The organism is Pseudomonas sp. SDO5532_S415, assembly GCF_054071155.1.
Map to the genome: position 1 here is coordinate 1 of NZ_JBSVWS010000006.1, position 53,953 is coordinate 53,953.

General features: G+C 59.7%; 56 protein-coding genes and 2 pseudogenes (1 of these 58 cut by a window edge). 23 read left to right on the plus strand and 35 right to left on the minus strand.

Going from position 1 to position 53,953, the window contains the following annotated elements; genetic code table 11:
- Positions 1-84 precede the first annotated feature (84 nt).
- A complete protein-coding gene (gene ctaD / locus ACW9HW_RS03665; protein ID WP_095194459.1) occupies positions 85-1,677 on the minus strand; it encodes a cytochrome c oxidase subunit I in 1,593 nt (530 codons plus the stop codon).
- A gap of 82 nt (positions 1,678-1,759) precedes the next feature.
- Entirely contained in the window at positions 1,760-2,887 is a 1,128-nt protein-coding gene (coxB, locus tag ACW9HW_RS03670) for a cytochrome c oxidase subunit II (protein WP_095194458.1), read from the minus strand.
- Between the two features lie 370 nt (positions 2,888-3,257).
- Between coxB and ACW9HW_RS03675 the strand changes: the two genes are divergently transcribed.
- Positions 3,258-3,908, plus strand: a complete 651-nt coding sequence (locus ACW9HW_RS03675; RefSeq protein WP_457398443.1) for a hypothetical protein — start codon at positions 3,258-3,260, stop codon at positions 3,906-3,908.
- Between the two features lie 111 nt (positions 3,909-4,019).
- Here ACW9HW_RS03675 and ACW9HW_RS03680 read toward each other — a convergent pair whose 3' ends face one another.
- From ACW9HW_RS03680 to ACW9HW_RS03690, 3 genes are all read right to left on the minus strand, one after another.
- Positions 4,020-5,546 (minus strand): SulP family inorganic anion transporter, encoded by a 1,527-nt coding sequence (locus tag ACW9HW_RS03680; protein ID WP_095194456.1) that lies wholly within the window; start codon positions 5,544-5,546, stop codon positions 4,020-4,022.
- A gap of 90 nt (positions 5,547-5,636) precedes the next feature.
- Positions 5,637-6,368: a carbonic anhydrase gene (locus ACW9HW_RS03685; RefSeq protein ID WP_095194455.1), complete on the minus strand. Its 732-nt coding sequence runs from the start codon at positions 6,366-6,368 to the stop codon at positions 5,637-5,639.
- Between the two features lie 242 nt (positions 6,369-6,610).
- Positions 6,611-7,669: a PA0069 family radical SAM protein gene (locus tag ACW9HW_RS03690; RefSeq protein ID WP_457398446.1), complete on the minus strand. Its 1,059-nt coding sequence runs from the start codon at positions 7,667-7,669 to the stop codon at positions 6,611-6,613.
- 207 nt (positions 7,670-7,876) lie between these two features.
- On the opposite strand from ACW9HW_RS03690, the gene ACW9HW_RS03695 reads away from it, so the two are divergent.
- Both ACW9HW_RS03695 and ACW9HW_RS03700 read left to right on the plus strand, forming a co-directional pair.
- A complete protein-coding gene (locus ACW9HW_RS03695) occupies positions 7,877-8,179 on the plus strand; it encodes a hypothetical protein (RefSeq protein WP_095194453.1) in 303 nt (100 codons plus the stop codon).
- Between the two features lie 224 nt (positions 8,180-8,403).
- Positions 8,404-9,045: a phosphatase domain-containing protein gene (locus ACW9HW_RS03700; protein ID WP_095194452.1), complete on the plus strand. Its 642-nt coding sequence runs from the start codon at positions 8,404-8,406 to the stop codon at positions 9,043-9,045.
- A 45-nt stretch (positions 9,046-9,090) separates the two neighbouring features.
- Here ACW9HW_RS03700 and ACW9HW_RS03705 read toward each other — a convergent pair whose 3' ends face one another.
- The gene (locus ACW9HW_RS03705; protein WP_095194451.1) at positions 9,091-9,378 is read right to left on the minus strand and encodes a YheV family putative zinc ribbon protein; all 288 of its coding nucleotides are present in this window, start codon (positions 9,376-9,378) and stop codon (positions 9,091-9,093) included.
- Complete coding sequence (prlC, locus tag ACW9HW_RS03710; protein ID WP_457398451.1) at positions 9,375-11,426, minus strand: oligopeptidase A; 2,052 nt, start codon at positions 11,424-11,426, stop codon at positions 9,375-9,377. The genes ACW9HW_RS03705 and prlC overlap by 4 nt, the downstream gene beginning before the upstream one ends.
- An 89-nt stretch (positions 11,427-11,515) precedes the next feature.
- Between prlC and ACW9HW_RS03715 the strand changes: the two genes are divergently transcribed.
- Positions 11,516-12,061 (plus strand): gamma carbonic anhydrase family protein, encoded by a 546-nt coding sequence (locus ACW9HW_RS03715; protein ID WP_095194450.1) that lies wholly within the window; start codon positions 11,516-11,518, stop codon positions 12,059-12,061.
- Between the two features lie 28 nt (positions 12,062-12,089).
- A pseudogene (locus ACW9HW_RS03720) lies at positions 12,090-12,736 on the plus strand (HAD family hydrolase).
- Between the two features lie 163 nt (positions 12,737-12,899).
- On the opposite strand, the gene ACW9HW_RS03725 reads toward ACW9HW_RS03720, so the two are convergent.
- On the minus strand, positions 12,900-13,973 hold the full coding sequence (locus tag ACW9HW_RS03725) for an aminopeptidase (protein ID WP_457398454.1): 1,074 nt from the start codon (positions 13,971-13,973) through the stop codon (positions 12,900-12,902).
- 59 nt (positions 13,974-14,032) lie between these two features.
- Between ACW9HW_RS03725 and ACW9HW_RS03730 the strand changes: the two genes are divergently transcribed.
- Positions 14,033-14,455, plus strand: a complete 423-nt coding sequence (locus ACW9HW_RS03730) for a PA0061/PA0062 family lipoprotein (RefSeq protein ID WP_095194447.1) — start codon at positions 14,033-14,035, stop codon at positions 14,453-14,455.
- 40 nt (positions 14,456-14,495) lie between these two features.
- The gene (locus ACW9HW_RS03735) at positions 14,496-14,915 is read left to right on the plus strand and encodes a PA0061/PA0062 family lipoprotein (protein WP_095194446.1); all 420 of its coding nucleotides are present in this window, start codon (positions 14,496-14,498) and stop codon (positions 14,913-14,915) included.
- 6 nt (positions 14,916-14,921) lie between these two features.
- On the opposite strand, the gene ACW9HW_RS03740 is transcribed toward ACW9HW_RS03735, so the two are convergent.
- Together ACW9HW_RS03740 and ACW9HW_RS03745 are read right to left on the minus strand one after the other, a co-directional pair.
- Positions 14,922-15,155 (minus strand): DUF1161 domain-containing protein, encoded by a 234-nt coding sequence (locus ACW9HW_RS03740; RefSeq protein ID WP_095194445.1) that lies wholly within the window; start codon positions 15,153-15,155, stop codon positions 14,922-14,924.
- A gap of 184 nt (positions 15,156-15,339) precedes the next feature.
- Positions 15,340-15,771: an OsmC family protein gene (locus tag ACW9HW_RS03745; RefSeq protein WP_095194444.1), complete on the minus strand. Its 432-nt coding sequence runs from the start codon at positions 15,769-15,771 to the stop codon at positions 15,340-15,342.
- A 238-nt stretch (positions 15,772-16,009) separates the two neighbouring features.
- On the opposite strand from ACW9HW_RS03745, the gene ACW9HW_RS03750 reads away from it, so the two are divergent.
- Positions 16,010-17,011, plus strand: a complete 1,002-nt coding sequence (locus tag ACW9HW_RS03750; protein ID WP_457398458.1) for an LLM class flavin-dependent oxidoreductase — start codon at positions 16,010-16,012, stop codon at positions 17,009-17,011.
- A gap of 130 nt (positions 17,012-17,141) precedes the next feature.
- Here the strand turns inward: ACW9HW_RS03750 and ACW9HW_RS03755 are convergent, their stop codons facing one another.
- Positions 17,142-17,363, minus strand: coding sequence for a DUF1161 domain-containing protein (locus ACW9HW_RS03755; RefSeq protein ID WP_095194442.1), 222 nt, complete (start codon positions 17,361-17,363; stop codon positions 17,142-17,144).
- 123 nt (positions 17,364-17,486) lie between these two features.
- Entirely contained in the window at positions 17,487-17,702 is a 216-nt protein-coding gene (locus ACW9HW_RS03760; RefSeq protein WP_008027736.1) for a dodecin, read from the minus strand.
- A 157-nt stretch (positions 17,703-17,859) separates the two neighbouring features.
- On the opposite strand from ACW9HW_RS03760, the gene ACW9HW_RS03765 reads away from it, so the two are divergent.
- On the plus strand, positions 17,860-18,186 hold the full coding sequence (locus tag ACW9HW_RS03765; protein ID WP_095194441.1) for a DUF883 family protein: 327 nt from the start codon (positions 17,860-17,862) through the stop codon (positions 18,184-18,186).
- Here ACW9HW_RS03765 and ACW9HW_RS03770 read toward each other — a convergent pair.
- Entirely contained in the window at positions 18,183-19,076 is an 894-nt protein-coding gene (locus ACW9HW_RS03770; protein WP_095194440.1) for a LysR family transcriptional regulator, read from the minus strand. The two genes, ACW9HW_RS03765 and ACW9HW_RS03770, sit on opposite strands and share 4 nt — an antisense overlap.
- 112 nt (positions 19,077-19,188) lie before the next feature.
- Here ACW9HW_RS03770 and trpB point away from each other — a divergent pair, with 112 nt between their 5' ends.
- The 4 genes from trpB to ACW9HW_RS03790 all read left to right on the plus strand — a co-directional run bounded on the left by trpB (position 19,189) and on the right by ACW9HW_RS03790 (position 22,366).
- Positions 19,189-20,409 carry a tryptophan synthase subunit beta gene (trpB, locus tag ACW9HW_RS03775; RefSeq protein WP_046818704.1) on the plus strand — a complete coding sequence of 407 codons (1,221 nt, stop codon included), beginning with the start codon at positions 19,189-19,191 and terminating at the stop codon, positions 20,407-20,409.
- The gene (gene trpA, locus ACW9HW_RS03780; protein WP_057397406.1) at positions 20,409-21,221 is read left to right on the plus strand and encodes a tryptophan synthase subunit alpha; all 813 of its coding nucleotides are present in this window, start codon (positions 20,409-20,411) and stop codon (positions 21,219-21,221) included. The genes trpB and trpA overlap by 1 nt, the downstream gene beginning before the upstream one ends.
- Before the next feature lie 121 nt (positions 21,222-21,342).
- Positions 21,343-21,789, plus strand: a complete 447-nt coding sequence (locus ACW9HW_RS03785; protein ID WP_095194438.1) for an anti-virulence regulator CigR family protein — start codon at positions 21,343-21,345, stop codon at positions 21,787-21,789.
- A 193-nt stretch (positions 21,790-21,982) separates the two neighbouring features.
- A complete protein-coding gene (locus ACW9HW_RS03790) occupies positions 21,983-22,366 on the plus strand; it encodes a helicase (protein WP_457398462.1) in 384 nt (127 codons plus the stop codon).
- Positions 22,367-22,463: 97 nt separating this feature from the next.
- Here the strand turns inward: ACW9HW_RS03790 and ACW9HW_RS03795 are convergent, their stop codons facing one another.
- The 6 genes from ACW9HW_RS03795 to exbB form a co-directional block, all read right to left on the minus strand.
- The gene (locus ACW9HW_RS03795; protein ID WP_137805787.1) at positions 22,464-23,864 is read right to left on the minus strand and encodes an aminoacyl-tRNA deacylase and HDOD domain-containing protein; all 1,401 of its coding nucleotides are present in this window, start codon (positions 23,862-23,864) and stop codon (positions 22,464-22,466) included.
- Positions 23,865-23,942: 78 nt separating this feature from the next.
- The gene (gene recG / locus ACW9HW_RS03800) at positions 23,943-26,018 is read right to left on the minus strand and encodes an ATP-dependent DNA helicase RecG (protein ID WP_095194435.1); all 2,076 of its coding nucleotides are present in this window, start codon (positions 26,016-26,018) and stop codon (positions 23,943-23,945) included.
- A 9-nt stretch (positions 26,019-26,027) separates the two neighbouring features.
- Positions 26,028-26,957 (minus strand): hydrogen peroxide-inducible genes activator, encoded by a 930-nt coding sequence (locus tag ACW9HW_RS03805; protein ID WP_095194434.1) that lies wholly within the window; start codon positions 26,955-26,957, stop codon positions 26,028-26,030.
- A 265-nt stretch (positions 26,958-27,222) separates the two neighbouring features.
- Positions 27,223-27,972 (minus strand): energy transducer TonB family protein, encoded by a 750-nt coding sequence (locus tag ACW9HW_RS03810; RefSeq protein WP_095194433.1) that lies wholly within the window; start codon positions 27,970-27,972, stop codon positions 27,223-27,225.
- Positions 27,969-28,397 (minus strand): TonB system transport protein ExbD, encoded by a 429-nt coding sequence (gene exbD / locus ACW9HW_RS03815; RefSeq protein ID WP_095194432.1) that lies wholly within the window; start codon positions 28,395-28,397, stop codon positions 27,969-27,971. Before exbD ends, ACW9HW_RS03810 begins: the two co-directional genes overlap by 4 nt.
- Positions 28,398-28,403: 6 nt before the next feature.
- Positions 28,404-29,378, minus strand: coding sequence for a tonB-system energizer ExbB (exbB, locus tag ACW9HW_RS03820; protein WP_095194431.1), 975 nt, complete (start codon positions 29,376-29,378; stop codon positions 28,404-28,406).
- 188 nt (positions 29,379-29,566) lie between these two features.
- Between exbB and ACW9HW_RS03825 the strand changes: the two genes are divergently transcribed.
- The gene (locus ACW9HW_RS03825) at positions 29,567-30,424 is read left to right on the plus strand and encodes an SDR family oxidoreductase (RefSeq protein WP_095194430.1); all 858 of its coding nucleotides are present in this window, start codon (positions 29,567-29,569) and stop codon (positions 30,422-30,424) included.
- A gap of 78 nt (positions 30,425-30,502) precedes the next feature.
- Here ACW9HW_RS03825 and ACW9HW_RS03830 read toward each other — a convergent pair whose 3' ends face one another.
- The 6 genes from ACW9HW_RS03830 to ACW9HW_RS03855 form a co-directional block, all read right to left on the minus strand.
- Entirely contained in the window at positions 30,503-31,243 is a 741-nt protein-coding gene (locus ACW9HW_RS03830) for a hypothetical protein (RefSeq protein ID WP_457398468.1), read from the minus strand.
- Between the two features lie 67 nt (positions 31,244-31,310).
- Positions 31,311-31,691 carry a RidA family protein gene (locus tag ACW9HW_RS03835; RefSeq protein WP_003229509.1) on the minus strand — a complete coding sequence of 127 codons (381 nt, stop codon included), beginning with the start codon at positions 31,689-31,691 and terminating at the stop codon, positions 31,311-31,313.
- A 27-nt stretch (positions 31,692-31,718) separates the two neighbouring features.
- Positions 31,719-33,824, minus strand: a complete 2,106-nt coding sequence (spoT, locus tag ACW9HW_RS03840) for a bifunctional GTP diphosphokinase/guanosine-3',5'-bis pyrophosphate 3'-pyrophosphohydrolase (protein ID WP_095194428.1) — start codon at positions 33,822-33,824, stop codon at positions 31,719-31,721.
- Between the two features lie 57 nt (positions 33,825-33,881).
- Positions 33,882-34,145, minus strand: a complete 264-nt coding sequence (rpoZ, locus tag ACW9HW_RS03845) for a DNA-directed RNA polymerase subunit omega (protein WP_007921129.1) — start codon at positions 34,143-34,145, stop codon at positions 33,882-33,884.
- Positions 34,146-34,312: 167 nt separating this feature from the next.
- Entirely contained in the window at positions 34,313-34,933 is a 621-nt protein-coding gene (gene gmk, locus ACW9HW_RS03850) for a guanylate kinase (RefSeq protein ID WP_095194427.1), read from the minus strand.
- A 12-nt stretch (positions 34,934-34,945) separates the two neighbouring features.
- Complete coding sequence (locus ACW9HW_RS03855; RefSeq protein WP_095194426.1) at positions 34,946-35,809, minus strand: YicC/YloC family endoribonuclease; 864 nt, start codon at positions 35,807-35,809, stop codon at positions 34,946-34,948.
- Between the two features lie 266 nt (positions 35,810-36,075).
- Here ACW9HW_RS03855 and rph point away from each other — a divergent pair, with 266 nt between their 5' ends.
- On the plus strand, positions 36,076-36,798 hold the full coding sequence (gene rph, locus ACW9HW_RS03860) for a ribonuclease PH (protein WP_047535109.1): 723 nt from the start codon (positions 36,076-36,078) through the stop codon (positions 36,796-36,798).
- A gap of 28 nt (positions 36,799-36,826) precedes the next feature.
- Positions 36,827-37,195 carry a DUF4870 domain-containing protein gene (locus tag ACW9HW_RS03865; protein ID WP_457398472.1) on the plus strand — a complete coding sequence of 123 codons (369 nt, stop codon included), beginning with the start codon at positions 36,827-36,829 and terminating at the stop codon, positions 37,193-37,195.
- A 169-nt stretch (positions 37,196-37,364) separates the two neighbouring features.
- Here ACW9HW_RS03865 and ACW9HW_RS03870 read toward each other — a convergent pair whose 3' ends face one another.
- Complete coding sequence (locus ACW9HW_RS03870; RefSeq protein WP_053163881.1) at positions 37,365-38,144, minus strand: exodeoxyribonuclease III; 780 nt, start codon at positions 38,142-38,144, stop codon at positions 37,365-37,367.
- Positions 38,145-38,226: 82 nt separating this feature from the next.
- On the opposite strand from ACW9HW_RS03870, the gene pyrE reads away from it, so the two are divergent.
- A complete protein-coding gene (gene pyrE, locus ACW9HW_RS03875; RefSeq protein ID WP_034147724.1) occupies positions 38,227-38,871 on the plus strand; it encodes an orotate phosphoribosyltransferase in 645 nt (214 codons plus the stop codon).
- A gap of 167 nt (positions 38,872-39,038) precedes the next feature.
- On the opposite strand, the gene argB is transcribed toward pyrE, so the two are convergent.
- The 4 genes and pseudogenes from argB to coaBC form a co-directional block, all read right to left on the minus strand.
- Complete coding sequence (gene argB, locus ACW9HW_RS03880) at positions 39,039-39,944, minus strand: acetylglutamate kinase (protein WP_095194424.1); 906 nt, start codon at positions 39,942-39,944, stop codon at positions 39,039-39,041.
- Positions 39,945-39,961: 17 nt separating this feature from the next.
- Positions 39,962-41,365, minus strand: a pseudogene (locus tag ACW9HW_RS03885) (phosphomannomutase/phosphoglucomutase); the annotation flags it as partial.
- Positions 41,366-41,556: 191 nt separating this feature from the next.
- The gene (gene dut, locus ACW9HW_RS03890; protein WP_095194422.1) at positions 41,557-42,012 is read right to left on the minus strand and encodes a dUTP diphosphatase; all 456 of its coding nucleotides are present in this window, start codon (positions 42,010-42,012) and stop codon (positions 41,557-41,559) included.
- A 5-nt stretch (positions 42,013-42,017) separates the two neighbouring features.
- A complete protein-coding gene (coaBC, locus tag ACW9HW_RS03895; RefSeq protein ID WP_095194421.1) occupies positions 42,018-43,226 on the minus strand; it encodes a bifunctional phosphopantothenoylcysteine decarboxylase/phosphopantothenate--cysteine ligase CoaBC in 1,209 nt (402 codons plus the stop codon).
- Positions 43,227-43,361: 135 nt separating this feature from the next.
- Between coaBC and radC the strand changes: the two genes are divergently transcribed.
- Positions 43,362-44,036: a RadC family protein gene (gene radC, locus ACW9HW_RS03900; protein ID WP_095194420.1), complete on the plus strand. Its 675-nt coding sequence runs from the start codon at positions 43,362-43,364 to the stop codon at positions 44,034-44,036.
- A 134-nt stretch (positions 44,037-44,170) separates the two neighbouring features.
- Here the strand turns inward: radC and ACW9HW_RS03905 are convergent, their stop codons facing one another.
- Complete coding sequence (locus ACW9HW_RS03905) at positions 44,171-45,757, minus strand: ABC transporter substrate-binding protein (protein WP_095194419.1); 1,587 nt, start codon at positions 45,755-45,757, stop codon at positions 44,171-44,173.
- Between the two features lie 445 nt (positions 45,758-46,202).
- Between ACW9HW_RS03905 and rpmB the strand changes: the two genes are divergently transcribed.
- Positions 46,203-46,436 (plus strand): 50S ribosomal protein L28, encoded by a 234-nt coding sequence (gene rpmB / locus ACW9HW_RS03910; RefSeq protein ID WP_003177273.1) that lies wholly within the window; start codon positions 46,203-46,205, stop codon positions 46,434-46,436.
- Between the two features lie 11 nt (positions 46,437-46,447).
- Positions 46,448-46,603 (plus strand): 50S ribosomal protein L33, encoded by a 156-nt coding sequence (rpmG, locus tag ACW9HW_RS03915; RefSeq protein WP_007894709.1) that lies wholly within the window; start codon positions 46,448-46,450, stop codon positions 46,601-46,603.
- Positions 46,604-46,792: 189 nt separating this feature from the next.
- On the opposite strand, the gene ACW9HW_RS03920 is transcribed toward rpmG, so the two are convergent.
- On the minus strand, positions 46,793-47,155 hold the full coding sequence (locus ACW9HW_RS03920; protein ID WP_095194418.1) for a cupin domain-containing protein: 363 nt from the start codon (positions 47,153-47,155) through the stop codon (positions 46,793-46,795).
- A gap of 236 nt (positions 47,156-47,391) precedes the next feature.
- Between ACW9HW_RS03920 and ACW9HW_RS03925 the strand changes: the two genes are divergently transcribed.
- Together ACW9HW_RS03925 and ACW9HW_RS03930 are read left to right on the plus strand one after the other, a co-directional pair.
- The gene (locus ACW9HW_RS03925; protein WP_457398478.1) at positions 47,392-48,885 is read left to right on the plus strand and encodes an aldehyde dehydrogenase; all 1,494 of its coding nucleotides are present in this window, start codon (positions 47,392-47,394) and stop codon (positions 48,883-48,885) included.
- A 187-nt stretch (positions 48,886-49,072) separates the two neighbouring features.
- Entirely contained in the window at positions 49,073-50,218 is a 1,146-nt protein-coding gene (locus tag ACW9HW_RS03930) for an MFS transporter (protein WP_457398481.1), read from the plus strand.
- Here ACW9HW_RS03930 and ACW9HW_RS03935 read toward each other — a convergent pair.
- Together ACW9HW_RS03935 and ACW9HW_RS03940 are read right to left on the minus strand one after the other, a co-directional pair.
- Entirely contained in the window at positions 50,215-51,783 is a 1,569-nt protein-coding gene (locus ACW9HW_RS03935; RefSeq protein ID WP_457398484.1) for a phospholipase D family protein, read from the minus strand. The genes ACW9HW_RS03930 and ACW9HW_RS03935 overlap by 4 nt on opposite strands.
- A 57-nt stretch (positions 51,784-51,840) precedes the next feature.
- Positions 51,841-53,274, minus strand: a complete 1,434-nt coding sequence (locus tag ACW9HW_RS03940) for an aminotransferase-like domain-containing protein (RefSeq protein WP_457398487.1) — start codon at positions 53,272-53,274, stop codon at positions 51,841-51,843.
- Positions 53,275-53,453: 179 nt separating this feature from the next.
- Between ACW9HW_RS03940 and ACW9HW_RS03945 the strand changes: the two genes are divergently transcribed.
- Positions 53,454-53,699: a DUF1127 domain-containing protein gene (locus ACW9HW_RS03945; protein WP_095194413.1), complete on the plus strand. Its 246-nt coding sequence runs from the start codon at positions 53,454-53,456 to the stop codon at positions 53,697-53,699.
- Positions 53,700-53,842: 143 nt separating this feature from the next.
- Here the strand turns inward: ACW9HW_RS03945 and ACW9HW_RS03950 are convergent, their stop codons facing one another.
- A protein-coding gene (locus ACW9HW_RS03950) for an NAD(P)/FAD-dependent oxidoreductase (RefSeq protein ID WP_457398490.1) crosses the window boundary here: on the minus strand, positions 53,843-53,953 show its 3' portion. It continues 1,182 nt past the right edge of the window; the window shows 111 of its 1,293 coding nt (coding positions 1,183-1,293); its start codon lies off the right edge, out of view — the gene reads right to left on this strand; its stop codon occupies positions 53,843-53,845.

A 53,953-nucleotide genomic window follows, 5' to 3' on the forward strand; every position in this document is an offset into this window, starting at 1 on the left:
CCCAAAACCTTTGCGTCTGCTTCGCAGCCGAGCGGGAGCAAGCTCCCTCGCCACACAGGCTCTCTCCCACAAAGGTCATGGTGTTCATTTCACTTCCGGCGGCGTGGTGAATGTGTGATACGGCGCCGGTGACGGAATGCTCCACTCCAGGCCTTCAGCCCCATCCCACGGTTTGGCCGGTGCAGGCGGGCCGCCGCGAATGGTCTTGATCACAATGAACAGGAAGAAGATCTGCGTGGCGCCGAACATGAACGCACCGATCGACGACACCATGTTGAAGTCGGCGAATTGCAGGTTGTAGTCCGGAATCCGCCGCGGCATGCCCGCCAGCCCCACGAAGTGCATCGGGAAGAAGGCCATGTTCATGCCGATGAACGACAGCCAGAAGTGCAGCTTGCCCAGGGTTTCGTCGTACATGTGGCCGGTCCATTTCGGCAACCAGTAGTAGGCCGAAGCGAAGATCCCGAAGATCGCCCCCGGCACCAGTACGTAGTGGAAGTGCGCGACCACGAAGTAGGTGTCCTGATACTGGAAGTCCGCCGGGGCAATGGCCAGCATCAACCCGGAGAAACCGCCGATGGAGAACAGGATCACGAACGCCACCGCGAACAGCATCGGCGTCTCGAAGGTCAATGAGCCCTGCCACATGGTACTGGCCCAGTTGAACACCTTGACCCCGGTCGGCACCGCGATCAGCAGCGTGGCGTACATGAAGAACAGCTCGCCCACCAGCGGAATGCCCACCACGAACATGTGGTGCGCCCAGACAATGAACGACAGGAACGCGATACTCGCCGTGGCGTAGACCATCGAGGTGTAGCCGAACAGCGGCTTGCGCGAGAACGCCGGAATAATCGAGCTGACGGCACCGAAGGCCGGCAGGATCATGATGTACACCTCGGGGTGGCCGAAGAACCAGAACACATGCTGGAACAGCACCGGGTCACCGCCGCCGGCGGCACTGAAGAAGCTGGTGCCGAAGTGGATGTCCATGAGCATCATCGTCACGCATCCGGCCAGCACCGGCATTACCGCAATCAGCAGGAACGCAGTGATCAGCCAGGTCCAGACGAACAACGGCATTTTCATCAACGTCATGCCGGGGGCGCGCAGGTTGAGGATGGTGGCGATCACGTTGATCGCGCCCATGATCGAACTGATCCCCATCAAGTGGATGGCGAAGATGAAGAAGGTCACGCTTTCCGGCGCATAGGTCGTTGATAGCGGCGCGTAGAACGTCCAGCCGAAATTCGGCCCGCCACCGGGGGTGAACAGGGTCGAGACCAGCAAAATGAACGCCGCCGGCAGCAGCCAGAAGCTGAAGTTGTTCATTCGCGGCAGGGCCATGTCCGGCGCGCCGATCATCAGCGGGACCATCCAGTTGGCGAGACCGACGAAGGCCGGCATCACCGCACCGAACACCATCACCAGACCGTGCATGGTGGTCATCTGGTTGAAGAATTCCGGCTGGACGATCTGCAACCCCGGCTGGAACAGTTCGGCGCGAATCACCATCGCGAAGGTGCCGCCCAGGAGGAACATGGCGAAGGCAAACCACAGGTACAGCGTGCCGATATCCTTGTGGTTGGTAGTCAGCACCCAGCGCATCAGGCCTTTGGCAGGGCCGTGGGCGTGGTCGGTGTGGGTATGAACAGGGTCATCAATTACAGCAGTCATGTCCTGTCTCCTGCAAACAGATGGGCTGGGCGGGCCGGGGCGCGTTGCCCCGACCGGTTCCTGATGTACGCAATAGACCGGGTCATTTGCTTTCCGCCTGTTTCAGCTCCAGCACTTCTTTAGGCGTGACCATGTCGCCCTTGTTGTTGCCCCAGGCGTTACGTTCGTAGGTCACGACCGCTGCGATATCGACTTCCGAGAGTTGCTTGCCGAACGCCGCCATCGAAGTGCCTGGCTTGCCATGGAAGACAATGCCCAGGTGAGCGTCTTTCGGTCCGGTGGCGATTTTCGAGCCCTTGAGCGCCGGGAACATCGGCGGCAAGCCCTGGCCTTCGGCCTGGTGACAGGCTACGCAAGTGGTGTGATAGACCTTGTCGCCGCGCTCCTTGAGTTCGTCGAGGGTCCATTCCTTGCTGGTCAGCTCCTTGAGTTGCGCGGCTTCAGCCTTGCGCTCGCCCAGCCATTTCTCGTAATCGGCCTTTTCCTTGACCTCGACCACGATCGGCATGAATCCGTGGTCCTTGCCGCACAGCTCGGCGCATTGACCACGGTAGAGGCCGGGTTTTTCAACGCGGGTCCAGGCTTCGTTGACGAACCCCGGGATCGCATCGCGCTTGACCGCGAAGGCCGGCACCCACCAGGAGTGGATCACGTCGGCGGAGGTCACGAGGAAACGCACCTTGGCGCCGATCGGCAGCACCAGAGGCTTGTCGACCTCGAGCAAGTAGTGCTCGCCCTTGGTTTCCTTGTTGTTGATCTGGTCGGCGGGTGTGGCCAGGTTGCTGAAGAACTCGACGTCCTGGCCCAGGTATTTGTAGTGCCACTTCCACTGATAGCCGGTGACCTGGATATCGATATCCGGCTCACTGGCGTCGTACATCTTGATCAGGGTCGCGGTCGCCGGAACCGCCATGGCCACCAGAATGATGAAGGGCACGATGGTCCAGAGGATTTCGACGGTGGTGCTTTCATGAAACTTTGCGGCGACCTGCCCGGTCGAGCGGCGATGCAGAATCATCGACCAGAACATGGCGCCAAAGACGATGATGCCGATCACTACACAGATCCAGAAAATGGTCATGTGCAGGTCAAATACAGCGTGACTGATTTCAGTCGCTCCAGGCGCCATATTCACAGTCCAGGCCGCTTGCGCCTGACTGAAAATCGACCACAACAGGAGGCCCATCCAGACATGTGGATGTCGCATCATTGCGGGTTCCCCTTATCGTTCTTGTTATCCCGCCGGCTTTCACCTGCGGCAAGGGAGCGGCTGCATCAGACTACGAACTTGAATCGCCGGGCCTTGCTGCAGTGCAGTCGGGCGTCATCAGCTAACTCCATTCATGAGCGAGTATAGACAGCGACTCTCAGCTGGCAATGTGAAGGCGTAAATCATCTGAAACAGCATTAACTTGCTTTGCAGGTCACGAATGGAGAAGGATGCAGACGAGTGGTGGCAAACCGATATAACGGAGGCGTCTCAAGGATGAAACAATTATGACAAATGCGTCTTAGCATTTTTCGTAAGCCGGCTAAGTTATGTCTTCCCTATTTCATTGCCTTTGTTTCCTGGAGTTTTCATGAACACCGCCGCATTGCGCGAGCAGATCCAAAAAGCCCAACAACACGAAGCCGAAACCGGCCTGCTGACCCGTCAGCTGGAAAGCAAGCTGCCTCATCTACACCCGGCGATCCAATTGCCGGAAGCGGACGCTAACGGCGTGCTGACACGTTTTGTCGCCGCCTATATCGACGAAGTTCCTGATCTGCTGGAAGCAGCCAATGAAGTCGCCAGGGAAGCGGGCATCGAGTCACAGATCAAACCGGTGCTGAAAATCGCCGAACAGTACTTCCTCCAGCCGCCGGCGATCATGGCCGGGCACGTCGGGCTCGACAGCCTGCTGGACGAAGCTTACCTGGCGCATCGGTTTGTCGAAGAGGTCAACGACCTGTACATCAAGCATTTCGGCCAGCCACTGATCCCCTTGGACATGACGGTCGCCAATCTGATTGCTCACCAGCTGATCGGTGAGGAATTTGCCAACCAACTGGACGAGGCCGTGCATCACACGGTGGACGAGATGCTCGACGACGAAAGCTTTGCGCTGGAGTCGGTGGAAACCTACCGCGAGAAGCTCAGCAGCCCGGACACTGGCGCCGCGTGGAAACGCTGGCCGTGCATGTCCCGCCGCCTGGGTGTGGGTCTGGAGCTGGATCAAACCGTGGCGTAGTTCACCTCCGAACAGGTGGGAGCGAGCCTGCTCGCGAATGCTTTTGATCATTCAACACTTACGTCGACTGACAGAACGCTTTCGCGAGCAGGCTCACTCCCACAGGTTTTTTTAGCCAGCCGCGCCGATACCGGTATTGGTCCGCACCCGTCCTTCAAGCCTGCGCTTCAACCCTCGGGATTCGATCAACAACTTCGAGCCCTTGGCCGCATTCGCCCGACCCCACTCCTCCAGCAATTCCAGACACGAATGATCGATGTAGCTCAGGTTGTTGAGCGGCACATGCACCGTTGCGCCGGGTGGAATGCTGCCCAGCACTCGAGTCAGCGCCGGCACTTTGAGAAAGGTCGCCGCGCCCACCAGGCGCAGCTCCATTTCGCCGTCCCGAGGCAGGTCGATCAGGCTGATTTTCAGCCGTGAAGCCTTCAGCGCCAGTTTCACCAGGGTAAGGCCGAAACCGATCAGTACGCCGGTCAGCAAGTCGGTGAAGATGATCGCCAATGCCGTCGCGGCGTAGGTGAACATGGGCATTCGGCCATAACGACCCAAGCCGCGGAAAACCTTGAGGTCCACCAGTTTGAAGCCGGTATAGACCAACACACCGGCCAGGCTCGCCACCGGAATGCTTTGCAGCACGCTCGACAGCAGCAACACGAACGCCAGCAACCACAGCCCGTGGAAAATCGTCGAGTAGCGGGTAGTGGCACCGGCCTGGACGTTGGCCGAGCTGCGCACGATCACCCCGGTCATCGGCAGCGCACCGAGCAATCCACAAAGCATGTTGCCCACACCTTGAGCCGACAGTTCACGGTCGAAGTCCGAACGCTGGCCACTGTGCATGCGATCCACGGCGGCGGCGGACAGCAGGGTTTCGGCACTGGCGATGAAGGCCACGGCGAACGCGGCGATCAATAATGTGGGATCAGCCAGATTGAGCAGGTCCGCAGGTTTGAGCCAGTCGATGGCTTCGGCCAGGTTGGCGGGTACTTCGACCCGTTTGACGGGCAATGCCAGCATCAGGCTGGCGATCGTTGCCAGACCGACCCCGAGCAACGCCCCGGGAATGAAGCGCAGTGAGTGCGGGCGCAGTTTTTCCCACAGCCACATCACGGCGATGGTCGAAAGTCCGAGCAGACCGGCCTGCCAGCCGAACGACGGCAGTGCCTGGGCCACCGCACCGGGGAATGCCGTGAGGTTATCCAGGCCGGAGGGTTTCGGTGCGGCGTCGAGCATCACATGCACCTGCGAAAGCACGATCAGCACGCCAATCCCGGCGAGCATGCCGTACACCACCGCAGGCGCGGTGACCCGAAACCAGCAACCCAGCTTCAAGCGCCCGGCCACCAGTTGCAGAAACCCCGCCAATAGCAGGATCGGCCCGAGCATGGCCACACCGTGCTGGCGCACCAGTTCGAACACCAGCACAGCCAGACCTGCCGCGGGACCGCTGACTTGCAGCGGAGAACCCGCCAGCCAGCCCACGACCAGACCGCCGACAATCCCGGTGATCAGGCCTTTGGCCGGAGGCAGTCCCGAAGCGATGGCAATGCCCATGCACAAGGGCAGGGCGACAAGAAAAACAACCACCGAAGCCAGCAGCTCCCGTGGCAGAACAGCTTTGAGTTGAGCAGCACGCATGGTGATTCTCCCGAAGATTTCTTCAGGCATGGCAAGGCCGGGCCGCTGAAACAGCGGCCGGCGTCAAACCACACAGATGGTTAGGAGGATTTAGAAGCGCGCTTTGGGCGTCGCCACCGGAATCGGATGGCTGCCGTCGAGCGGCAGGAAACAACCCTGATCCGCGTCGTAAGCTTTGATTTCGCTGGTTTCGATATCGTAGACCCAGCCATGGATGAACAGTTGACCGTTCGCCATGCGCGAGGCTACCGAGGGATGGGTCCGCAAGTGCTGCAATTGGGCGATGACATTTTCATCGGTAAGGACATGCATGCGCTCGTTTTCGTCGGCGCAGTTGCAGTTGTCGTGCACCATGGTTTTCGCGACTTCCGCATGCCGCAGCCAGGCTTTGACCGTGGGCATTTTTTCCAGGCTGTCGGGATTGAGTACCGCACGCATCGCGCCACAATCGGAGTGGCCGCAGATGATGATGTGTTGTACGCCCAGCGCCAGCACCGCGTACTCGATGGCCGTGGAAACACCACCGTTCATCTGGCCGTAAGGCGGTACGACGTTGCCGACGTTGCGGGTAACGAAAAGATCGCCAGGCGAGCTGTGGGTGATGAGCTCGGGCACGATGCGCGAGTCGGCGCAGGTAATGAACATCGCCCGTGGCTGCTGGGCCGTGGCGAGTTTTTTGAAGAGTTCTTCCTGCTGCGGAAAGACCTCATGATGAAAATGCAAAAAGCCGTCAACGATGTGCTTCAACGCTGCATCGGCGCTTTCCACCGCGGGTTGGGCAGAAACCGACGCAGCCAACGGCTGTTTATCCTTGTCACTCATGATTCATCCTCTTTGGCGGACTCAGGAAGTCATTCCGTGTTGTCCGGTGTGAAGCCAGTGGCTGGTTAAAAACATCCAGGTCAAAAAGCCCGACCCGTCAGTCACTCGATGAACAAGGTAGCTGCCGAATCTTAATTGAAACTGAATAAAACGCTCTAGCACGCCTGTTCCAGGTCACGCAAAACGTGACCAGCCTAAAGATTGCACGGGTTTCCCAGTACTCAACCATAGGCCAATTGTCCTCAAATCAGTGACATTTGGCGACCCGGCGGACAAAAGGCTGTGCAATCCAGATTGAAGCCACCCCGATTATTGAGCCCCAGGCGCTTGATGGTTTTGGCAAAGCGCTGCGCCAGCAAGTCAGCAAAGGGGCCTTCGCCACGCATCCGTGCCCCGAAGCGACTGTCGTACAACTCACCGCCACGGCTCTGGCGAATCAGGCTCAGCACATGTGCAGCCCGTTGCGGGTAGTGGGCGGCCAGCCACTCTTCGAACAGCGGGGCCACTTCCAACGGCAGACGTAACATCATGTAGGCAGCACTTTGTGCCCCGGCTGCATGGGCCTCGGCGAGCAGGTTTTCGAGCTCGCTGTCGTTGATCATCGGAATCATCGGTGAACACAGCACCCCCACCGGTATTCCCGCGTCACGCATGACCCTGATCGCTCTTAACCGGGCTTTAGGCGCCGCAGCGCGGGGTTCGAGGATGCGCTTGAGTTCGTCGTCCAGGCTGGTCAGGCTGATCATCACCGCTACCAGCCTTTGCCGGGCCAGTTCGGTCAGCAGGTCCAGATCACGAAGAATCAGCGAGCCCTTGGTGACGATGGTTACCGGATGGCGGTAACGCAGCAGCACTTCGAGGGTTTGTCGGGTGAGCTGGTATTCGCGCTCGATCGGTTGATAGGGATCGGTATTGGAGCCGAGGTTGATCGGCGCGCATTGATAACCGCGTTTGGACAGTTGTTCCTCCAACACGTCCACGGCGTTGGTCTTGGCGATCAGTTTGGTTTCGAAATCCAGCCCCGGCGACAGGTCCCAGTAGGCGTGGCTGGGGCGCGCATAACAATAGATGCAGCCGTGTTCGCAGCCACGGTAGGGGTTGATCGAGCGATCGAAGGGCAGATCCGGCGAGTTATTGCGGGTGATGATGGTTTTTGCCGTCTCGATGCGCACCTCGGTACCTTGGGTCATCGGCACTTCCTGATACCAGCCATCGTCCTCGGCCATCGAACGGTTGGGGGCGAAGCGGTTGTGCGGGTTGGTCGCGGTGCCGCGTCCGCGTGGAGGCAGGGGGGTAGCCATCAGTGCGATCCTTTAGCTGTATGTGCATACAGTATCCGAGGTTCGACTGGCAGACCAGTGCCGTTCGGCGTTCAAAGGTTTTTTGAGCGTTTCCAGTTCGCCGATGTTCATGACGGGAAACATATCGCCGGTAGTGTTCTGCTATTTCATCAGTACCCTCTACTTCACACGAAACGATCGTGTATTCATTAATAAAAGGATTTATTCATGTCGTATTACAATCAACGTGGTGTATTTCTGCAGTTATTACGGCCTTCTATCGTGAACCCAAAGGAAATGCGGGTTTCCATGCAGTTTGCGCTCAAGGAAGAAGGCTACGACCCGGTCATCGGTGATGTCACCTGTTCCTTGCTCGACTCGACCATTCGCGAGGCCGTATCGAATGACGGCGGTGCCACCTTTACGATGAAAAGCCCCACTGACGTTGACGGTGATGGCGACATCGACGCGCAGGACAAGGTGGTATTGGTGGGACTGGCAAAAGCTTATTCGAAGATTATCAACCCCTGACCCGCAGATGTATCTGGCTCTCCAAGTAAGTAACGCTGTATAGCCAGCGATATAAAACGGCACTTTGGTTTTGTGCCGTTTTTTTATTTTTTTGAACTGTATATTTCAAGGCAAAAACAAAATAGAGCTTCCAATTCACAATTCTTTGACAGGCACCTCACAGGCCTTTAACCAGCAAGTAGCGACACTGAGCGCATTCACACTTTTCCCATGGTCGTCCAGGTATGTCCTTCGCGCGTCTTTCAATTGCGACGATACTGTTATCACTGTCCGCATTGTTCACTTTCGTCCATGCCGACGACTCCGCGGTGTCTCGCCCCTCGGAATGGGCGCAACCGGTCGAGGCGCAGTACAACCTGTTTCAGATGTCGCCGACGCTTTACCGCAGCGCGCTGCCCGACAGTGGGACGGTGCCGTTGCTGGAAACACTCAAGGTTGCGACGGTGATCAATTTTCTGCCCGAGCCGGATTCACGCTGGTTGATCACACCTGCTATTACCCAAGTGCAACTGCCCTATCGCACGAATCATGTCGATGACGCCGAGGTACTCAAAGTGCTGCGTGCCATCCAAGCCGCCGAAGCCAATGGCCCGGTGCTGATGCACTGCAAGCATGGTTCTGACCGGACCGGCCTGATGGCGGCCATGTACCGCGTGGTGGTGCAGGGTTGGAGCAAGGAGGATGCGTTGAGTGAAATGACTGAAGGCGGCTTTGGTGACAGTACCCACTTCAAGGATGGCGTTCGTTACATGATGCGAGCTGATGTCGAGAAGCTTCGCACGGCGTTGGCCAATGGCGATTGCAGCACGAGCCCGTTCGCGGCGTGTTCGATGAAGAACTGGTTCCAGTCAGCCCATCTGCAGTAGGAACACCCTCCACCGCCTTGCGCGGTGGAAGGGCGTCTTTGCGACTCAATGCTGCTCGTCAGGCTTTTTCTTCAGTTTTGGGTTCGGAAAAAACTGCACGGCTTGCACTTTGGTATCCGGTGTTTTCACCGCGGGCGTATTGACCCGCGTGCCCAATTCCTTGGGCACGGACAGACCTTGTTCATTCAGCGTGTCGGAATAACCGCAGGCCACGCACTCGCGATGTGGCACGCTGTCTTCGTTCCACATCATCAACTTGTCCGGCTCGCTGCAGGCCGGGCAGACCGCGCCGGCGATAAAGCGTCGTTTGGTAATCACGGGACCCTCGCTCATGCTGCCGCGCCCTCGGTCAGGCCGCTGTGGCGCAACAGTGCGTCAATCGACGGCTCGCGGCCACGGAAGTCGACGAACAGCACCATCGGTTCCTGAGAGCCGCCGCGCGCAAGGATGGCTTCGCGGAATGCACGACCGGTCTCGGCGTTGAGCACGCCTTCCTCTTCGAACTTCGAGAAGGCATCTGCCGACAGCACTTCTGCCCATTTGTAGCTGTAGTAACCCGCTGCGTAACCGCCGGCGAAGATATGGGCGAAGCTGTTCGGGAAGCGGTTATAGGCCGGAGGACGCATCACCGAAACCTCGTCACGTACGCCTTCGAGCACTTGCAGCACACTGCGACCGTCACCGTGGGTGGCGTGCAGTTCGAAGTCGAACAGCGAGAATTCCAGTTGGCGCACCATCATCAGGCCGGATTGGAAGTTCTTCGCCGCGAGCATTTTTTGCAGCAGGTCCTGAGGCAGAGGCTCGCCGGTTTCGTAATGGCCGGAAATCAGTGCCAGGCCTTCCGGCTCCCAGCACCAGTTCTCCATGAACTGGCTCGGCAACTCGACCGCATCCCAGGCCACGCCGTTGATGCCGGAGACGCCGGCGTGCTCGACACGGGTCAGCAGGTGATGCAGGCCATGACCGAATTCGTGGAACAGGGTGGTCACTTCATCGTGGGTCAGCAGCGCAGGTTTGCCGCTGTCGGCCGGGGTGAAGTTGCACACCAGGTTGGCCACCGGGCTTTGCAGCACACCCTCGGCGGTACGACGACGATCGCGTGCGCCGTCCATCCAGGCACCGCCACGTTTGTTGGCGCGGGCGTACAGGTCGAAGAAGAAGCGGCCGACGTGCTGACCGTTTTCCTTGATCTCGAACAGGCGGACATCCGGGTGCCAGGTGTCGAAACCTTTTTGCTCGGCGATCTGGATGCCGTACAAACGTTGCACGATGGCGAACAGGCCGCTCAGTACTTTATCGATCGGGAAGTAGGCACGCAGGGCTTCCTGGGCAACGCTGTAACGCTGCTCGCGAAGTTTTTCACCGTAGAAACCGCTGTCCCAGCTTTGCAGGTCCGGGCAACCTTGTTCAGCGGCGTAAGCCTTGAGCTGTTGCAGATCCTGAGCGGCGAACGGCTTGCTGCGCTTGGCCAGGTCACGCAGGAAACTCAATACCTGATCGCTGGATTCGGCCATTTTGGTCGCCAGGCTCAACTCCGAGAAACTGGCGAAGCCCAAGAGTTTCGCCAGCTCCTGACGCAGGTCGAGAATTTCTTCCATGACCGGGCCGTTATCATTCTGACCGGCATTCGGACCCTGGTCCGACGCCCGGGTGCAGTAGGCCGCGTAGACTTCTTCGCGCAGCGCGCGATCCTGGGCGTAGGTCATCACCGCGTAGTAGCTCGGGAATTCCAGGGTGATCAGCCAGCCTTCAAGGTCTTTGGCCTGGGCGGCGGCGGCCATTTGCGCCTTGGCCGAATCGGTCAGGCCGGCGAGGGCGGCTTCATCGGTGATGTGCTTGGTCCAGGCCTGGGTCGCATCCAGCAACTGGTTGGAGAAGCGGCTGCCCAGTTCGGACAACTTGCTCTGCACTTCGGCGTAACGCTTTTGCTCGGCTTCAGGCAAATCGATACCCGACAGGCGGAAATCGCGCAGGGCGTGTTCCAGAATGGTTTTTTGCGCCACGTCGAAACCGGCGGATTCCGGGCTGTTGGCCAAGGCTTCATAGGCCTGGAACAGTTCACGGTTCTGGCCCAGTTCGGTGGAGTAGGCGCTCAGGGCCGGCAGGCAGGATTCATAGGCTTCGCGCAACTCGGCACTGTTGCACACGGCATTCAAGTGGCTGACCGGGCTCCAGGCCGCACCCAGTCGATCGTTGAGTTCGTCCATCGCCAATACCAGGCCGGCCCAGGTCGGTTGTTTGCCCTGGGTCTTGAGGATCTCGATAATGGCGGCGCGGTTGTCAGCCAGGATCTGTTCAATGGCCGGTTGCACGTGTTCGGCACGGATCGTGGAGAACGGCGGCAGGTCGTAGGACTGCAAAAGAGGGTTGTTCACGCTCACGGTTGGCACCTTGGCTGGAAGAAACATGCAGCCATCTTAATTACAATCGACACTCACCGCAGCTATCAGCGACAGAGAGAGAACCTATCGTGTCCCTTCGCAAGTATCAGAACCACACGCCGTTGCTCGCCAAAGGCGCTTTTGTCGACCGCTCGGCGGTGGTGATCGGCGACGTCGAGATCGGCGAAGACAGCTCGGTATGGCCATTGACGGTGATCCGCGGCGACATGCACCGCATCCGCATCGGTGCGCGCACCAGCGTTCAGGATGGCTGCGTGCTGCACATCACCCACGCCGGACCGTTCAACCCCGACGGTTTCCCGTTGCTGATCGGCGATGATGTGACCATCGCTCATAAAGTCATGCTGCATGGATGCACCGTCGGCAGTCGGGTGTTGATCGGCATGGGCAGCATCGTGATGGACGGCGCGGTGGTCGCGGACAATGTGATCATCGGCGCCGGCAGTCTGGTGCCACCGGGCAAACGCCTGGAAAGCGGTTTCCTGTATGTGGGCAGTCCGGTTAAACAGATCCGGCCCCTGACTGACAAGGAACAAGCCTTCTTCACTTACAGTGCGGCGAACTACGTGAAGCTCAAGGATCTGCATCTGGCCGAAGGCTACGACCAGATCTGAAATGTCTCGCTATTGCCCAGGAACTTTCATGCATTACCAAACCGTTTTGTTCGACCTTGATGGCACCCTGACCGACCCGCGCGAAGGCATCACCCGTTCGATTCAGTTCGCCTTGAGCAAGCTCGGTATCGATGAGCCCGACCTGACCAAACTTGAACATTTCATTGGCCCGCCGTTGTTGCAGGCGTTCATGCAGTTTTATGACTTCGATGAGGCCAAGGCGTGGGAGGCGGTGAATTTCTACCGCGAGCGCTTCAAGGTCACCGGTCTGTATGAAAACCGCGTGTTCGATGGCGTCATGCCGCTGCTGGAAACCCTTGGCGGACAAGGAAGACAGCTGTATATCGCGACCTCCAAGCCCTGGGTCTTCGCCCGGGAAATCGCCCGCCATTTCGACTTCGCCAAACACTTCAAAGTGATCTACGGCAGCGAACTGGACGGTACCCGAACCAACAAGGTCGAGCTGATCGCCCACTTGATGGCCGAAGAAGGCCTCGACCGACCAACACCCTGATGATCGGCGACCGCAAACACGACCTGATCGGCGCACGCAGCAACGGGCTGGACGCGGTGGCAGTGGGTTACGGGTTTGGCAGTCGCGAAGAGTTGAGCGTCGAGACCCCGGCCTATCATTTTGAAACGCTGGATGAGATGCACCGGGCGTTTTTGCGCTGATACCGAGTTGTGGCGAGGGAGCTTGCTCCCGTTCGACTGCGCAGCAGGCGTAAAACTGATGAATGCAGTGTGCCTGGATAAATGCAGTTGTCGCATTTTGGGGCTGCTTCGCAGCCCAACGGGACGGTTCGGCGATCCGACAAGCTCCCTCGCCACAGAGCTACTAGTCAGTCAGGTTCCGCAGCGTCGCTTTACGCTGTTCAACCGGCGTCGCCCCCAACTTCTCGACCTGCGTATAAAACTTCACCCAATCCCCACCCACCTGCTTGAACAACGCCGTAAACGCCGGCACCCATTGATCGTACAGGCCGAACGGCAGCAACCGTGCATTGTTCATCGGTGCATAAATCCACGCGTCGTAACGCTTATCTCCCGCCCATTGGCTGTCACGTAGTTGTCGATACTCGCCACGCATACGCTCGAATTCCTCCGCTTTGCGCTGGCGCATTTGTTCGGGTGGCAGTGGCAGGGTGTAGAGATTTTCAAGCCGGGTGCGGGCGTTCAGCACCAGTTGAATGAACTGATCCCGTCGTTGTGCTTGCGTCCCGGTGTCTGGCGGCAGGCTTCGGTAGGCACGCCATTGGCGGGTACCTTCCTGCTCTACGAAGGTGGCGAATGATTCGTTGAACTCAGTGTCATCCTTCACATAAATACGCTGATGCGCCAGTTCGTGAAAAATCAGTGTGGCCAGGCGCTCGTCGCCCCAACCCATCATCGAGCTCATGATCGGATCGTTGAACCAGCCCAGGGTCGAATAGGCTTCGACGCCACCGATCGACACGTCCATGCCCTGCACTCGTTGCAGCGCCGCCTCGCCACGGGCCGCGCTCTGGCTGTAGTAACCGCGATAGGCCACGCAACCGGCGACAGGGAAGCAATGGTTCTGCGGCTTCAGGGAGAATTCCGGTGTGACAAACACATTCCAGACGACGAAGGGGCGGCCAATGTCCGCGTACAAGCGGTAGCTTTGGTTGTCAGGCAGGTGCAGCTGTTGGCTGGCGAAAGTCCGGGCCTTTTGAGATTCAGCCAGGTGAGCACGCAGTTTCTGATCTCGATGAGGATCGGCAATCACGCTGGAAACCGGTTCCCGTGCCCGCAGCAGTTGCCATTGGCCACTGGCCAGCTGGCTGTAGTAGCTGACGCTGGAGCAACCGTTGAGCAACAAAAGCAACACACCCGGAAACAAAATGCGTAAAACGCGATCAAGTAACCCAAGGCTTGGACGCGGCCTGATCAAAATAAAAAATTCCTGGAGAGTCTGCTCGCAAGACTATCCCGCTTGACTGGAGCTCCGCTATGCGCAAATTGATGCTGACGGGAGGCCTGCTGATGCTGGCCGGTTGTGCTGGATTCGGATTACCTCGCCATGATCCGAGCCAAGCGTGGATCGAGCTCGAATCGCATCAGGAGGACACTGCCCTGCAAGCGCTGGAAGTGGATAACAAGGCCGCCATCGACAAACGCTATTTCGAGGTGCAGCCCGGCAGTCATGAGCTGACGGTGCGCTACCTGTTTCCGGTCCAGCCCACCAACATTGGTCCCGACGCCGAGCCGCTGTGGCGCGATTGCCAGATGAATGTGAAATACAGCGGTTTCAACGCCGGGGAGCGCTATCAGTTGCAAGCGGGGAATATCGGATTTCGGCCGTGGGCCAAGCTTTACAACCAGCAGCGAAAAGTGATTGGCCAAGGCACACCGGCAGGCTGTCAACGCACCTGATCGGCGCTATTCTGAATATCCAGTATTCAGGACATTCATCATGCGCAGGTTGATGCTATTGCTCGCTGCGAGCGCCATTGCCGGCTGTTCGACCCCGATGCCGGCGGCCAACCCGCAAATGGCGTGGGTCGATTTCTCTACGCCATTTCCCAACGATAAATTGTTGATGGCCGAGCGGCTGGACGGTCAGCGATTGCGCGACGGGCGTTTTTTTCAGCTGACGCCCGGTAGCCACGAATTGACCGTTCGCTTCGATTTTGAAGTGCCTGGTGGCGGTTCGGACTTGTTCGACGGAGGCACGGAAAGGCTGTGCTACATGATCATCAACTACGATCATTTCGAAGCCGGCCAGCGTTATCTGCTGCAAGCCCGCTCCATGGCGTTCACCCCCGAAGCTCGCTTGTATAACGCCAAACGCGAAATTGTTGCCGAAGAACGCCAGATCAACTGTGTGCCATAAGGCTCATCAGCGGTCGTTCTTCTGGTAGATGATTTTTTTGGTGCCGTTTTCGCACGAGCCCACGACCATGTTCTGATCGTGTACTTCGTCGTTGGTGACGATCTCCAGGGTATAGGACGTCACTCCGCGGGCCTGGATCTTGGCTTCGATTTCGGCCTTGAGTTCTTCACAGGGTTTCGGCGCCGCCAGGGCCGAAGTGGCCAGTGCGCAACAGATAACCGTCAAGGCAAAACGTTTCATGGTTGAAGCTCCCTTGAAGCAGCACGCAGGATTCAGCGTTTTGGCTGCTGTCATTTATTCGACCACAGTTTTATGAGCCTTGTTTTGTTTCAAGGCAAAAAAGATCGCAACCTGCGACAGCACCTGCAGGTTCACTCAAAGCCAGTAGGAGCTGTCGAAGGCTGCGATCTTTTCATTTCAACGCTTAGCTGATCAACGTCGCATCCAGGCTGATTTTCGCGTTCAGCACTTTGGAGACCGGGCAGCCCTCTTTGGCCTTGTTGCTCAGCTCCTCGAATTGCGCCTGGCTGGCGCCGGGGATTTTGGCTTTGAGAATCAGTTTCACCGCCGTGATCGCAAAACCACCCTCCACCTGGTCCAGGGTCACTTCGGCATTGGTATCGATGCTGTCAGCCGTGAGGCCGGCATCACCGAGAATCATCGAGAAAGCCATGGAGAAGCACCCGGCGTGGGCCGCGCCGATCAACTCCTCCGGGTTGGTGCCCTTACCGCCTTCGAAACGAGCCTTAAAGCCGTAGGGCGCTTCCCTGAGAACGCCGGTTTCCGTGGAAATGGAGCCGATGCCGGTTTTCAGATCACCTTCCCAATGGGCCGATGCTTTTTTGATGATAGCCATGTCTGTCTCCTCAAGATTCGGTGCGAGGGCCGCACCTAAGGGCTTACGTTCGTTAAGGTTCTGAGGATAGTCCGCAGGTCAAAGTTCACGTATCGGATTAATCCGTCTCATTTGTAGGAATTTGCTCGGGTGCTATTGAAACTCGGGTATATGCCCTCATTGCATGAAACACGCTTTGGATTCGGCAGGTTTTCGTTCGCGAGAAAAAACCTGCGCCCTCAATTGGAGAAGCAGGTTCATGAAACGACTGTCCGATATCAAGTTTTCGACCCTCGATCTGGTCCCCGTGCGGGAAAACGGCAGCGCGGCCCAGTCGCTGCGCAATTCGCTGGACCTGGCGCAACACGTCGAGAAATTCGGTTACCACCGGTTCTGGGTCGCCGAACACCACAACATGGACGGCATTGCCAGTTCCGCGACTTCGGTGCTGCTGGGCTACCTGGCGGGTGGCACGTCGACCATTCGCGTGGGGTCCGGTGGGGTGATGCTGCCCAACCATGCGCCTTTGGTGATTGCCGAACAGTTCGGCACCCTTGAAAGTCTGTACCCGGGCCGCATCGACCTGGGTCTGGGGCGTGCCCCCGGTTCCGATCAAATGACGGCCCGTGCCCTGCGTCGCGAGCGTTCCGGCAGCGCGGATGACTTCCCGGAAGATGTAGCGGAACTGGTGCGTTATCTTGGCCCGCGCACGCCGGAACAGCGCGTCATCGCGATGCCGGGTACCGGTACGAATGTGCCGATCTGGTTGCTGGGCTCTAGCCTGTTCAGTGCACAACTGGCGGGCGAGCGCGGTTTGCCCTACGCCTTCGCTTCACATTTCGCACCGCGCTTCATGCATGAAGCGATTCGTGTCTACCGCAATCACTTCAAGCCTTCGGCGGTGCTGGACAAGCCCTATGTGATGCTTGGTGTGCCATTGGTGGCCGCTGACACCGACGAACAAGCCGACTATCTGGCCACCTCGGTGTTCCAGCGCATACTCGCGCTGATGCGCGGCCAGAGTCTGGTGCAGCGTCCACCGGTGAAAACCATGGATGGCCTGTGGCTGCCCCATGAGAGGGACGCGGTTATGGATTTCCTGGGGTTGGCCATGATTGGCAGCCCGCAGAAAATCCGCGCCAAGCTGGACGTGCTGGTCGAACAGACCCAGGCCGATGAGCTGATTTTTACCTGCGACCTATACGAACATGCCGATCGTCTGCATTCTTACGAATTGCTGGCCCAGGTCATGAAGGGCTGAGATTTAGTAGATTGACTGTAGGAGCGAGCTTGCTCGCGATGGTCGTTAACGATTACGCGTGTTTACCGGTTAAACGCGGCGCTCTTGAATCCATCGCGAGCAAGCTCGCTCCTGCAAGGGCGAGGCTGGCTTATCGCTTGTAGACGATTTCCTTGGTGCCCTTTTCACAGGTACCGACGACTTTTCCGCCAGAGGCGGTACCTTTATCGACAATTTCCAGCGAATAACCGGAAACGCCCTTGGCATCAAGTTTTGCCGCGATCTCGGCTTTCAGTTCTTCGCAGGATTTGACGTCAGCCGAGGCTGCCCCCGCCAGACTCAACAAACCTGCCGCCAAAATAAACTTCTTCATCAGTCGCATTCTCTGGTCGGATCAAAAGGGAACACCCAGCCTTTGGCCAGATTTAGTTATATAGCGCCTTGCCATTCCCTATGGCACTCGGCCAGCGCGCAAGTTCAGAAGGTTCGACCAACGTCAGCTGCTGGCAATCCTGAACCCGACCTTGAGCGTCACCTGGAAATGCGCAGCCTTGCCGTCCTTGATATGCCCGCGGGTTTCGGTCACTTCAAACCATTCCATGTACTTGAGGCTTTTGCTGGCTTCGGCCAGCGCGTTGTTGATCGCGTCTTCGATGCTGCTTGTGGACGAGCCAACCAGTTCGACTTTCTTGTAGGTGTGATGGTCAGTCATGGCGTTCTCCTTAGGGTGTGAAATACAGCCTAGCAGTGATTTTCGGTCTTACTTCTGTCGGTCGGACTGATATGTAAGTTCACATTTACTGCACTTTCTCGACCCCCTGAAGTCCCAACCAACACACGCCACTCATCAACAATGCAGGAGAGCCACCATGGCCAATAGCTCGTTACGTAAAGCCTCATTGCAAAGCATGGAAGCGGAGATCGAGAGTCTGCTCAAATCCTTGGAAAATCTTAAGGACGACGCCTCGGACGAGTCGCGTAAAACCCTCAAGGTGCTCAAGGGCAACGCCGAGAACGCGCTGAGACATTCGCGTCATCTGCTCTCCGATGCTTATGAAGAGGTCAAAGTGAAAACCCGGGAAACCGGGATTGCCACCCGGGACTACGCCCAGGAACATCCTTGGACGACAGCCGGTGTTGCCGTAGGCGCATTGGGCCTGCTGGCGGCCTACCTGCTATTCAAGCGCGGTGACTAATTCGTCTGGCGCAGCTCGTTCTTGAGCCATTGCGCCAGTTGCCGGGCGCGCCCGTCCGCGGCGCGCTTGGGCAGCCACAGCGCCAGTTGTGCCGGGGTTTCACTGAAACCCCAAGGGGCGACCAATCGGCCGGCCTTCAAGTCCTCGACGACAAGCGGCTCGGGAGCGATCGCCACACCCAGCCCGGCCACCGCCGCTTCCAGCAAGTAATACAAGTGCTCGAAACCCTGACCGTACTTCAACGCTTTGGCGTCGAGGCCGCTTTGCTGCGCCCAACTGGGCCAGGCTTGTGGACGCGAGGTGGTGTGCAGTACTGATTCATTGAGCAGGGCTGAGGCCGGTGCGGTTTTAAGCCTGTCGTAGCCGACGAACCGGGGGCTCATCACCGGGCCGATCCGTTCACTGGCAAGCTCGAACACTTGCATATCCGCTGGCCAGGGTGGCTCGGCAAACACCAGCAAGGCATCCAGGCCTGGACGGCGAGGATCAAGATCTCCTTCACCGGCCGACAGGTGCAAGCGCAGATCTGGCAGGTCGGCATTCAACCGTCCCAGGCGTGGAATAAACCAGCGTGCGAGCAGGCTGCCCGAGCAGCCGAGCACAAAGGGCGCATCGGCGGTGCTTTGGGTGAGTTCGGCGCACACCGTGCGCAGGCGCTCGAAGGCTTCAGCGCTGGCGTCGCGTAGGCGCATGCCGGCATCTGTGAGTTTCAGGCCGCGCCCTTCCTTGGTGAACAAGCTGACCCCGAGGTGTTCTTCGAGTACTTTCAGTTGGCGGCTGACCGCGCCGTGAGTGACGTGCAACTGTTCCGCAGCCTGACTGACGCTATTGAGGCGGGCGGTGGCTTCGAAGGCGCGCAAAGCATTTAAGGGGGGCAGGTCGTGGCTCATGGTATGTGTGAGTTTTCCTGACAGGTTGCGGCGATCTTATCGGTTTTCAGACCTCCGCGGCAGGGGTAGAGTGAAGCCCACTATCTCTTCACGCATTCAACTGGAGCGCCCCATGACCCAGACTAATCTGCGCAACGGCCCTGACGCCAACGGCCTGTTCGGCGCGTTCGGCGGCCGTTATGTCGCTGAAACCCTGATGCCGCTGATCCTGGATCTGGCCCGTGAATACGAAGCGGCCAAGGAAGATCCTGCATTCAAGGAAGAATTGGCCTACTTCCAGCGCGACTACGTCGGTCGTCCGAGCCCACTCTACTTCGCTGAACGCCTGACCGAGTTCTGCGGTGGCGCCAAGATCTATCTCAAGCGTGAAGAGCTCAACCACACCGGCGCGCACAAGATCAACAACTGCATCGGTCAGATCCTGCTGGCGCGGCGCATGGGCAAGAAACGCATCATCGCCGAGACCGGCGCCGGCATGCACGGGGTGGCGACCGCTACCGTGGCCGCGCGTTTTGGCCTGGACTGCGTGATCTACATGGGCACCACTGACATCGAGCGTCAGCAGGCCAACGTCTTCCGCATGAAATTGCTGGGCGCCGAAGTGATCCCGGTCGTGGCCGGCACCGGCACCCTGAAGGACGCAATGAACGAAGCGCTGCGTGACTGGGTGACCAACGTCGACAGCACCTTCTACCTGATCGGTACCGTAGCCGGTCCGCACCCTTATCCAGCGATGGTTCGCGACTTCCAGGCCGTTATCGGCAAGGAAACCCGCGACCAGCTGCAAGCCCAGGAAGGCCGTCTGCCGGACAGCCTGGTGGCGTGCATCGGTGGCGGCTCCAACGCCATGGGCCTGTTCCACCCGTTCCTCGACGACAAGAGCGTCGAAATCATCGGTGTTGAAGCGGCCGGCTACGGCATCGAAACCGGCAAACATGCAGCCAGCCTGAATGGCGGCGTACCGGGTGTGTTGCACGGCAACCGTACCTTCCTGTTGCAGGACGACGATGGTCAGATCATCGACGCCCATTCGATCTCGGCAGGCCTGGACTACCCGGGCATCGGCCCGGAACACGCCTGGTTGCATGACATCGGCCGTGTTCAGTACACCTCGGTGACAGACGACGAAGCACTCGCCGCTTTCCACCAATGCTGCCGCCTGGAAGGGATTATTCCTGCACTGGAAAGCGCCCATGCCCTGGCCGAAGTGTTCAAGCGTGCACCGACCCTGCCGAAGGATCACCTGATGGTGGTCAACCTGTCGGGTCGCGGGGACAAAGATATGCAGACCGTGATGCACCACATGGAACAATCGAAGCAGGAGAAACACTGATGAGCCGCCTGCAAACGCGTTTTGCCGAACTCAAGGAACAGAACCGCGCCGCTCTGGTGACCTTCGTCACCGCTGGCGACCCGGGCTATGACACTTCCCTGGCGATCCTCAAGGGTTTGCCGGCCGCTGGCGCCGATGTGATCGAGCTGGGCATGCCCTTCACCGATCCGATGGCCGATGGCCCGGCGATCCAGCTCGCCAACATCCGCGCCCTGGCCGCCAAGCAGAACCTGGCGAAAACCCTGGAAATGGTTCGCGAGTTCCGCAAGGACAACAACGAAACGCCGCTGGTGTTGATGGGTTACTTCAACCCGATCCACAAGTACGGCGTACCGCGCTTCATCGCCGAAGCAAAAGAGGCCGGTGTCGATGGCCTGATCGTGGTCGACATGCCGCCCGAGCATAACGGCGAACTGTGCGATCCGGCCCAGGCGGCCGGTCTGGATTTCATCCGTCTGACCACGCCAACCACCGACGATGTGCGTCTGCCAACGGTTCTGAACGGTAGCTCCGGGTTTGTGTATTACGTATCCGTTGCCGGTGTGACCGGCGCCGGTGCGGCGACACTGGAGCACGTCGAAGAAGCGGTCGCTCGCCTGCGTCGCCATACCGACCTGCCGATCAGCATCGGTTTCGGCATTCGTACGCCGGAGCAAGCGGCGTCGATTGCGCGTCTGGCGGACGGCGTGGTGGTGGGTTCGGCACTGATCGATCACATCGCCAATGCCTCGACGCCGGATCAGGCAATCGATGGCGTGCTGAGCCTGTGCTCGGCACTGGCCGACGGCGTGCGTAAGGCTCGCGTCAGCTGAAGGTAAAGTTCCTGATACAGAGGAATTAGAGCCTCCCGACACAGACTAACCAGCAAGACCGAGGGCTTCAGGACTACGTTCTGAAGCCCTTTTTGCTGCATGTGTTGTGAGGAAAGCCCTAATGAAAATGCCGAAACGTCTGATTGCCAGCCTGGGCGTGCTGATGCTCAGCGCAACCCCATTGCTGCACGCCAGCGCCGATCAACGCGACGATCACGACCGCGGCGGCCCGCAGCAGGGCCATTACGACAATCGCGGTGACGATCACCGTGGCGGACAGGACAACCATCGTGGCGGCCCTCCGCCTCGGGACTTCGGCCCGGTGCGCCAGACCATTCACGACAATCACGGCTATTTCGTACGCGGCGCGCCGCCACCACCGGGTATTCATTTGGAGCGTGGTCGGCCACTGCCTCATGGCTACTACGGTGAGCGACTGGATAACCGCGCACTGGGGCGGCTGCCTTACTACCCTGGCTACGAATGGCGCCGTGCGGGCGGCGATATTGTGCTGATCGCGGTGGGGAGCGGGATTGTTTACGAAGTGTTGGAAGGGGTTTTGTACTAGGTAAGAAGATGGCTCACAAGATGCGTTCGCATGCCCCAATACGTTAGTGACCTGAGGGAGAACGAAAACTGTGACTTGGCGGTCATCATGCGAGAAACAGGGCTGATCTTCTTCTAACGCAACTCGATAGTGGCGTTCTTTATCCAAGTCGCTACACTGCGCCAGCCGTTCATTTTCCTTTAGAGGCTTGCGCATGAAATTTCGTTTTCTACTGTGGATGCTGGGTTTGTTGATGGGCAAGGCCAGTCGGAGCAATCCGGCGTTTCAGCAGCAGTTGGGTGACAAGGAACTGGTGTTTCAGCTGCAGACCCTGGACGGGAAAGTGGCGCGGCATTTTCGGGTGAAGGACCAGCGCATCACCAGCAAGTCCGGGGTGTATGCTGAGCCGGCGTTCGCCATTGCCTTCAAGGATGCCGGGTATGGCTTCGCCACGATGCAGGCGAAGAACAAGCAACTGGCGTTCATGACGGGGATTCAGGACAAGTCGATTCAGATCAAGGGCAATCCGGCACTGGTGATCTGGTTTCAGGGGTTGACCAAGTATTTGAAGCCGAAGAAGATCAAGCCAAAGGCTTAAGGCCTGTCAGATAAATCGCAGTGGATTCTTCGCGAGCAGGCTCGCTCCCACAGGGAATACCTGACCTCTGTGGGAGCGAGCCTGCTCGCGAATGCTTTTAAGCCTGGCTGAACTGCGAAGCCAGTTCGCGCAACAGCACTTCGGCTTCGAGGACTTTGCTGACGACGTCTTCAGCTTTGGCGCGGCTCAGGCCGAGGCGTTCGAGCAGGGCGTCGGGGATGTCTTCGTCGGGGCCGGAGCCGATGCCACGGCTGCGCAGCAGGCGCACGGCCAGGCACACCAGGTTCGGGTACTCGGCGTAGGCGCCGTCGTAGCCCGGGTCGTGCTGGAAGCGCAGTGCGGTGGCCAGCTCATCAGGCATGTCCCAGTAACGCATCAGCCACGCACCGATCTGTTCGCGGCTGATGCCCAGCAGGTGTTGCTCGATGTAGCTGTGGCACAGGTGCGGATTAACCTCCAGGTGGCGGCAGATCAGCGAAAAGTGCGGCGGGAATACGTGGGCCAGCAGCAGATAACCGAAGTTGTGCAGCAGGCCCGCCAAGTAGGTCAGGCCGGCTTCCGGGCGCTGGGCGCGTGGCATGGCGCGGGTCAGGCCTTCGATGACGGCGGCGGTGTAGATCGATTGCTGCCAGTACGGTGTGCTCTGTTGCGGATGGTCTTTGGGCAGGCTCAGGGTTTTACCAAGAGCCAGGCCCAGCGCCAGGTTGATCACCAGATCGAAACCCAGCACTCGCACGATGGCGTCTTCCACCGAGCGAATCTTGCCTGGCGAAGCGTAGTACGGCGACGCAGCCCAACTCACCACTTGCGCAGCCAGGGCCGGGTCGGTTTCGACCACGCCGGTGATGTCGTCGATGGTGGCGTTGGGGTCGACGCGCAGCTTGATGATTTTCTGCGCGGTTTCGGCCAGCGGCGGAATTTCGATGGTTGCCTCCAGGCGTTGCTGGATGCGCCGCGCGGTGAATGCCTGGACCGCCTGGGTGATTTCAGCGCGGTCATCATCGGGGCGGTCGAGGTTCGGGCGAATGCTGCTCAGGGCTTCGCCGAAGTTGGCGGCGCTGGCCTTGTTGAGCATCGATTTGAACGCTTCGCTGGTGATTTCCAGCAGGACGCCCGGCTCACCCGAATTGACCAGCACCGTCGGCTCGCGCAGCAGGCTTTCGTCATACAGGCACGGCGAGCTGGTGAGGGCCGGCAGGCCTGGCAGCAGGCTCAGGCTGTGTTTGCCGAGCATCTTTACCAGGCGCTCGGTCGGCACGGCGGTGAGGCGGCGGCCAGTGAGTTCGGTGAGGCGGTTGAGATCGAGCAACTGGCTCTGCGGAAACAGCACCATCAGCGCGCCAATGGCGTCGTCGAGCAGTACAGCCTGGACTTTGCGCGCCGGGTTCAAGCCGTGATGATCGAGGACTTCCTCGTAGGCAATACCCAGTTTGCCCAGCAGCAGCCGAATAACCGACGGAGCGTGCGGGGAGGCGGGTGCGAGGGCAACTTCGGTCATGGTCTGTATCCGGACTAAAACAATTGCAGGAGTATAACCAGCTTGCTCAAACCCATCCTCCAGAAACTGCGACGGTGCTCACACTTGGCCGTATTGCTGCCCGTGGCGCAGCCAGCGGTCGAGTAACGGGCTAACGTGGTCCGGCCAGCGCTCCAGCAAGGCCTGAGCGGCATCGCGCACGGCGGGCAACAGGTCGGCATCGCGCATCAGGTCGGCGACCTTGAACTGGAGCAGGCCGGTCTGCCGTGTGCCGAGCATTTCGCCGGGGCCACGCAGTTCGAGGTCTTTTTCGGCGATGACAAAGCCGTCGTTGGTTTCGCGCATGATGCCCAGGCGCTGACGACCGATCTGCGACAACGGCGGATGGTAAAGCAGCACGCAGTGGCTGACGGCGCTGCCCCGGCCGACGCGTCCACGCAACTGGTGCAGTTGCGCCAGGCCCAGGCGTTCGGGGTTTTCGATGATCATCAGACTGGCGTTGGGCACGTCCACGCCGACTTCGATCACCGTGGTAGCCACCAGCAATTGCAAGTTACCGGCCTTGAACTCGGCCATCACCGCGGCTTTTTCGGCGGGCTTCATGCGGCCATGGATCAGCCCCACTTTCAGCTCACCGAGGGCGGCGGTCAGGTCTTCGTAGGTGGTTTCGGCAGCCTGGCAGGTCAGTTCTTCTGACTCTTCGATCAGCGTGCAGACCCAATAGGCCTGACGCCCTTCGGCACAGGCGCTGCGCACCCGTTCGATGACTTCGACACGCCGGGTATCGGTGATCAGCACGGTATTGACCGGGGTCCGGCCGGGCGGCAATTCGTCGAGGATCGAGGTGTCGAGGTCGGCGTAGGCGCTCATGGCCAATGTGCGCGGGATCGGGGTGGCGGTCATGATCAGCTGGTGCGGACACATGCGGCCGCCGACCCCTTTCTGCCGCAAGGCCAGTCGCTGCTGCACGCCGAAGCGGTGCTGCTCGTCGATAATCACTAGCGCCAGGTTCTTGAACTGCACTTCGTCCTGGAACAACGCATGGGTGCCGACCACCATCGGGGTGCCATTGGCAATCTGCTCCAGCGCGGCCACGCGGTTCTTGCCCTTGAGTTTGCCGGCCAGCCACGCAACTTCGATGCCCAGCGGTTCGAGCCAGCGCTTGAAGGTGATGAAGTGTTGCTCCGCGAGAATTTCAGTAGGCGCCATCAGCGCCACTTGATAACCGGCTTCCAGAGCCTGCAGCGCGGCGAGGGCGGCGACCACGGTTTTACCCGCGCCGACGTCGCCCTGAATCAGCCGCAGCATGGGCTCGCGCTGACTCAGGTCGTAGGCGATTTCGTTGCCGACCCGTTGCTGCGCGCCCGTGGGGTTGAACCCGAGATTGGCCAGGTATTGGGCCGGCAGGTGCGTGGCCTTGGGCATGGCCGGCGCGCGCAGCGAGCGCATGCTTTCGCGCAGCCGCTGCTGGGACAGCTGATGGGTCAGCAGCTCCTCGAAGGCCAGGCGATGCTGCGCCCAGTGATGACCGAGGGCGAGTTCGTCGACATCGGCATCGGCCGGCGGGTGGTGCAGGTAGCGGATCGCATCGGCCAGTGGCGCGAGTTGGTAATCACGGGCCAGTTCGGTCGGCAGCCAGTCGGGCAGGCTGGTGGGACCGAGCAACGTCAGGGTTTGCATGCACAGTTGGCGCAGGCGCTGTTGCGTCAGGCCTTCGGTGAGCGGGTACACCGGGGTCAGGGTTTCATCCACTGGCGGCGGTTCGTCGCCAGTAAGGGCGCGGTATTCCGGGTGGTAGATTTCCAGTCCCGACGCGCCGGGCCGCGCTTCGCCGTAGCAGCGAATCCGTGTGCCGCGCTTGAGGCCTTCTTTCTGTGCGTTGCTGAAATGGTAGAAGCGCAGGCTGAGTCCGCCGGTGCCATCCTGCAGGCGCACCACCAGACTGCGGCGACGCCCCATGACCACGTCGGCACCGCTGACGGTGCCTTCGATCACGGCATCTTGCCCGGGGCGCAGCGCGCCGATCGGGACCACACGGGTGCGGTCCTGATATCGCAGCGGCAGGTGAAACAGCACGTCCTGGAGATTTTCCAGGCCAACCTTGGCCAGTTTCTCAGCCATGGCTTCACCGACACCCTTGAGTGCCGTCACCGACACTTGCGACAACTCGGTCATGACGCTTGCTTAGCCCGCCACCACCTGCGCGGACGGCTTGGCCACCGAGCACAGGCGAATGGAGTCGGCGAGGATTTCGATTGCCTTGGGTCGCGGGAAGCTCGCGCGCCAGGCGATGGCCACGGTGCGGTAGGGCGTTGGTGCGGACAGCGGCCGAACTTCGATCACGCCAGGGGCGTAGTGGTGGCTGTCGACCGCCGACAGCGGCAGGATCGAAACGCCGAGGCCGGATGCGACCATGTGGCGGATGGTTTCCAGCGAGCTGGACTCCACCGTGGTGTGCTTGGCGCCGTCGTTGCCTTTGGTCAGGGTCGGGCAGGCTTCAAGTACCTGGTCGCGGAAGCAGTGGCCTTCGCCGAGCAGCAGCAGGCTCTTATCGTTGAGCAGGCCGGCGTCGATGGATTCCTTTTGCGTCCACGGGTGCTGGGCCGGCATCAGCACGTAGAACGGCTCATCGTATAGCTGCAGGGTCAGCACGTCGGCTTCGTTGAACGGCAGGGCGATGATGATCGCGTCGAGCTCACCGTTGCGCAGCTTGTCGCGCAGCACATGGGTGAAGTTTTCTTCGATGTACAACGGCATCTGCGGAGCGACCCGGTGCAGTTGCGGAATCAGGTGTGGAAACAAGTACGGGCCGACGGTATAGATCGCGCCGACTTTCAGCGGCGCGGTCAGCTGGTTCTTGCCGGCTTGGGCCAGTTCGCGAATGCCTTGGGCCTGTTCCAGGACTTTTTGGGCCTGGGCCACAATGCCTTCACCCACCGGGGTCAGGCGCACGGCACTTTTACTGCGCTCGAAAATCAGCACACCGAGTTCGTCTTCAAGCTTTTTCACGCCCACCGACAGAGTCGGCTGGCTGACGTGGCAACGCTCGGCCGCGTGGCCGAAGTGCTGCTCTTGGGCGAGGGTAACGATGTAGCGTAATTCTGTGAGAGTCATAGCAAGCGTCCATGAAGATGCGGGCCAAGCATACCGCCTGCAATCGATAGACGCACGTTATCAGAAGGTAGGTGTCGAGTGACACCGGGCAATGTCGGTTTGCCGCGGGCAGATATGCAAAAGGCACCTTTCGGTGCCTGTCTGGTTGTTGCGAGAACCTATGTGGGAGCGAGCCTGCTCGCGAAAGCGGTTTGACATCCAGTGGATGTTAAATGTGCTGGCCTCTTCGCGAGCAGGCTCGCTCCCACAATGGTTGGGTGATGATTTACCGCCGGCGGTTTTCCAGCGAGTAAACAAAGGGTGCAACAATTTCGATGGAGCCGTTGTTCAGCATGTCGGCCGGTGGTTTTGGCAGGGGCTGGGCGCGGCGAATCATGTCGAGAGTTGCCCGGTCCAGATCAGCCGTGCCGGAGCTACCCACCAGTTCAAATGACAACACGTTGCCTTCGGCATCCACGACAAAACGCAGGCGGTTCATGCCTTGCTTGCCCCGTGCCTGTGCGCTGGCCGGGTATTTTTTGTACTTGGCCAGATGCGCGAGCAGGGTGCCTTGCCAGCTGGCCTTGGCCGCCACTTGAGCGGCCGATGGACCGGGCGCAGGCTGAGCGGATTTCTCGGTCGGCGCTGGAGTCGGCGGTGCTTCGCTCGGTTTTGCCTCGGACGGCTTTTCCTTCGGCGGCTCGGGCTTTTTCTCCACGGGCTTGGGCGGTTGAGGCTTCGGCTTGGGCTTGACTGGTTTCGGTACCGCGATCTCGGCCTTTGGCGCTTCGGCGAGCTTCGGTATCGGCAGTTCTTCAACCGGAGCCGGCGGCTGCGGTGGGGTGACGACCTTCGGCGGTGCGGGCGGTGGCGGGGCTGGGATCGGTGCCAGCTCGACCATCATTGCCTGGGGCGGCAATTCGATGGGCGGGCGGGCCGTCCAGTTCACGGCCAGCGCAATGGCCAGCGCGTGAACACCCAGCACCACAGCCAGGCTACCGCTGTAGCGCGTCAGCTTATGGCGCGTCGTGATCATTTCTTGACTGCCGTCTCGAGTCCAACCAGACCGACCTTCAGATAACCGGCCGAGCGCAGGTTGTCCATCACGCTCATCAGGTCGCCGTAATCCACGCCTTTATCGGCCTGGAAGAAGATCGTCGTGTCTTTCTTGCCCTGAGTCCTGGCGTCGAGCGTTGCGCCGAGTGCTTCAGCCTTCACTTCCTCTTCGCCCAGGAACAGGCGTTGGTCAGCCTTGACGCTGAGGAACACCGGCTTCTCCGGCCGCGGTGCCGGTTTGGCGGTGGACGCAGGCAGGTCGACCTTGATATCCACGGTGGCCAGCGGGGCCGCCACCATGAAAATGATCAACAGCACCAGCATCACGTCAATGAACGGCGTGACGTTGATTTCGTGGTTCTCGGACAGATCGTCGTCTGCCCCTTCTTTCAAATGCAGGCCCATGGCCGATTACCCCACTTTCACCATGTGCGGTTGCGAGCTGCGCTCAGGCTGGTGATCGAGGTCGCGGCTGACCAGCAGCAGGACTTCTGCCGAAGCGTCGGACACTTGCGCCTTGTAACCGGCGATGGAGCGGGCAAACACGTTGTAGATCACCACCGCAGGAATCGCCGCGACCAGACCGAGGGCAGTCGCCAGCAGGGCTTCGGCGATGCCGGGAGCCACGACGGCGAGGTTGGTGGTCTGGGTTTTGGCGATGCCGATGAAGCTGTTCATGATGCCCCATACGGTACCGAACAGGCCGACGAACGGCGCGGTGGAGCCGATGGTGGCGAGTACGCCGGTGCCGCTGCTCATGTTGCGACCGCAGGCGGCCACCAGGCGCTCAAGGCGGAAGCTGACGCGTTCCTTGATGCCTTCTTTCTCGCGGCTGCTGACCGACAAATGCATCTCTTCCAGGGCGTCATGTACCAAGAGGTTGGCCAGGGTGCCTGGTTTGGTTGCCGATGCGGCGGCTTCCTTGAGCGTGGCGGCTTTCTTCAGGTGTACGATTTCGTTGCGCAGACGACGCTTGGCGCCCATCAGCTCGAAGCCTTTGGCAATCCAGATGGTCCAGGTGATGATCGAGGCGATCGCCAGGCCGATCATCACGATCTTCACGATGATGTCGGCGTTCTGGTACATGCCCCACGGAGACAGGTCATGGGCCATGCCCAGGCTATTGTCGGCTTCGAGGACTTCAGGAACGTCTTCACCGAGCGCTTCTTGTGCAGGTGCTGCCTGGGCCGGATCGGTTGCGGCAGGAGCAGCAGCGGGGGCGGCGTGGTCAGCCGGGGCCGCTGCAGTAGCGGTCGGGGTGGCGGGTGTTTGTGCGTCAGCGAACGCCGCGGTCGGTGCCAGCATCAGGCTGAGCAGCAGGGCGGCCACCGCGCTCCAGGCGCGAGGTCGTTTGGTTGGCGAAGCGGGGATTTGATTGCGTGTCATGCTGGCCGGACCTGAGATAGAAAAACGATGATGCTCTTCCAGGCCTCGTAAGGCCGAGAACAAAAGTGGCGCGTATTATTGCAAGTAATTCTTGTTAACAGAAGTAATAGAGTATCTTTTTTTCCTGTATTGCTAGCCGCTCGTCCATTGCCGGCGCTAGTCTGTGCGTTTCCAAGGGGAGTTTTCTGATGTCCGCGCCTTCTGTTTTGATCGCCGGTTGCGGTGATGTCGGCAGCCGTCTGGCCACGCAATTGTTGACCGCCGGTTGGGAGGTTCATGGCCTGCGGCGCGACATCTCGCGCCTGCCCCAGGGTGTGGTTGGCGTTGCCGGCGACTTGTTCAACAAGGAATGTCCGGCGACCTGGCCGATTGGTGCGGTGGATTACCTGGTGTACTGCGCAGCCGCCACTGATCACGATGAGGCCGGTTACCGCGCTGCTTACATTCAAGGCTTGAAGCACGTGCTCGAGTGGCTGGACGACTACGGGCAGGTGCCCAATCGCCTGCTGTTCGTTTCCAGCAGCAGCGTTTACGGTCAGCAAGAGGGTGAGTGGGTTGACGAGAAGTCGCCAACGGTCGCGGCTGGCTATTCAGGGCGGGTGATGCTCGAAGCCGAGCAGATTGCCCTTGATAGTGGCATCCCGGCGAGCATCGTGCGTTTGACTGGCATTTACGGTCCGGGCCGTGAGTGGTTGCTGACCCAGGTGCGCCGTGGTTATCGCGTGGCTGTCGATCCGCCTTTGTACGCCAATCGGATTCATGCCGACGACGCCGCCGGGTTGATGGCGTGCCTGCTTGAGGCGGATCGGCGTGGCGTGGCGCTGGATGATGTGTACATCGGTGTCGATGACGCACCGGCAGCGCTGGCGGATGTGGTGGGCTGGTTGCGTGAGTATCTGGGCGTGACCGAATGGGCGGACGACGCCACTGTGCGCCGCACCGGGAGCAAGCGCTGCAGTAATGCGAGGGCGAAGGCGTTGGGATGGGCGCCGAAGTACCCGAGCTTCCGCGAGGGTTATGCCGCGATCCTCGAAGGACGCTGCTGAATTCCAATCACCCCATAACAACTGTGGGAGCGAGCAGGCTCGCTCCCACGTGGGACCTTCTTTGCAGTTAGACCCGGGTTACTGCTTTTCCAGCAACCACTTGCGATCCCCCGGCGTGAACTGAGGCATTTCATCCGCCAAGGCGGTATTCACAACCTGGAAGATTTCCAGCTCTTTGCCTTTGCGCGCAAAGATCCATGGATTTCCCTGGCCATTGAGTTGCAGCCACATGTTGTCGTTGCCGCCACTCATCGAGGCGCAATCACCGGCCAGGCACAATGCATAACGATCAGCGCCCTGGAGGCCGGTCACCTGGCCGTCAGCCTGAAACTGAACGGTGTTGCCTTCGCCGGGGCCGCTGATGACTTTCCAGCTTCCGCCCATGTAGGCCGAATACAACGCGCGTTCGAAGCTGGCACCAATCGGTGCGCCATCCGGCACCGGGATCAATGCGCGGTCGAAGACCTGTGCGGGTTCGTTCTCGGTCGCGGCCTGGCTCAGTTGTTTGCCGTCGCGCTTCAGTTCACTGCCGGAACTGCCGTAAAAGTCGATTTTCCAGGCGCCGGACTCTTCGCCCGACAGCTTGCCGTCGACATTTTCAAAGCCATTGGTGTAACGGGCCTGACCGGCCTTGGTGTTGACGTCCCATTCCAGGTTCGGGCCATAAGCCTGGAGCGCTTCGCGCAGGGGGAGGCCCTTGGATGCAGCATCAATCGCCACCTGATTGATCCAGGTGCCGCTGATATCTCGGTCGGCAGGGTCGCTGGCACAACCGCCCAGAAGCAGGGCGAGCAGCGAGAGAGCAAGCGCTTTGCGCATGGTGGAATCCTTTCAAGCTTTCTTTACAGCAGAGCAGTCGGCGCAGCCTGAGGCTGCGCCGGACACATTACTCGATGACCAGGATGGCATCCATTTCAACCTGCGAACCCTTTGGCAGGGCCGCTACGCCAATGGCGGCGCGGGCTGGGTAAGGCTGGTCGAAGTACTTGCCCATGATCTCGTTGACCTTGGCGAAGTGGCTCAGGTCGGTGAGGAAGATGTTCAGTTTGACGATGTCCTTGAACGAACCACCGGCGGCTTCAGCCACGGCTTTGAGGTTCTCGAAGACCTGGACGGTCTGGGCTTCGAAGCCTTCAACCAGTTCCATGGTTTTTGGGTCCAGAGGAATTTGACCCGACATGTAGACGGTGTTGCCAGCCTTGATCGCCTGGGAGTAAGTACCGATGGCGGCCGGGGCCTTGTCGCTGGTGATAACAGTCTTGGTCATGAATGACTCCTTGTAATTGATGGTTGGCTACGCGCGCATGCGGGTGATGCGGATCACCCCGGTCAGGGCGCGCAGTTTCTTGATCACGCGGGCCAGGTGCACACGGTCGTGTACGCTGACCACCAGTTGGACCACGCTGATGCGACCATCGCGTTCGTCCATGCTGATTTTTTCGATGTTGCCGTCGGCCGCGTTGACGCTGCTGGCCAGCAAGGCGATCAGGCCGCGCTGGTGCTCCAGTTCGACGCGCAGTTCGACATTGAATTCACCAGTGACATCCTTGGCCCATGAGAGCTGGATGCACTTTTCCGGGTTATGGCGGATTTCGCTGATGTTGCGGCAGTTGTCCAGGTGCACGACCATGCCTTTGCCGGCGGACAGGTGGCCGACGATCGGATCGCCCGGGATCGGCGTACAGCACTTGGCGTAGCTCAGTACCAGGCCTTCAGTACCGCGAATGGCCAGCGGACCTTCCGGACTTGGCAACTGTTCGCCCTCGCCGAGTAACCGGCGCGCCACCACATAGGCCATGCGATTACCCAGGCCGATGTCTTCGAGCAGGTCTTCGATCAGTTCGAGGCGATACTCGGTGAGCATGGCCTTGACGCGTTCAGCCTGGATTTTCTCCAGCGAGCTGTCGAAACCGTTGAGGACTTTGTTCAGCAGGCGCTCACCCAGGCTGATGGACTCGGAACGGCGTTGCAGTTTCAGCGCATGGCGGATGTGCGTGCGCGCCTTGCCGGTGACCACGAAGTTGAGCCAGGCCGGGTTCGGTCGCGCACCGGGGGCGCTGACGATTTCCACGGTGGAGCCGCTTTGCAGCGGTTCGGACAGCGGCGCGAGACGCCGATTGATCCGACAGGCAATACAGCTGTTGCCCACGTCGGTGTGCACCGCGTAAGCGAAGTCGACCGCCGTGGAGCCCTTGGGCAACTCCATGATCCGGCCCTTTGGCGTGAACACATAGACCTCGTCCGGGAACAGGTCGATCTTCACGCTTTCGATGAATTCCAGCGAGTTGCCGGCGCGCTGCTGCATCTCCAGCACGCCTTTGACCCACTGGCGGGCACGGGCGTGAGTGCCTTTTGGCTGCTCGTCGCCACTGGATTTGTACAGCCAATGGGCGGCGATGCCGTTGTTGGCCATCTCTTCCATTTCACGGGTGCGGATCTGGATCTCGATCGGAACACCGTGCATGCCGAACAGCGTGGTGTGCAGCGACTGATAGCCGTTGGCCTTGGGGATCGCGATGTAATCCTTGAAGCGGCCCGGCAATGGCTTGTACAAATTATGAACAGCACCCAGCACGCGGTAGCAGGTATCGACCTTGTCGACGATGATCCGGAACGCATAGACGTCCATGATCTCGTTGAAAGCCCGACGCTTGCCGCGCATTTTCTTGTAGATGCCGTAGAGGTGCTTCTGGCGACCGCTGACCTCGCCCTGAATGCCATCGATGGCCAGGCAGTGACTGAGGGACTCTTCGATCTTGTTGACGATTTCCTTGCGGTTGCCCCGGGCGCGTTTGACCGCCTGGTAGATCCGCGCGGAACGCATCGGGTGCATGGCCTTGAAGCCGAGGTCTTCGAATTCTATGCGGATGGCGTGCATGCCCAGCCGATTGGCGATGGGCGCATAGATTTCCAGGGTTTCCTTGGCGATGCGCCGGCGTTTTTCGCCGGACAACACTTCCAGCGTGCGCATGTTGTGCAGGCGGTCAGCCAGCTTGACCAGGATCACGCGAATGTCGCGAGCCATGGCCATGGCCATTTTCTGGAAGTTTTCGGCCTGGGCCTCGGCCTTGGTCTCGAAGTTCATCTGGGTCAGTTTGCTGACCCCATCGACCAGTTCGGCCACGGTTTCGCCGAACTGCGCTTGTAGCGCTTCCTTGGCAATACCGGTGTCTTCGATCACGTCATGCAGCATGGCTGCCATCAGGCTTTGATGGTCCATATGCATGTCGGCAAGAATATTCGCTACCGCAAGCGGGTGCGTGACGTACGCCTCACCGCTACGGCGGCGTTGGCCGTCGTGGGCTTGTTCGGCGTAGAAATACGCTCGGCGGACCAGGTTGACCTGGTCATTGCCGAGGTAGGTCGATAAGCGATCGGCGAGGGCGTCTATGCTCGGCATGATATCTCCTGCCGAAAGCTTTGTTCCCGCGCCGTGCTACGTCGACCAGGCATAGGCTTAGACGGCCTCGTTGGACTCGTCCTCGAATGCAGCAAAAAGCGGTTCATCTTCAACGATTTCGGCTTCGGCGATAGCTGCGTAGTCGATCAGGCCTTCAGCGATTTCACGCAGGGCGACGACGGTAGGCTTGTCGTTTTCCCATGCTACTTTCGGCTCTTTGCCGCCGGTGGCCAGTTGACGGGCACGCTTGGTAGAGAGCATGACCAGCTCAAAGCGGTTATCCACGTGTTCTAGGCAGTCTTCAACGGTTACGCGGGCCATGGTCTTCCTCGTAGCAAATGCAATATGCGCGCTGCCCGGATGGGCGAGCGGACTCAACAGTTTAAAAAATCACCAGCGATTAGGGAAGCGCTGATTTTTTGATCAAGCTCTTCAACGCGCTGCAAGTGCCAATGTAAAGCCCTTGCAGCGGTTTTGGGAAGAGTGGATCAGCCCAGCAATTCAGCCAGCAGTTTGCCAAAACGTTGCTGTTGGCGTTTCTGTTGCAGCTGATTGGCGCGGAAAATCGCCTTCAGATCGTGCAAGGCGTGGGCGAAATCGTCATTGATGATCAGGTAGTCGTAGTCGACGTAGTGGCTCATTTCACTGACGGCTTCGCGCATGCGGCCGTCGATGATCTCGTCGCTGTCCTGGCCGCGATTGGTCAGGCGCTGGTGCAAGGCCTGAAGTGACGGCGGCAGAATAAAGATCGAGCGGGCCTGAGGCATCAGTTTGCGCACTTGCTCGGCACCCTGCCAGTCGATTTCCAGAATCAGGTCGTGACCCTCATCCAGCGTTTGCTGCAGATGGCTTTGCGAGGTGCCGTAGAGATTGCCGAACACTTCGGCGCGCTCAAGGAAATCCCCGTGTTCGATCATCTTCACGAATTCGCTGCGTTCGACGAAGTGATAGTTCACGCCGTCCACTTCACCAGGGCGCATGGCGCGGGTGGTGTGGGAAACGGAAACGCGGATCTCCGGATCGGCGTCGGTCAGGGCCTTGACCAGGCTGCTCTTGCCCGCGCCCGATGGGGCGGAAATGATGTACAGGGTGCCGGTGCTGTGGGTCATGTCGGGTATGCCTTACTCAATATTCTGCACTTGTTCGCGCATCTGCTCGATCAACACCTTGAGGTTGACCGCCGCTTGGGTGCTGCGCGGGTCGAAGGCTTTGGAGCCCAGTGTATTGGCTTCGCGGTTGAGTTCCTGCATCAGGAAGTCCAGGCGTCGTCCGGCCGCGCCGCCGGATTTGAGGACCCGGCGAACTTCGATGATGTGAGTGCTCAGGCGATCCAGTTCTTCGGCGACGTCGCTTTTTTGCGCGAGCATGACCATTTCCTGCTCCAGGCGCTGCGGGTCCATCTCGGCCTTCATGTCGGCAAAGCGGTCGAGCACTTTCTGGCGCTGGGTGGCGAGCATCTGCGGAACCAGTTCGCGCAGGATCACCACGTCTTCTTCAATGGACGTCAGGCGATCGTTGATCAACCGCGCCAGCTCCGCGCCTTCGCGCTCGCGGCCGGCCTTGAGCTCTTTCAAGCCCTGGTTGAACAGTGCCAGTGCTTCGGTGTTCAGCGCTTGCGGGTCGGTCGCGTCGCCCACCAATACGCCGGGCCAGGCCAGCACTTCGAGCGGGTTCAGCGCTGCCGGATTTTTGATCAGGCTGGCGACGGTCTCGGCGGCCGCAACCAGTTGTGCGGCGCGTGCCTGGTCCACTTGCAGTGGTTTGCCGGTGTTTTCTTCGGTGAAGCGCAGGGTGCATTCGAGCTTGCCCCGGGACACGCCCTGGCGCAACGCCTCGCGGACGGCGCCTTCGAGGTCGCGAAAGGACTCCGGCAAACGCAGGTGGGGTTCCAGGTAGCGGCTGTTGACCGAGCGCAGTTCCCAGCTCAGGGTGCCCTGGACGCCGGCTTTCTCGACGCGGGCGAAGGCGGTCATGCTGTGCACCATGGAGGTACCTCGCAATGCAGATCGGCCCGGAACGATGTTCCGGCAACCCGATATCAATGAATTTAAGCCGACTGGCAGCAAAGGCGCAGGATTGTAGCGCAGTGCGGCGGATGCGCCCAAACACACGGTGTCACAAAGGGCTGCAGGCCGTCGGCGACGGGCTATCCAGAGCCTTCGGTCGTCGGAGGCTTTTTTTAGAAGTGCCCAGTCGTGGCTGGCAGCTCTATAATGCTCCGCAGTTTTCCGTCCCCGTACAGGTATCCCTTATGAAACGTCCAAGTGGTCGCGCTGCCGATCAGCTCCGCTCGATCCGCATTACCCGCAACTACACCAAACACGCCGAGGGATCCGTACTGGTCGAGTTCGGTGATACCAAAGTCATCTGCACCGTCAGTGTCGAAAACGGCGTGCCGCGTTTCCTCAAGGGGCAGGGCCAGGGTTGGTTGACCGCCGAGTACGGCATGCTGCCGCGCGCCACCGGCGAGCGTAACCAGCGTGAAGCGAGCCGCGGCAAGCAAGGCGGCCGTACCCTGGAGATCCAGCGCCTGATCGGTCGCTCCCTGCGCGCAGCACTGGACATGTCCAAGCTGGGCGACGTGACCCTGTACGTCGATTGCGACGTGATCCAGGCCGACGGCGGTACTCGTACCGCTTCCATCACCGGTGCCATGGTTGCTCTGGTCGATGCCTTGAAAGTGATCAAGAAGCGTGGCGGCCTGAAAGGCGGCGACCCGCTCAAGCAAATGATCGGTGCCGTTTCCGTCGGCATGTACCAGGGCGAGCCAGTGCTCGACCTCGATTATCTGGAAGATTCGGCTGCCGAGACCGACCTGAACGTCGTAATGACCAGCACCGGCGGTTTCATTGAAGTCCAGGGCACTGCCGAAGGCGCGCCGTTCCAGCCTGAAGAGCTGAACGCCATGCTGGAACTGGCCAAGAAAGGCATGAACGAAATTTTCGATCTGCAAAAGGCTGCACTGGCTGACTGATCGGAATACCGCAGGCAAGGAGGGCGTCATGAGTGATGAGCAACAGCTGCTTCCCACCCTGAGCAAAGAGGTTCGGCAGTGGGCGATGTTTTGTCACTTGTCCGCCTTGCTGGGAATCTGGATTCCGTTCGGCACGCTGATCGGCCCGTTGATTCTGTGGCAGATGAAGCGCGAGATGGACCCGTTCATCGATGCTCAAGGCAAGGAAGCGCTGAACTTTCAGATCACCGTCGCCATTGCCTCGGCCATCTGCTTCCTGCTGATGGTGGTGATTATCGGGTTCTTCCTGTTCGGGTTGGTGGCGATCGGTGCGCTGGTCTTGACCATCATCGGTGGCGTGAAAGCCAATGAAGGGGTGCCTTACCGTTACCCGTTCACTTGGCGATTGATCAAATAACGATCAGCGAGGTTCTCTTTGTGGGAGCGAGCCTGCTCGCGAAGGGGTCGTCACAGTCAACACTGATGTGACTGATAGACCGCTTTCGCGAGCAGGCTCGCTCCCACAGAAAGCAAACCAGCGCGCACAAAAAAGCCGACATCGCTGTCGGCTTTTTTGCATCTGACGCTTAGATGGTCAGCGTCCAGTCGTAGTCCACGATCAGCGGCGCGTGTTGCGAGAACCGCGGCTGACGTGGCAAGCGTGCGCTGCGTACAAAGCGGCGCAGGCCCGGGGTCAGCAGCTGATAGTCGAAGCGCCAGCCGAGGTTGAGCATTTCGGCCTGTTCGTTATCGGGCCACCAGCTGTACTGGTCGCCTTCACGACTGACTTCGCGCAGGGCATCAACATAACCCATGTTGCCGACAATCTCGTCCATCCAGGCACGTTCAGGTGCCAGGAAGCCCGGGGATTGCTGGCTGTCGCGCCAGTTCTTGATGTCCAGCTTCTGTTGCGCCACGTACAGCGAGCCACAATAAATGTACTCGCGGCGTTTGCGCCGTTGCTTGTCCAGGTACTTGGCGAAGTCGTCCATGAGCTTGAACTTCTGGTTCAAGTCCTCATCGCCGTTCATACCCGACGGAAGCAACAAGGTTGCAATACTGACTTTGTCGAAATCGGCTTGCAGGTAGCGCCCGTAGCGGTCGGCCGTCTCGAAACCGAGACCGCTGATGACAGCCTTCGGTTGCAACCGCGAGTACAAAGCCACACCACCTTGGGCGGGAACTTCGGCGTCGCAGGCATAAAGGAAGTATCCATCCAGTTGGAAGGCTGGATCGTCCAGTTCAAAGGCGGAGGCACGGGTGTCCTGCAGGCAGATGACGTCGGCATTCTGTGCTTGCAGCCAACTGAGCAAACCCCGCTCGACTGCAGCCTGAATACCATTGACGTTCACACTGATGATCCGCATAAATGGCCCCAAAAATCGCGTGCGTGTATGATACACGGCGTCAAGCTAATTAGCTAAATCCGTGGTATTTGGGGTTTTTTTCATGCAAGCGTATCAGCGCGATTTCATTCGTTTTGCCATCGATCGCGGCGTTTTGCGCTTCGGTGAGTTCACCCTGAAGTCCGGGCGCACCAGTCCTTACTTCTTCAACGCGGGCCTGTTCAACTCGGGTTCGGCCCTGGCACAGCTGGGTCGTTTCTACGCCGCAGCCATTGCCGAAAGCGGCATTTCCTTCGACGTGCTGTTCGGTCCGGCCTACAAGGGCATCCCTCTGGCGGCAACCACCGCCGTGGCGTTGGCCGAGCATCACAACCGTGACCTGCCATGGTGCTTCAACCGCAAGGAAGCCAAGGCTCACGGCGAGGGCGGCAGCCTGGTTGGCGCACCGCTGACCGGCGAGGTGCTGATCATCGACGACGTGATCACCGCGGGCACCGCCATCCGTGAAGTGATGCAGATCATCGCTTCCCAGGACGGCGCCAAGGCTGCCGGTGTATTGATCGCCCTGAACCGTCAGGAGCGTGGCAACGGTGAGTTGTCGGCGATCCAGGAAGTGGAGCGCGACTTCGGGATTCCGGTGATCAGCATTGTTTCGCTGAATCAGGTGCTGGAATTCCTGGCTGACGATCCGCAGCTCAAGCAGCATTTGCCAGCCGTGGAAGCCTACCGCGCCCAGTTCGGCGTTTAACCACAAATCACTGTGGGAGCGGGCTTGCCCGCGATGACGGAGTGTCAGTCGACGGCGATGTTGGCTGACAGATAGCTATCGCGGGCAAGCCCGCTCCCACAGAGGTCGAGGTAAAAAAAGACCCCGCTCAGCCAGGCTGAGCGGGGTCTTTTTGCATCCGCTATCGCTTAGTGACGCTTGCGATTGCTGATCAAGGTGCCCACGCCGGTATCGGTGAAGATTTCCAGCAGGATTGCATTCGGCACGCGACCGTCGATGATCAGCGAACTGCCCACGCCACCCTGGACCGCTTCCAGCGCGCAACGGATCTTCGGCAGCATGCCGCCGTAGATGGTGCCGTCGGCGATCAGGTCGTCGACCTGCTGCGTGCTCAGGCCGGTCAACACCTTGCCCGACTTGTCCATCAGCCCGGCGATGTTGGTCAGCAGCATCAGCTTTTCGGCCTTCAGTGCTTCGGCAACCTTGCCAGCCACCAGGTCGGCGTTGATGTTGTACGACTCGCCGTTGGCGCCGACGCCGATTGGCGCGATCACCGGGATAAAATCGCCTTTGACCAGCAGGTTCAGCAGGTCGGTATTGATCCCGACCACTTCGCCGACGTGGCCGATGTCGATGATTTCCGGCTGGGTCATCTCCGGGGTCTGGCGGGTGACGGTGAGTTTCTTCGCACGAATCAACTCGGCGTCTTTGCCGGTCAGGCCGATGGCGCTTCCGCCGTGACGGTTGATCAGGTTGACGATGTCCTTGTTGACCTGGCCGCCCAAGACCATTTCCACCACGTCCATGGTCGCGGCGTCGGTGACGCGCATACCATCGACAAAGTGGCTCTCGATCGACAGGCGCTTGAGCAAATCACCGATTTGCGGGCCGCCGCCGTGAACGACCACCGGGTTGATGCCGACGGCTTTCATCAGCACGATGTCGCGGGCGAAGCCGGTTTTCAGCTCCTCGCTTTCCATCGCGTTGCCGCCGTATTTGATCACCAGCGTCTTGCCGACATAGCGGCGAATGTAAGGCAGCGCTTCGGACAGGACCTTGGCGGTGTTGGCGGCGGCTTCGCGTTCGAGGGTCATTCAGGGCTCCGGGTGAATCAGAACGGTAGTTGGAGATCAGGTGCGACACGCTTCAACTGGACATGGAAAACGTCCTTGATGCGCTGCAATTCAGCCTCGTCATCGGCCTCGAAGCGCAGCACCAGCACCGGTGTGGTGTTGGAGGCGCGAACCAGGCCCCAGCCTTTGGCATAGTCGACTCGCACGCCGTCAATGGTGGTCAGGTCAGCGCCTTCGCCCCACTGCGCGTCGTGCAGTGCATCAATGATGCTGAATTTGCTCTCTTCGGTCACATGGATATTGATTTCCGGCGTAGAAATATCGTTCGGGAAGGTTGCGAACAATTCTTCAGCCGACGATTTTTCCTTGCTGAGGATTTCCAGCAACCGCGCGGCGCTGTAGATGCCGTCGTCGAAACCGAACCAGCGCTCCTTGAAGAAGATGTGCCCGCTCATTTCGCCGGCCAACAGGGCGCCGGATTGTTTCATTTTCTTTTTGATCAACGAATGACCGGTCTTCCACATCAGCGGACGACCGCCATATTCCTTGATCAGCGGGATCAGGCGGCGGGTGCATTTGACGTCGAAGATGATTTCCGCGTCGGGGTTGCGTGCCACCACATCCTTGGCGAACAGCATTAGCAGGCGGTCCGGGAACACGACGCTGCCGGTGTTGGTGACCACGCCCACGCGGTCGCCATCGCCGTCGAAGGCCAGGCCCAAGTCAGCGCTGGTTTCCTTGACCTTGGCGATCAGGTCTACCAGGTTTTCCAGCTTGCCCGGGTCCGGGTGGTGGTTCGGGAAATTGCCGTCGACTTCGCAGAACAGCGGGATGACTTCGCAGTTCAGTGCTTCGATCAGTTGCGGGGCAATCACGCCGGCAGCGCCGTTGCCGCAGTCCACCACGACCTTCAGGCGTCGGGCCAGCTTGATGTCCTGGACGATTTCGGTGGTGTAGCGGTCGAGGATTTCGACCCTGGTGATGCTGCCCTGGCCGCTGCTCAAGTCGTTATTCTTGAGGCGGTCATGCAGGGCCTGGATCTGCTCGTTGGCCAAGGTGTCGCCAGCAATGACGATCTTGAAGCCGTTGTAGTTCGACGGGTTGTGGCTACCGGTCAGCATCACCCCGGATTTGCCGGCCAGTACGTTGGCGGCGTAGTACAGCGCAGGGGTTGGCACCAGGCCGACATCACTGACGTGGCAACCGCTGTCGGCCAGGCCCTGGATCAGTTGCTCCACCAGTTCCGGGCCGGAAAGGCGACCATCACGGCCGACGCAAACATTCGGTTCATCCTGGGCCAGACTTTGGGCACCGATGGCGCGACCGAGCCAGTAAGCCGTTTCAGCGTTCAGAAATTCCGGAACGGTGCCGCGAATATCGTAGGCGCGGAAGATGCTGTCAGGGAACTTGGGGGCTACGCGGGCGGGGGTGCTCATCTGTGGGAATGCTCCATCTCGAAAGTGGCTGGACCTGCCTGCGAATCATTCGTGGGCAGGCTCAAAGTGAAAGGTATGACGACGTTTTTCACAGAGAGTTCGTGGTGTGAAAGGGCCATGACGCCAGCACGGTGCAGAAACCAGCACAAATATTGTGGCGATGGAGCTTGCTCCCTCGCCACGATAAACCCTTGGGATTAATGGCTGCCGGAATGACCGAAGCCGCCAGTGCCGCGCTGGGTCTCGACGAACTCTTCGACCATCTCGAAATGTGCCTGTACCACCGGCACAAGTACCAATTGCGCCAGGCGCTCGCCAACGACCATGGTGAAATCGCTCTGGCCACGGTTCCAGCACGAGACCATCAGCGGACCCTGGTAGTCGGAATCGATCAGGCCGACCAGGTTACCCAGTACGATGCCGTGCTTATGGCCCAGGCCAGAGCGTGGGAGAATCAGCGCCGCGAGGTTCGGGTCACCGATATAGACCGACAGCCCCGTAGGAATCAGTACGGTCTCGCCCGGTTTGATCACGATGTCTTTTTCCAGCATGGCGCGCAGGTCTAAACCGGCGGAGCCTGGAGTGGCGTATTGCGGCAGCGGGAATTCGGTACCGATGCGAGGGTCGAGGATCTTGGCTTGCAAAGCGTGCATGTAAATTAAACCTGGTTCAGACGTTCGGCGATGAAAGTGATCAACTGGCGAGCAATCTTGCTCTTGCTAGTTTGGGCGAAAAGCGTGGCGTGAAGCTGACGATCGATCACGCTGCAGGCGTTCTCTTCGCTGTTGAAGCCAATGCTCGGGTTGGCGACGTCGTTGGCGACGATCAAATCGAGATTCTTGTCCTTCAACTTGCGGGCAGCGTAGTCGAGCAGGTGTTCGGTTTCGGCGGCGAAACCGACACTGAACGGACGGTCGGGGCGGGTGGCGATGCTGGCCAGGATGTCCGGGTTGCGCACCATCTGTAGCAACAAGCCGTCGCCGTTCGTAGGATCTTTCTTTAGTTTTTGTGGGGCGACGACTTCCGGGCGATAGTCTGCGACCGCTGCGGAGGCGATGAAGAGGTCGCACGGGATCGCAGCCTCGCAGGCGGCGAGCATGTCGCGGGCGCTGACCACGTCGATACGGGTGACGCGATCCGGCGTCGCCAGGTGCACCGGACCGGTGATCAAGGTCACGCGGGCGCCGGCTTCCACCGCGGCTTCGGCCAGGGCAAAGCCCATTTTCCCGGAGCTGTGGTTGGTGATGTAGCGCACCGGGTCGATGTTTTCCTGGGTCGGGCCGGCGGTGATCAGCACGTGTTTGCCGGTCAGCGCCTGGCGCTTGAAGCAATCCGCGGCCAGCTGTGCCAGGTCGGTGGCTTCAAGCATGCGGCCCAAACCGACATCGCCGCAGGCCTGGCTGCCGGAGGCCGGGCCGAAGACTTTCAGGTCGCGGCTTTCCAGGGTTTGCAGGTTGGCCTGGGTCGCCGGGTCGCGCCACATGGCCTGGTTCATCGCCGGGGCTACCGCGACCACTGCGTCAGTGGCCAGCACCAGCGTGGTCAGCAAATCGTCGGCGATGCCTTGAGCCAATCGGGCGATCAGGTCTGCGGTGGCGGGTGCGATCAGCACCAGGTCAGCCCATTTGGCCAGCTCGATATGGCCCATGGCCGCTTCGGCCGCCGGGTCCAGCAGGTCCAGGTGCACGGGGTGCCCGGACAGGGCCTGCATGGTCAGTGGCGTGATGAACTCGCTGCCGCCACGGGTCATGACCACGCGCACTTCGGCACCCTGGTCCATCAGCCGGCGAACCAGATCGGCGCTTTTGTAGGCAGCAATGCCGCCGCCGACGCCCAGAACAATGCGTTTCCGATACAGCCGCTGCATAGGCCTGCCTTTCAATTCGTTGGTGACAAACGTAGCGAAACCCCCTCCCCAGGGTGAATTCGCCCGCAAAAAAGATGGGCTACGATATCACAGCGACCGCTACGGAACAGCGGCGCCCACAGACAGGGAGGTGCTATGAGTATTCGCGATTGGCCGGCGGCGGAGCGGCCGCGGGAGAAGCTTCTTGAGCAGGGGCCGGCAAGCCTTTCGGATGCCGAATTGCTGGCCATCTTTTTGCGAACCGGGGTGTCAGGCAAAAGCGCGGTGGATCTGGCGCGGCATCTGCTGGGTCAATTTGGCAGCCTGCGGTCGCTGTTGGAGGCGGATCTCCCGGCGTTCAGCAGGCAGTTGGGACTGGGTGCGGCAAAGTTCGCACAATTGCAGGCGGTTCTGGAAATGAGTCGACGGCATCTGGCTGAGCGGCTGCGCTTCAAGCCAGTGTTGGAAAATCCGCATGCGGTGCGCGATTACTTGAAGGCGATGCTGCGCCATGAGCCCCACGAAGTGTTCGGTTGTCTGTTCCTGGATTCAAAACATCAGGTGCTGACCTTTGAGGCACTGTTTCGTGGCTCCATCGACAACACCAGTGTCCATCCGCGGGAGGTGGTCAAGCGCGCGCTGGCACACAACGCGGCGGCGCTGATCCTCTGCCACAACCATCCGTCGGGCAACTCCGACCCCAGTCAGGCCGACCGGATGCTCACCAAGCGTCTGCAAAAAGCCTTGGAGCTGATTGATGTGCGGGTGCTTGACCATTTCATCATCGGCGATGGCGATCCGCTTTCGATGGCTGAATACGGCTGGATGTAAAGCGGGGTGGAGCTAAGCAAGACTCTGTGGGAGCGAGCCTGCTCGCGAAGGCGTAGTGTCAGTCGATCTCCATTTTGACTGACAGGTTGCTTTCGCGAGCAGGCTCGCTCCCACAGGTTTTGTGGCCGGGCGGATTATTTGAGGTTGACCTTCGAATAGTCCTGCCGCCCAAACGGGCTCACCGAGTAACCCTCGACATCTTTGCGTGTCAGGGCAAAAGCCGTCGGGTGCGCCAGCGGCAGCCACAATGCCTGCTGCTGGATCTGCGTCTGGGCCTGTTCGTAGAGCTTGGTGCGCACGCCTTGCTCGCCGGTGGTCTTGCCGGCGTTGATGAGCTTGTCCAGGTCCTGGTTGCAGTAACGGGCAAAGTTGGTACCGGACTTGACCGCGGCGCAGGAAAACTGCGGCGTGAGGAAGTTGTCAGGGTCACCGTTGTCGCCGGCCCAGCCCATGAACAGCAGGTCATGTTCACCGGCCTTGGCGCGACGGATCAGTTCGCCCCATTCGATCACGCGAATTTCGGCCTGTATGCCGATTTCCGCGAGGTCAGACTGCAGCAGTTGGGCGCCGAGGCTGGGGTTCGGGTTCAGCAGGCTGCCCGACGGGCGAGTCCAGATGGTGGTCTGGAAGCCGTCCTTGAGTCCGGCCTTGGCCATCAACGCCTTGGCTTTCTCCACGTCATGGGCATAGCCCGGCAGGCTTTTGGCGTAGCTCCAGGTGTTCGGCGGGTAGGGGCCATTGGCAGGCTCGGCGGTGTCTTCGAACACGGCCTTGACGTAATTGGCCTTGTCGAAAGCGAGGTTGATCGCCTGGCGCACTTCAGGCTTGTCCAGCGGTGGATGCTGGCTGTTGATGCCGACGAATGCGGTCATGAACGCGTCAGTTTTTTCCACTTTCAGGGTCGGCTCTTTCAGCGCTGCCTGTACGTCCAGAGGCTTGGGCGACAGGGCGATCTGGCATTCATTGCGACGCAACTTCTGCAAGCGCACGTTGGCGTCCGGGGTGATGGCGAAGATCAGCGGGTCCACTGACGGCTTGCCACCAAAGTAGTCCGGGTTGGCCTTGTAGCGGATCGAGGCGTCCTTCTGGAAGCGCGTGAACACGAACGGGCCGCTGCCGATCGGCTGGCTGTTGAGCTTCTCCGGGGTACCTGCCTTCAACAGTTTATCGGCGTATTCGGCCGAATAGATCGAGGCGAAACCCATGCTCAGGGTTGCGAGGAAAGTTGAATCCGGATGGTCCAGCGTGAAGCGCACGGTCAGCGGGTCGAGGGCGTCGATTTTTTTGATCAGCGCCGGCAATTGCATGGATTGCGCATGGGGGAAGCCGCTCTGGGCGACCTTGTGCCAGGGGTTAGCCGGATCGAGCATGCGGTCGAAGCTGAACTTCACGTCCTCGGCGGTCATTTCGCGCGTCGGGCTGAAATACTCGGTGCGGTGGAACTTCACCTGCGGGCGCAGCTTGAACACATACGTCAAGCCATCGGGGCTGACTTCCCAGCTCTCGGCGAGACTGGCGACCACTTTGCCGCTGGCCGTGTCGAAATCCACCAGACGGTTCATCAGTACGTCCGCCGAGGCGTTGGTGGTGGTCAGCGAGTTGTATTGCACCACGTCGAACCCTTCGGGGCTGGCCTCGGTGCAAACGCTCAGGGCGGCGGCGAAGGCCTGTGGGCTCAGCAGAAGCGGGGCTAGCAACAGCGGTAGGGCAGCGAGGCGCATGGTCGGATTCCTTTACAGATCGAAGGCCCATCTGCAAGTGCAGTCTGGAAAAGGCTTACCCTAGTGGGCTCCTTTGCAAATGACTATCCCCTTTTTCATTTTCAGGGGACTATAGGCGCCTGATTTTGCTGTGCTCGGGTGGAAAAACGTCGTCGTCGTGGCGTGGGGCAGATTCTCGCGACGAGCGGTCGAAAACGGCGACAGCCTTTATCCAAAGCGCTTGAGGCGTGGAAAACCGGGTTTTTCTCCATTCAAGGCACAGCGAATGTTGTTGCTCTCCAGTCTTTCTGGTATAAAGCAGCGCTCTTTTCTAGGGGCCCGGTTCCTTCACTGTAGGTGTAGCCGGTAAGACCTCTAAAGAATCGCGGCGCCTGGCGCCACAATGACTAGAGATTAAGCGGCCAACCCATGCCGGGTTGGGCATGTGGTTTTAGAGGGCTGAGGCATGTCTAGAGTATGTCAAGTTACCGGTAAGGGTCCGGTGACTGGGAATAACATTTCCCACGCAAACAACAAAACCCGTCGTCGTTTCCTGCCGAACCTGCAGCATCACCGCTTCTGGGTTGAAGAAGAGAAACGTTTCGTACGTCTGCGCGTATCTGCCAAAGGCATGCGCATCATCGACAAGCGTGGCATCAGTGTCGTGCTGGCCGAACTTCGTCGCGATGGCAAGGTTTAAGGGAGCTAATCATGCGTGAATTGATTCGTTTGATTTCGAGCGCCGGTACTGGTCACTTCTACACTACCGACAAGAACAAGCGCACTACTCCGGACAAAATCGAGATCAAGAAATTTGATCCGGTTGTTCGCAAGCACGTGATCTACAAGGAAGGCAAAATCAAGTAATTGATTTTTCCCGACTTACGAAAAAGGCCCGTATCGCGAGATACGGGCCTTTTTTGTTGCCTGATGGACAGGTATTGCCTGTCAGGCCCCCTTCGCGAGCGGGCTCGCTCCCACAATGTCCGTGTACACACTGATCTCCTGTGGGAGCGAGCCTGCTCGCGAAAGCGTCGGCCCAGGCAACGCTAATTGTCAGGCCTTCTGCTCAAACGCCACATAAATTTTGCGGCATGGCTCCAGCACTTCCCAGGTGCCCCGGAAACCTGCCGGGATGACGAAGCGATCGCCAACCCGCAGCGTCTTGGCGTTACCATCGAGATCACGCAGCACGGAAACACCCTGCACGATTTCGCAATATTCGTGTTCGGTGAAATTCACTGTCCATTGGCCGACAGCCCCTTCCCACACACCGGCGTTCAGCTGGCCGCAAGGGCTGTTGTAGTGGTTGAACACCGCTTGCTCAGGATCGCCCTTGAGCACCTTGGTCGGGTCTGGACGATAGCGTTCGGCGGCGGTGGTGGCCTGGCTGAAGTCGACGATGTTCTGGATGCTCATTGTTGTATTCCCCCGTCATTGCGGTGCGAGTGGTGACTGTTGTCAAAGTCTATGTTTATTAAAATGAACATCGCAAGGCCGTTTGCCAGCCTTATGTCAAATATATTGAAACTTCACCTGCCGCTGGTTTAGGGTGATGGTTGCCCTTGGCCGAATAGCAGGCTGGCCCGGGCAGAATTCCTGACAGCGCCCGCGAAGAACGCGGGTGTCGTATTCAATAAGAGGAGGACACTCGAATGACCACCCTGACTCGTGCCGACTGGGAACAAAAGGCTCGCGATCTGAAGATCGAAGGCCGTGCTTACCTCAATGGCGAGTACACCGATGCCGTCTCCGGCGAGACCTTCGAGTGCATCAGCCCGGTCGATGGCCGTCTGCTGGGCAAGATTGCCAGCTGTGACGCCGCCGACGCCCAGCGCGCTGTAGAAAATGCTCGCGCCACCTTTAATTCGGGTGTCTGGTCGCGCCTGGCGCCGACCAAACGCAAATCCGCGATGATCCGTTTCGCCGGCCTGCTGAAACAGCACGCCGAGGAGCTGGCACTGCTTGAAACCCTGGACATGGGCAAGCCGATCAGCGACTCCCTGTACATCGACGTTCCCGGCGCGGCACAAGCCCTGAGCTGGAGCGGCGAAGCCATCGACAAGATCTACGACGAAGTGGCGGCTACCCCGCACGATCAATTGGGTCTGGTGACCCGTGAGCCGGTCGGCGTAGTCGGCGCCATCGTGCCGTGGAACTTCCCGTTGATGATGGCGTGCTGGAAGCTGGGTCCTGCGCTGTCGACCGGTAACTCGGTGATCCTCAAGCCGTCGGAAAAATCTCCCCTGACCGCCATCCGTATCGCAGCACTGGCCGTTGAAGCCGGTATTCCGAAAGGCGTGCTGAACGTGCTGCCAGGCTATGGTCATACCGTCGGCAAGGCCCTGGCCCTGCATAACGACGTCGACACCCTGGTGTTCACTGGTTCGACCAAGATTGCCAAACAACTGCTGATCTACTCCGGTGAGTCGAACATGAAGCGCGTCTGGCTGGAAGCCGGCGGCAAAAGCCCGAACATTGTGTTCGCCGATGCTCCGGACCTTCAAGCAGCGGCCGAAGCGGCGGCTGGCGCCATCGCCTTCAACCAGGGTGAAGTCTGCACCGCCGGCTCGCGCCTGCTGGTGGAGCGCTCCATCAAGGATAAATTCCTGCCGCTGGTGATCGAGGCCCTGAAAGCCTGGAAGCCAGGTAACCCGTTGGACCCGGCGACCAATGTCGGTGCGTTGGTGGATACCCAGCAGATGAACACCGTGCTGTCCTACATCGAATCCGGTCACGCGGACGGCGCCAAACTGGTGGCCGGTGGCAAGCGTACCCTCCAGGAAACCGGAGGCACTTACGTCGAGCCGACGATTTTCGATGGCGTGAGCAACGCGATGAAAATCGCTCAGGAAGAAATCTTCGGACCTGTGTTGTCGGTCATCACCTTCGACACCGCCGAAGAAGCCGTCGCTATTGCCAACGACACGCCCTATGGCCTGGCCGCCGCCGTGTGGACGACTGACATCTCCAAGGCTCACCTGACCGCCAGGGCACTGCGTGCCGGTAGCGTGTGGGTCAACCAGTACGATGGCGGCGACATGACCGCACCGTTCGGTGGCTTCAAGCAGTCCGGCAACGGCCGCGACAAGTCGCTGCACGCGTTCGACAAGTACACCGAGCTGAAGGCGACCTGGATCAAGTTGTAAGCCGTTAACGGGAGTCTGCTGTAAAAGCAGGCATCCCAAACGACGCAGATCCCCTGTGGGAGCGAGCCTGCTCGCGAAAGCGGTATAACAGTCGACGTCAATGTTGAATGTTGCTCCGTCTTCGCGAGCAGGCTCGCTCCCACAGTGTTTTGTGTTGTGCATAAAATTATCCACAGGAGCGTGGAACATGCGTTGGGCGACGTATTTCGCCGTGTTGGCGTCTGTCTTGAGTGTCGGCCTGGCCCTGGGTGTCAGCATGCCGCTGGTGTCGTTTCGCCTGGAAAGCTGGGGTTACGGCTCGTTTGCCATTGGTGTGATGGCGGCGATGCCGGCCATTGGCGTTCTACTGGGGGCGAAGATCTCCAGTCATCTGGCGGCACGTCTCGGCACGGCCAATCTGATGCGCCTGTGCCTGTGGGGCGGGGCGGTGTCCATCGGTTTGCTGGCGTTGATGCCGAGCTATCCGATCTGGCTGGTGCTGCGCTTGATGATCGGCGTAGTGCTAACCCTGGTGTTCATCCTTGGCGAAAGCTGGATCAATCAACTGGTGGTCGAAGAATGGCGCGGACGGCTGGTGGCGCTCTACGGCAGCAGCTACGCGCTGAGTCAATTGGCCGGGCCGATTCTGCTGGGTGTCCTGGGCACCGAGCACGATTATGGCTTCTGGGTCGGGGTCGGTTTGCTGGTGGCGGCACCGTTTCTGTTGTTGGGCCGCAGTGGCGCGCCCGGCAGCGAGGCCTGCAGCGTGACCTTCGGTGATTTGCTGACGTTCTGTCGTGGCTTGCCGGCGATTGCCTGGGCAGTGTCGCTGTTCGCGGCGTTCGAAGCGATGATCCTGACATTGCTGCCGGTGTACTGCCTGCGCCAGGGGTTCACCACGGAAATCGCCTTGGCGATGGTCAGTACGGTGGTGGTGGGGGATGCCTTGCTGCAATTGCCGATCGGTGCGCTGGCGGATCGCATGTCGCGTCGTGCATTGTTCACGTGGTGTGCGATGGTTTTGCTGGTATCGAGTCTGGCGATTCCATTGCTGATCGACACGCTGCTGATCTGGCCGTTGTGGGTGCTGTTCGGCGCCAGTGCCGGCGGTTTGTTTACCTTGTCCCTGATCCTGATCGGCGAGCGTTATCGTGACGATGCGCTGGTTCGGGCCAATGCACACATCGCGCAACTGTGGGGCATCGGTTGCCTGCTCGGGCCGTTGATCGCCGGTGCCGGCAGCCAGTGGATCAGCGGGCATGCGTTGCCGTTGCTGATGGCGGCAGGTGCGTTTGGCCTGGTGATACTTGTGTCGCGCCAGGGAGCGTTTGGCGCGGTTGCCGAACCGGCTTAAAGCATTTGCTCGAGCCCCACCGTGTCGCTCAGCCAGGCATTGAAGCGCCGCCACCAACTGCCTGGTTCCTTGGTCAGGGTGTGCATTTTGCCATCGTCTTCGGTGGTCCAGACGACTTGACCATTCTCCAGCCGCGCTTCATAACTCAGGGACGGCGCCATGCCTTCCAACGCCAGTTCGCGGACGCGGGCCGCCAGTTCCGGGCTGTCCACCAGCACCCCGACTTCGGTGTTCCACAGTACCGAACGCGGGTCGAAGTTGAATGAGCCGATGAAGGACTTCTGCTGGTCGAAGATGATCGCCTTGCTGTGCAGGCTGGAATCGGATTCGCCATAGGATCGTCGCGAAAACAGGCGAGGTCCGCTGCCGCTTTCGTCGCCGGGCTGGCGGCGCAATTCATAGAGTTGCACGCCATGCTCCAGCAGGGCCTTGCGATACGGTGCATAGCCGCCATGCACCGCCGGTACGTCGGTGGCTTCCAGTGAGTTTGTCAGCAATCGCACCGATACGCCGGAATCGGCACGGCCGGTCAGGTACACCAGCCCCGGCTGGCCCGGCACGAAGTAAGCCGAGACCATCACCAGCTCTTTGCTGACGCCGTTGAGTTCGGGTGCCAACTGGGTGGTCAGCAGCAACTGCGGGTCTGGCTCGCCGTCCGCCAGTACCTTGCTCGGCGCATCCCACAACGCCTGGTTCCAGGCCCAGATCAGCTCCTTGCGCCAGATATCCAGGCGCGGGTCGGTGGCAAACTTCATCAACTGTTGAAACAGCGCGTGGTTCTGTTTGCGAGACTCCTCCAGGGATTCTTCCAGTCGCGTGCGGGTGTTTTTCAGGTCCTGTGCGGTCGGTTTGCTCGACAGGAACTGCTCGACCGGCTTGCTCAAGGCGCTGTTCCAGTACTGGTCGAAACTGTGACCCAGTTGCTCGGCAACGGGGCCGACGCCGAGTATGTCGATATCCGTGAAATTCAGATTCGGCTCGGCATCGAAATACTCATCCCCCAGATTTCGCCCGCCGACGATAGCCATGCTGTTGTCCGCCAGCCACAGTTTGTTGTGCATGCGCCGGTGTTGTTGCGACAGGTTGAACAGGCGGCCCATGGTGCGCGTCACGCCGGTGCTGCGCCCCAGATGCAGGGGGTTGAACACGCGAATCTGAATCTGTGGATGTGCCGCAAGGGTGGCGATGGTGCGGTCCAGGCCGTCGCTGGTGGTGTCATCGAGGAGAATGCGCACCCTCACACCGCGGTCGGCGGCCTTGAGCAGTTCCTCTACCAGCATTCGCGTGCTGACGCCGTCATGGACGATGTAGTACTGCAGATCGAGGCTGCCTTGGGCGTTGCGGATCAGTTCGGCGCGGGCGGTGAAGGCTTCGGTGCTGTCGGACAGCAGCCGAAAGCCGGATTTCCCTTCATGGGGGGCCGCCTGGGCCTGGACTGAGCGGCCGAATGCCGAAGCGCTCGCCGGCAGCGCCTGGCTCGGTTGGCGCTGCACATCGAAACTGGCGCAGCCGCCAAGGAACGAAGCAAGTAACACCAGAGCAAGCAGGGGCTGTCTGACTCTCACGTGGGATCGTTCCGATTGGCGGGTGTTGGCATATGGACGCTGGACTCTTCAGAAAGGTCAGTCGGTCAGCCAGTCGGTTTCCGCCAGCAGCTTGATGGCGGCGGCACCGACCTTGCGCACGGCTTCTTCAATCTGTGCCGTTGGTTTGGCAGCGTAGTTCATACGCAGACAGTTACGGTACTTGCCCGAAGCGGAAAATATGCTGCCCACGGCAATCTGTACGCCCTGATCGTGCAAGGCGCGATTCAGTCTCAGGGTGTCAAAGCCTTCAGGCAGTTCAACCCACAACATGAAACTGCCTTGCGGGCGGCTGGCGCGAGTGCCAGCGGGGAAATAGCGGGTGACCCAATCGATCATCGCGTCGCGATTGCGTTGGTATTGCGTGCGCATCCGCCGCAAATGTGGTTCGAAGTGACCACCCTTGAGGAACTCGGCGATGGCAATCTGCGGTTGTGGCGCGGTGGAGCCGGTGCTGATGTATTTCATGTGCAGCACGCGTTCCAGATAGCGACCGGGTGCGACCCAGCCAATGCGCAGGCCGGGGGCAAGGGTCTTGGAAAATGAACTGCAGAGCAGGACGCGGCCGTCTTCGTCGAAGGATTTGATCGTGCGTGGGCGCGGGTAGGTGTAGGCCAATTCGCCATACACATCGTCTTCGATGATCGCCACGTCGAAACGCTGTGCGAGCATCAACAACGCGCGTTTGCGCGACTCCGGCATGATGTAGCCCAGCGGGTTGTTGCAGTTGGGCGTCAACTGTATGGCCTTGATCGGCCATTGTTCCAGGGCCAGTTCAAGTGCATCGAGGCTGATCCCGGTGAGCGGGTCGGTAGGGATTTCCAGGGCTTTCATGCCCAGGCCCTTGAGGGTTTGCATGGCGCCATGAAAGCTCGGCGAGTCCACGGCCACGATATCCCCCGGTTCGCAGATGGAGCGGATGCTGGTAGATAAAGCTTCGTGGCAGCCGGTCGTAACCACCAGGTCACCGGGGCTCAGCTGGCAACCGGAATCGAGCATCAGCCGGGCGATCTGTACACGCAGTTCGAGGTTGCCGTGAATGTTGTCGTAATACAGGCCAGGCATGTCTTGCCGACGACTGAGCTGCGCCAGGCCGCGTAGCAGGGGCTTGAGGGTGGGGGTGGTGATGTCCGGCATACCGCGACCCAATTGCACCACATCCTTGCGCGGCACCGCGCGAATCAACTCCAGCACCTGATCCCATTGTGAGATATCCACAGGCCGCTGCGCCGGGCGACCCACCGCCGGCAGCTCCGGTAATTGGCGACTCACCGGCACGAAATACCCGGATTTAGGCCTTGGCGTGGCCAGTCCGCTGTCTTCCAGCACGCGGTAGGCCTGCTGCACCGTACTCAGGCTGACGCCATGTTCGACGCTCAGCGCCCGTACCGACGGCAGCCGGTCGCCGGGGCGATAGAAGCCCTGTTCGATACGCGTGCCGAGCAGTTCAGCGAGGTTGACGTAAAGGGTCATGGCGCAGTCTCGAGGCAAGTGATTCGGCTAACCAGTACAGATGGGTGAAAAAACCAGGATTCAGAGCCTGAAGTGAACAATCTGTATGGAAATAATACAGATGCGTTGGATCTGTAATGGTTTTCGCCGTCCACGCATCATGAAAGCTCTGGCTACCCAAGTAAACAGGAGCATTCAAAATGAACGGCTTGAGCGATGTGCGGCTGACGTTACACAGTCAGGAACTGGCGGCAGGGCAAGATAACGATGCACGCGAGGCGGACATGCGCAACGCGCCGTCCGGCCTGAGTCGTTGGGGTCTGTTCTGGCATCGTCTGCACACGCGCAAGGCGTTGCTGACGCTGACATCCGAGCAGCTCAAGGATGTCGGGCTGACCCGTGAGCAGGCGCGGGAGGAGGGGTTGAAGCCCTTTTGGCGAATCTGATAGCAATGTGTTCTTCAGCTCCATTCGCGAGCAGGCTCGCTCCCGCAGGAGATCATCTGTATGCACACTATCTGTGAGCGACAGAGATCAATGGTGGGAGCGAGCCTGCTCGCGAAGACGTCCGCTAGAACGCCACAAAACGTTCAAACCAACTCTTTAAACCGATGCCACAACATCCCCAAGGCCAATAACGGCGAGCGCAAATGCCGGCCGCCCGGAAAGGTAATGTGCGGCACCTTGGCAAACAGATCGAA

Excerpts from the sequence above, each read along its gene's own strand:
- ACW9HW_RS03740 (WP_095194445.1), bottom strand. The coding sequence starts at position 15,155 with ATGAAACGTTTTGCCTTGACGGTTATCTGTTGCGCACTGGCCACTTCG.
- ACW9HW_RS03905 (WP_095194419.1), bottom strand. The coding sequence starts at position 45,757 with ATGCGCCTCGCTGCCCTACCGCTGTTGCTAGCCCCGCTTCTGCTGAGC.
- radC (WP_095194420.1), top strand. The coding sequence starts at position 43,362 with ATGAGTATTCGCGATTGGCCGGCGGCGGAGCGGCCGCGGGAGAAGCTT.
- ACW9HW_RS03745 (WP_095194444.1), bottom strand. The coding sequence starts at position 15,771 with ATGGCTATCATCAAAAAAGCATCGGCCCATTGGGAAGGTGATCTGAAA.
- ACW9HW_RS03750 (WP_457398458.1), top strand. The coding sequence starts at position 16,010 with ATGAAACGACTGTCCGATATCAAGTTTTCGACCCTCGATCTGGTCCCC.
- ACW9HW_RS03755 (WP_095194442.1), bottom strand. The coding sequence starts at position 17,363 with ATGAAGAAGTTTATTTTGGCGGCAGGTTTGTTGAGTCTGGCGGGGGCA.
- ctaD (WP_095194459.1), bottom strand. The coding sequence starts at position 1,677 with ATGACTGCTGTAATTGATGACCCTGTTCATACCCACACCGACCACGCC.
- ACW9HW_RS03940 (WP_457398487.1), bottom strand. The coding sequence starts at position 53,274 with ATGACCCTTTACGTCAACCTCGCTGAACTGCTCGGCACGCGTATCGAA.
- rpmB (WP_003177273.1), top strand. The coding sequence starts at position 46,203 with ATGTCTAGAGTATGTCAAGTTACCGGTAAGGGTCCGGTGACTGGGAAT.
- ACW9HW_RS03680 (WP_095194456.1), bottom strand. The coding sequence starts at position 5,546 with ATGCGTGCTGCTCAACTCAAAGCTGTTCTGCCACGGGAGCTGCTGGCT.
- ACW9HW_RS03920 (WP_095194418.1), bottom strand. The coding sequence starts at position 47,155 with ATGAGCATCCAGAACATCGTCGACTTCAGCCAGGCCACCACCGCCGCC.
- rpmG (WP_007894709.1), top strand. The coding sequence starts at position 46,448 with ATGCGTGAATTGATTCGTTTGATTTCGAGCGCCGGTACTGGTCACTTC.
- rph (WP_047535109.1), top strand. The coding sequence starts at position 36,076 with ATGAAACGTCCAAGTGGTCGCGCTGCCGATCAGCTCCGCTCGATCCGC.
- ACW9HW_RS03785 (WP_095194438.1), top strand. The coding sequence starts at position 21,343 with ATGAAAATGCCGAAACGTCTGATTGCCAGCCTGGGCGTGCTGATGCTC.
- ACW9HW_RS03675 (WP_457398443.1), top strand. The coding sequence starts at position 3,258 with ATGAACACCGCCGCATTGCGCGAGCAGATCCAAAAAGCCCAACAACAC.
- ACW9HW_RS03825 (WP_095194430.1), top strand. The coding sequence starts at position 29,567 with ATGTCCGCGCCTTCTGTTTTGATCGCCGGTTGCGGTGATGTCGGCAGC.
- ACW9HW_RS03705 (WP_095194451.1), bottom strand. The coding sequence starts at position 9,378 with ATGAGCGAGGGTCCCGTGATTACCAAACGACGCTTTATCGCCGGCGCG.
- ACW9HW_RS03730 (WP_095194447.1), top strand. The coding sequence starts at position 14,033 with ATGCGCAAATTGATGCTGACGGGAGGCCTGCTGATGCTGGCCGGTTGT.
- coaBC (WP_095194421.1), bottom strand. The coding sequence starts at position 43,226 with ATGCAGCGGCTGTATCGGAAACGCATTGTTCTGGGCGTCGGCGGCGGC.
- ACW9HW_RS03700 (WP_095194452.1), top strand. The coding sequence starts at position 8,404 with ATGTCCTTCGCGCGTCTTTCAATTGCGACGATACTGTTATCACTGTCC.
- ACW9HW_RS03925 (WP_457398478.1), top strand. The coding sequence starts at position 47,392 with ATGACCACCCTGACTCGTGCCGACTGGGAACAAAAGGCTCGCGATCTG.
- ACW9HW_RS03855 (WP_095194426.1), bottom strand. The coding sequence starts at position 35,809 with ATGGTGCACAGCATGACCGCCTTCGCCCGCGTCGAGAAAGCCGGCGTC.
- ACW9HW_RS03765 (WP_095194441.1), top strand. The coding sequence starts at position 17,860 with ATGGCCAATAGCTCGTTACGTAAAGCCTCATTGCAAAGCATGGAAGCG.
- rpoZ (WP_007921129.1), bottom strand. The coding sequence starts at position 34,145 with ATGGCCCGCGTAACCGTTGAAGACTGCCTAGAACACGTGGATAACCGC.
- coxB (WP_095194458.1), bottom strand. The coding sequence starts at position 2,887 with ATGATGCGACATCCACATGTCTGGATGGGCCTCCTGTTGTGGTCGATT.
- gmk (WP_095194427.1), bottom strand. The coding sequence starts at position 34,933 with ATGACCCACAGCACCGGCACCCTGTACATCATTTCCGCCCCATCGGGC.
- trpB (WP_046818704.1), top strand. The coding sequence starts at position 19,189 with ATGACCCAGACTAATCTGCGCAACGGCCCTGACGCCAACGGCCTGTTC.
- dut (WP_095194422.1), bottom strand. The coding sequence starts at position 42,012 with ATGCACGCTTTGCAAGCCAAGATCCTCGACCCTCGCATCGGTACCGAA.
- ACW9HW_RS03795 (WP_137805787.1), bottom strand. The coding sequence starts at position 23,864 with ATGACCGAAGTTGCCCTCGCACCCGCCTCCCCGCACGCTCCGTCGGTT.
- ACW9HW_RS03810 (WP_095194433.1), bottom strand. The coding sequence starts at position 27,972 with ATGATCACGACGCGCCATAAGCTGACGCGCTACAGCGGTAGCCTGGCT.
- ACW9HW_RS03865 (WP_457398472.1), top strand. The coding sequence starts at position 36,827 with ATGAGTGATGAGCAACAGCTGCTTCCCACCCTGAGCAAAGAGGTTCGG.
- ACW9HW_RS03760 (WP_008027736.1), bottom strand. The coding sequence starts at position 17,702 with ATGACTGACCATCACACCTACAAGAAAGTCGAACTGGTTGGCTCGTCC.
- ACW9HW_RS03945 (WP_095194413.1), top strand. The coding sequence starts at position 53,454 with ATGAACGGCTTGAGCGATGTGCGGCTGACGTTACACAGTCAGGAACTG.
- argB (WP_095194424.1), bottom strand. The coding sequence starts at position 39,944 with ATGACCCTCGAACGCGAAGCCGCCGCCAACACCGCCAAGGTCCTGTCC.
- ACW9HW_RS03870 (WP_053163881.1), bottom strand. The coding sequence starts at position 38,144 with ATGCGGATCATCAGTGTGAACGTCAATGGTATTCAGGCTGCAGTCGAG.
- ACW9HW_RS03835 (WP_003229509.1), bottom strand. The coding sequence starts at position 31,691 with ATGACCAAGACTGTTATCACCAGCGACAAGGCCCCGGCCGCCATCGGT.
- pyrE (WP_034147724.1), top strand. The coding sequence starts at position 38,227 with ATGCAAGCGTATCAGCGCGATTTCATTCGTTTTGCCATCGATCGCGGC.
- trpA (WP_057397406.1), top strand. The coding sequence starts at position 20,409 with ATGAGCCGCCTGCAAACGCGTTTTGCCGAACTCAAGGAACAGAACCGC.
- ACW9HW_RS03695 (WP_095194453.1), top strand. The coding sequence starts at position 7,877 with ATGTCGTATTACAATCAACGTGGTGTATTTCTGCAGTTATTACGGCCT.
- ACW9HW_RS03930 (WP_457398481.1), top strand. The coding sequence starts at position 49,073 with ATGCGTTGGGCGACGTATTTCGCCGTGTTGGCGTCTGTCTTGAGTGTC.
- ACW9HW_RS03685 (WP_095194455.1), bottom strand. The coding sequence starts at position 6,368 with ATGAGTGACAAGGATAAACAGCCGTTGGCTGCGTCGGTTTCTGCCCAA.
- exbD (WP_095194432.1), bottom strand. The coding sequence starts at position 28,397 with ATGGGCCTGCATTTGAAAGAAGGGGCAGACGACGATCTGTCCGAGAAC.
- recG (WP_095194435.1), bottom strand. The coding sequence starts at position 26,018 with ATGACCGAGTTGTCGCAAGTGTCGGTGACGGCACTCAAGGGTGTCGGT.
- spoT (WP_095194428.1), bottom strand. The coding sequence starts at position 33,824 with ATGCCGAGCATAGACGCCCTCGCCGATCGCTTATCGACCTACCTCGGC.
- ACW9HW_RS03790 (WP_457398462.1), top strand. The coding sequence starts at position 21,983 with ATGAAATTTCGTTTTCTACTGTGGATGCTGGGTTTGTTGATGGGCAAG.
- ACW9HW_RS03830 (WP_457398468.1), bottom strand. The coding sequence starts at position 31,243 with ATGCGCAAAGCGCTTGCTCTCTCGCTGCTCGCCCTGCTTCTGGGCGGT.
- ACW9HW_RS03735 (WP_095194446.1), top strand. The coding sequence starts at position 14,496 with ATGCGCAGGTTGATGCTATTGCTCGCTGCGAGCGCCATTGCCGGCTGT.
- ACW9HW_RS03770 (WP_095194440.1), bottom strand. The coding sequence starts at position 19,076 with ATGAGCCACGACCTGCCCCCCTTAAATGCTTTGCGCGCCTTCGAAGCC.
- ACW9HW_RS03690 (WP_457398446.1), bottom strand. The coding sequence starts at position 7,669 with ATGGCTACCCCCCTGCCTCCACGCGGACGCGGCACCGCGACCAACCCG.
- ACW9HW_RS03805 (WP_095194434.1), bottom strand. The coding sequence starts at position 26,957 with ATGACTCTCACAGAATTACGCTACATCGTTACCCTCGCCCAAGAGCAG.
- exbB (WP_095194431.1), bottom strand. The coding sequence starts at position 29,378 with ATGACACGCAATCAAATCCCCGCTTCGCCAACCAAACGACCTCGCGCC.